Genomic DNA, 57,671 nt, shown 5'->3' on the forward strand with positions numbered 1-57,671 from the left:
GCTGCCAATGAGGAGCATAAAGCGAAGCAGCTTCCAGCAATAAGGTACCCGATCCACAAAATGGATCTAATAAGCAAATCTGCCGTGTTTTAGGCAACGGACTATCAAAAATTAACTCGCGAATCGCAAAAGCAGCCAAGGTTTCTCGCATCGGTGCTTCGCCCTTCAACAATCCCCAGCCTCTTTTATAAAGCATTTCACCGGTCGTATCGATAGACAAAGTACAATCATCATTATCCATTCTTAAATAAATAGCCTGAGGTGCTTCTTTTTCAACCTTGCATCCATTCTTAAGCAGGACTTCTTCTAAGACCGAGGACAAACGCTTTTCATTATTTAACCGAGACTTCTGAGCTGAAACATGCAACTCGACCGAAAGCTCTTTATTTAATAACTGATTCCAAGGGACTTTAGAAATCTCTTGAAAAACTTTAGGAAAATCCCGAGTTCTGAAACGCTTGATTCGCTGAAGTAAACGTGTCGGTGTTTTTAAAAAGAAATTCAATTGATAAGCCAGAATCTCGTCGCAGCTAAATTCAATGCCTCCGCGATCCATCTCGTACTTTGGAAAAGCCGAGTTATGAGCTTGGCCATCTTTACCAATTAGATAAGGCCAAACTTCTTTCATTTCAGATAGAGTCTGCACTTCCAATCCCGGAGCAATGACTAAATAAAAATCCATCTTAAAATCTCCAGAACGCATCAAAGAAGAAGAAATAGCCGTTTTGAGCAGAAGGGCGGAACTCTGAAATATTTGTCGAGTTCAGAGCCAGTAGTAGGTGAAAACGATCCCAAATCTTCATGTACCCAAAATATCCACCGACCGCTTTATTTTCAAACGAGTACGTTGGCCCCACCAATATACGATTCCAATCATCTTGAATGAATTCATAACCCGTCTGAATCGAGGACGAACCAAAGGCCTTGATAGCCGTTTTATCCTCGGCTTTTTCCAAAGACAAAAGAGCCAAAGAAAGATAAGTATGACTTATGACGCTTTCAGAAGAAATTGAATCCCAATAAAAAGTGGCGTTGACCGTGGTTCTGGGTTCGGTTGGAATTTTTGCGACGTTTAAAGCCACCGAAAAAATATTTGATTCCGAATTAAAAAATCTCCATTTACCCTGAACGTTCGGTGCCCCCGCTAAATTCCCAAGCAAGAGAGTTCCCACCATAAGATTCGGTGTCACCCCGTAGTACATCTGCGAATACCAAGTCGCTAAGACTTCGTCCTTCTGTAAAGTCTGGGCGGTTTCACCAATCGTCAAACCTTGAGTCACCAAATAGTGATATTTTGAAGAAATCAACTGATCCGTTTTTTTTACCAACAGCTCGGTGCTCCCCTTGTAACGTTCGCTAAATTTAGTCAGATCGACCCGGAAAACGGAATCCCCCACCTGAACAAAATTTTTCCGCGTGCTTCGCAAAAGCTGACAAATCAAAATACGACCGCGTCCCTCACGCTTGATTTCGGTGACCTCCAAAAATGCAATAACACCCACATCCTTAAACTGGGATTCTACAGCTAGAATATCCCCCAAAGACCACTCTTTTTGATCGGACTGCACCGCCACAGACTTATGATCAATAAAGTGTGTGACTTTCCCCGTTAGCTCGATCAGAAAATCCCGTTCGGGAGTCTCGAGCGAAGAAGGCTGTCGGTAGACAAGTTCGGGATCCTCGTAAAGATCCAAAGAAGACGTTGAAGCCAAACTCTTCGCCGAAAAGAAAAAAGCAATAGCACTAAAAATAAACAGAAAAACGAACTTCACGTTTAAGACTCCATCTGAACTTTAGCTTTTGCACTAGATTCATTCGTAATCGGCGAATACTTGCTTCTTTGAATATCGAAGAACCACAGTAAGATTGCAGAAACCACAATTGCAGCCGGCCCAAACAACATAGCTTGGTGAATTCCAAATAAGTCCGTCAATCGTCCGACCGAAACGTGCATGAGAACGATCAAAAAGGACTGAGTCGCCATGGCTGTTGAAATCGTGGATTCTAAACTTCCAGGAAACTTTTCCGCCATATAAGCTATCGCCAAAGGATAAACCGGGGCCATCGTAAAACCACTAAGCACGAATCCAATTGGATGTAAATATAGGCCCAGCAAAAGACAGACAATCGAAGCGCCGAAGCAAAGCAACAATTGATTTTTTAATGCTGATCGAAAATGGACGAATGTGCAAAGCAATCGTCCCGCCAGCAAACAAACAAAAAAACCACTGACGTAAAAACTGGCTCGTTGCAAATTCTCGTTTTGAACCCGGGTCATATAAAGGGCTAAACGAGAAGAAACCATAATTTCAGTCACGACATAGGAGCCCAACATCAATGCCACCCAAAATCTCCACTTAAAAGATTCTGCACCTTGATTGCTTGTCGTCGGCGCCGAGGATGGTTCAAATTTAGGCGCAATAAAAATAGAATAGACGGCAATAACCGCTGGGACAATAGCAGCAAAACCAAAAACCCAGCGCCAGTTATTTGCATAGGTCCAAATCAAACTGACAAATAAGGGAGCCAGTAAACTGGAAAGACCGTACATTGCATGCAAGCCAGCCAGAATTTGATTGCGGCGCTCGGGAGTAGATCCCAAGGCCGCTAAAGTATTTTGACTGACTCCCATTATTCCCATACTTAAACCAAAAAAAACCGAGGCAAAAAGCATCATTCCAAAACTGGGCGCAAGGGCGAGACCCAGCAATCCGGCCGCACAAACAATCAAGCCGATATCGAGCACTCGGATCTTATTCATGCGCTTCAATAATCGAGCCCCCGACAAACTACCAAAAAAACTGGCCGTAGCTGATACCGCAAAAAGCCAGGCTCCTTGAGTGTCACTCAACTGAAATGATTTTAAAATTTCGGGAAAGACGGGCCCACGAATATTATCGCTGAGTCCCAGAGCAAAAAGGCTTAAATATGAAAGAATAATATAGGGCCATAGCATAGCCTTTATTTCTATTGCAGTTCTAGATTTAGATCAATCTTTACTTCAGACCATCCTTCAGAACTCTGAAAACTTTTAAAATCTGACCTCGATGTGCCTGTCCCGTGTCAAAAAGACTGTCTTTGAGACGAAACCCGATCACATCTGCCGCAGACGGCTTTTCACCCTTTAAAACAAGGTAGGCAAACGCGGCTGCTAAATTCTCATCCCCAGTCCCAGGGCTCATATTACGCAAAAAACCCATAAAACGAACCGAAGCTGTGCGAATCTCGCTAGAGTTTAAGGCCTGAGACCGATCAGCATCGTAAATGGTCATCAAAGATTCAGTATAATGCAATATCATCACAGCGGTTCTAATATCCGCCACTTCAACCATCCCCTCTTTGGGGTTTGAAACTCGGGCCACAGCCAACAAGTTTCCATAAAACTCGTCCCAATCATTTTGATTCAACATTCGCACCCAGCCAGCCATATTCGGCAAATTGCTAAAGTACTTATGGAACTCTCGACGCAATACCCTCTTTGCACATTCTTCGTTGTATTTCGCAAAATCAAAAACGTCTCGCTGCTCGGGCAATTGACAACCTGATTGATCTAACGATTGTTGAATCAATGATGAAGTCCCAAGGCCGCCACTTAACAAAATGGACACAAATTCAAAACTTTCAACAACATTTAATCGCTCGTCACCGTCCCCCGCTGGCGTGAATAACGAAGCTTCAAGGAAAGAACGACTTCCAGAGTTTTTTGATCGAGGATCGAAAGCCTTAAGCTCCACTCCAAGACTGTCAAAATCAGCATACCACTGTGCCAGGCCATTAATCTTTCGACTATCATCTTTTAAAAGACTCATGGTTTCGAAAGGGCCTCCCGAATCGGCATAACCCATCACTAATAAACGTGAAAGACTGACCATCACGTTAAAGCGGGTCAAACTTGCCCAGTTGTATTCTACAAGATTCTGGGAATATCTAATTGTCACACGGCCACTGCTATCAAAGTGCATAGGACGTGGCTGAGCTAGAAGTCGAACAAAATGTTCCCATCCCGCCTTTAACATTTTTTGTTCCATGACGTCGTCGCTAGAAATCTTTTGAGCTTTGCCCTCAGCTTTATATAAACCAGCTAGTCCCACTAAAGATTTATAGGGAATCACAGGCATCTTAGCAGTGACTTGGTTCACGAAATCTTGTATCAGCGCGAAACTATTCAATTCAGACTTAAGCGCCTTTAAGTGTTTTAGTTGCAATCCAAATAGAGCGCGACTATCTCCCCGTCGCTCAGAGTCCAACATCCGAGCCAATATCACCCGGTAGGTCTCTTGCAATGATTTATTGGAAACCTTGATCGGCAACCAGCCTCGAGAGTTCACATCGGCAACCAAGGTGTCGATATCTTTTAAAAGGATATATCCTTCCCGCTGCATCCGAGGGCTATTTTCAAGTAACTGAATTAAGGTCTGAGCCAAATCCGTATAGTGCTTCGTTGTTCGTGCGTCTGCAACCTGAACACCTCGTAAGGTATACCCAGATTTTAATAACAAATGATAAAGATCCACAAAGACGTCAACCGCCCGACTCCAGTCGTTTGCAGTTAAAAGCTGAGCATCTGCGCCCAACAATATAACTTTAATATTTTCTACTAAAGGCAAAAGATCTGACGCCTGAACATACAATGCAAAAGGCTGATCCCCTGTTACGAAGTCGGCAATCCCTGAAAATAAACTTTTCGCTTCGTTGAATGAATATCCCGAGCGAACTAACTCGGTTTTTAAGAACAACCTGTGTAAACTAGTTCTAAAGACCTTGATGGCCTCATTAAACTGAGCTTCATCAAATTGAGACTGACGTAAAGTCAAATTCTTAACATGAGGGCTCACCAAGATTAATTCGCTTTTAAACTCAGAAAGTAAATCCACCAAACGCTCGATTTCGCCTTTAGAAATATATCTATCAGAACCACCAAGCAGAGCTTGCTTCAGGCGCATCAGATCATTTGCAAGTTCAGGAGAAACGTTATTTTGCTTTAAAAAATACTTACCAAAAAAACTTCTCATGTCCTGAGACGTATATCCATCTTTGACCGATCCAACTGTTCGTTCCTTAAAATAAGTAAGGGCTTCCTGCATACAGCCAATACCAGAACCTAAGTCAGAGTCCTTCGCGATTCCCTCTGAGAAATCTTTAATTTGTTGCGGCAACTTTTCCAAACACTGCAATTTAGAATTATTTAATTCAATAATTTCAGGTTTACTTTTCTCGCCCTTTAAATAGTCCGTGCAAGACACCCCAGAGGTTAACATCACAACCGTTAGGGTAAAAGCAAGACCGCGGGACAATGAATTCCGATTGACGAGCCTCTTAGAAAACATAAGAAACTCCTAACATAAATCGGTCGTTATTTGCATATTGGGCGATCTCGTTTTGATTCTGAGCCGACACCTGCGCGGCATCAACCAGCTGCACCTCACCAAAGACATGCCATAATTGACTTACACTTAGTTTCCCATACATTTTTACCAACGAAAAATCACCGCGATCACTTCCCATTAAAGAGCCCCGAACTTCAAACCGCCGACTTTTACCTAAAGAGCGTCGCACCACCCCTGACACTTCGTTGGCTTGTCGAAACGAATATCTTGTCATCAAAGGTCTACGGTCCGCGCTAGCAAGTTTACCTTCCTCAGAAATCTCTCCACCAAAGATTTCCATGCGCTGAATAGAAATCAAAAAAGGACCTGAATCATATTCTAAAAATGCCGTTGCCAAAAAGGCCTTCGTAAACACAGGCACGGTCAATTCAGGTGCAAAAACCTTTTCATTATTTGGTTTATCCAGGGTTCCGCTGGCACCATATCTGAAGCGACCAGAATTTGCGACTACATCAGCGCCTAATAAGGTATGATAGAAGACATCCGGAACAATCGTAATGACACCACGATCTTTAGGGATGTTTAAGGCCCCATCATAAGCAAGTGCTAACTGATTCATTGGCTTATATAAATAACTTAAAGAAAGGCGCACTTTTTCTTGCTCACCTAACAAAAGCCGCCCGCCATAACTGGTTCTAAAGACAATGTCTGATTCGTTGGGCCGCGTGAAATCATATTCAATTGCGGTTGTCTCATTAAAAATTTGAACACTTTCTGGAGGACGACGGAACCAAGGATTTCCTCGCACAAACTTTCCATTTTCTAAATCAAAAGAGGGCCCCTGATCAGGTAAAAATAATGCCGAGGCAAATAAAGTGACTTCGATGCCATTTTTTTCAGATTGCCAAAATAAACCTGAAAGACCCTGTCGCTCGGCCGATAAAGGATTCCACTTAAATACAGGTTCCCAAACGCCTAAATCCCATCGAGCGTCCAACTCGGACCAAAGAAATTTCGCCCGGCCTAGTTTTAATTTTTGCTGAGCTCCCAAATCCTTATAGAAATACAATTCTGAAGCATTCAGGTAATTCAACAAAGGAGCCCCAAAGGCAACCGCACCGGCCACATCCATTCGGAAATCCGACTCGACGGCAGGATCGGTTCTTAAGCTGGCAGCAAAAAATTGGTAATCTGACTTAGAAGTTGCGCCAAATGAAGAAGACACGAAAGAGTCTGAAAAAAGCTCTAACTCCGAGACCACTTGGCCCCAAGCCGCTGTACTTGATAGAAAAATCAAGACAGAACTAATAATAAAAGTGCTGAGTCGCTTTTTGAGCATGAAACTCCTTCGTCTCAAAACAGTTCAAGCATTGTGCCTGTCTCTAAAGCCGACTCTTTCGCATCGCCTCGTAAAATTTTATACAAGTGACCTTTTTGGGCACCTTTGGTAGAAATTTCCCATGAGCCAAGAAAAAATCCTCATAATACGCTTTTCTAGCATCGGTGACGTCGTCCAATGTTTGTCAATTCCAGCCAAACTTAAAGAGCGATTTCCAGAGGCGCAAATCCATTGGCTCACAAGAGAAGACATGAGAGGCCTTCTGGCATTTCATCCACAACTTCATAAAATATGGTCTTTTGATCGCAAACAGAAATGGCCGCAGCTGATCCGATTAGCGTGGCGTCTAAGACAAGAGGGATTCACTCACGTTTATGATGCGCACAACAATACCCGCTCTCGGCTCGTAAGCTTTATTGTGACAAAGTGCTTTGGTGGTCCTCTATTCTTGCGTCGCTCGGTGAAACGCTGGAAACGTTTTTTATTATTTCGTTTCCGCATAAATCAGTTCGAACAGCCCTTTTCTGGACAGCGGGATATGATTGAACCTTTGACCGCATGGGGTATTTCAAAGAATCTTCCCCCAGCCCCACAGTTCTTCCTTAATCCCGATAGCCTCAAAAAAGCCGACGAGTTGATTTCTGATTGGGCGCCCTTTATCGCACTCGCTCCATCAGCTGCCTATTTTCTAAAACGCTGGCCGAAGGAGTATTTTAAAGAACTTATACTTTCAATGCCTGGCCAGAAATTTGTCTGCCTTGGGGGCCCCGAGGATGCTTTCATTCAAGACATCGCCGATGTTGCCCCCGAGCGAGTTTTAAATCTTGCAGGAAAATGCAGCCTTGGCGCCAGTGCCGCCGTTATTGCGCGAAGCTCGCTCTTAATTGCAAATGACACGGGCCTTATGCATATGGGAGAGCAATTAGGAAAACCTGTCATAGCACTCATGGGGCCTGCCCCCTTTGGCTTCCCTTCACGAACTCCTCAAACAACCATTTTAGAGTTAGACCTTCCTTGCCGTCCATGCAGTAAACACGGCCAGGGCCCCTGTAAAAACTCAGTTCACCATCGATGCATGATGGAGATAAAACCCAGCCTAGTTAAATCGACCGTCTACAAAAAAATTCAACCCGAAAGCCAAGGATAAATCAATAATGACAACATTGATGATCTATCAACTGGTCACTCCCATTTTAATTCTGTTTTTGCGCTTAATTCGTCCCTTTTTGTCGGGTAAAATTCGTGAAATGCTTGAAGACAAAATAGCAAATGGCCACATGGGAGCATGGAATTTTAAAAACATCAACGAGCCCGAACTCAAACAAAGCTTGGTCCTATGGATTCATGCGGCCAGTGGCGAAATTGAATATGCTCGACCAGTGATCCGCGAGATAAAAAGAATCCACCCTGATTACAAAATTTTAGTTACCTATTCGTCGCCTTCGGCAAAAAAAATATTACGTTCGATCGCGGATATTGACGTCTGGGGCCCTCTTCCTTGGGACACTTCGTCTGCGATGACTCGTTTTATAAAACGATTTAATCCGCAGGCCTTGATGGTAGCAAGGACTGATTTGTGGCCTTTACAAGCCTTGACTTGCAAAAAGCTACATGTGCCTGTTTATCTTTTTTCAGCAACCTTTGCCCAGAACAGTTCACGTCTTCATGGATTAGCAAAAAATCTAACGAAAATAAGCTTGGAAGCCACGACTCAAGTTTTTGTAGTTAGCCAATCGGATTTAAACTCTTTAAAAGAGTTAAATCTTTCTGCAGAAATATCCGTTCTAGGAGACACAAGGTACGATCAAGTGATTCACCGCTTGAAAAATCCTCAGGTCATAAAAGAAAGTTTACGTCCTAAAAACGCTACATTTATTTTAGGATCTACATGGCCAGAAGATGAAGACCAATTGTTGCCCCTGCTTCCAAGCTTAAAGGCCCAAGGCTGGACGTTCATAATCGCTCCCCATGAAACTCAATCGGCTCATCTAGAGCAAATAGAGTCCCATCTTGTAGAACTGAATATGAGTTTTCAGCGCTATACCCAAACTGACAAATTGGTGTCAGATGTATTGATCATCGACACGGTAGGAATCTTAGCAGAGATTTACCAATGGGGTCATGCAGCCTTTGTCGGAGGATCTTTTAAAAAACAAGTTCACAGCGTTATGGAACCCCTCGCTGCAGGATTGCCAGTTTTTGTGGGCCCACATCATTTGAACAACCGTGAGGCACTTTTGATGCAACAAAAAACCATCGAAGGCTTTCCAATGGTTCAGAGCAACTCCCAAGCTTTAGATTGGCGTCAAAGCTTCGAAGAGCTTTCGAAGCCTGAATTCCGACATCGCCTCAATCAAGGCATTAAAAACGAAATTGAAAAGCTGTCAGGTTCAACACCCAAATTGGTTCAAAAAATTTTCAGTGACCTCGATGCAAAAAATCTTTAGAAGCCTTTGTTGACCTCGTGCACAGTTTGCTCTAACAAGGCAGGCAACCACTGAGAAGGCGGCTTGGCTACAAAGTCCAACCTACGTAACCGATTGGTATCAACATACCAATCGGTTTTTAGACTGAACAAACTGATCGAGTCAGAATCCCCCTTATCGGTATAGCGAACGGCTCGATACGAAAGTTCTTCGACCATTTTTAAAATCTGCCCCATCGACACAGGCACTTCTGAAGCTATATTCACAGCACCATCCTGAAAAAAGACCCCCAACTTTGCCATCGCCTTTGCCGCATCCTCGACTGTGATAACACTGAATCTTGCATTTTTATTGGGGATATAGATGTCTTCTTTCAAAAAGACTTTGCGAACCAACTTCTTCAACTTTCCCGTTGAATCTTCGGCCCCCAATACAAACGGCAATCGCGCAATAGTCACTTTAAAACCGGATTTTTGAACATAGACAGCTTCGGCTAGACGACGAAGCTCCGAGCCCCCCAAGCCCGCAAATTGCCCGGGGATTGTATAATGACCAGGATCAAATTGCTCTTCATGGATATGTTGGCCATACGGATAAACAAAGCTGGAAGAGGCTAAAATCACGCGAGTCGTGACCCCCCGTAAAGCCTCAATTGTTGCAGCTGCAGTTTGGGGGTCTGCGCAAATCATGTCATAGACAACATCAAAACTTTTCCCACTTAACGCTGCCGCCATGGCAACCCCTTGCGTTCTATCAACATTAATTTGAGAAACAGGTCCATCATATTGGGGTCGCAGGTTTCCTCGGTTTAAAGTTGTGACTTCAAATCCGTGTTTGAGCAGCTCATTAACCAGCTGCTTTCCAAGAAACCTGTTACCACCTATCACTAACGCTCTCATTGATAACCGCCCAATTCCTTGATTTATGTAGAACTTTTCGGCGGCATTTCAAGAATTCTTCAATAAAATAAACTTAACAAAGCCAATAGTGTTCCTCTGATTTCCATATGTATCTATCTGAGATTGAAAGACAAACTTGGGATGCCTGTTAATTCTTTTGACAACACTAACAGCGTAATTTGTTTTAGAGGCTCATTTGATTGCGCACATATTTTGAATATTTTCGGGGCAGGAAGGTCCTCATGTTGAAAAGCTTATTCACATTCTCACTTCTGATTTCTCTGCCTTACCTGGCGAACGCTGGTGGTGTCTCACAATTATCCGCGCAAGAAAATATCAGTAAAAGAAACATCGCAAAGCGCTGGGATGCAGAGTGGAAAGCCTCTTTGAATGGATCTTCAAGTACTGGAGAACGTGGCGAATCAAAACTGTTTGGATTTAATTTTGACCTGCAAACCAGTTACAAACTCAATCGCCAATTATCATTTCAAATCAATCCAATATTTCGCTATTCTAATGGCGCAACACAATCATTTGATACCTCTGACAAGACAGAAAATAGAATCACATTAAATAATGCTGCCATTGAATTTCAACCTATTCGAAATATCGAACTAAATGCTGGCGCCTTAAATCAAGAGAAAATTCACTCAAGCCTTCTTGTCGATAGCATTCCCTTTCCTGCAGCCCGCTTTACACTTAAAACAGAAGCTACAGATCAACTTGTCGTAGGACTTGTCGCTCAAAATGCCATTCCTACAACCAGTTCTTTAGCTTCAAATACCGGAGAAAAAGAAAAGACCCCGTCGTTAACTACGGCCTCGTTAAAAGGGAACTACAAATCAGACAGCTTCGGCCTTAGATTGCATGCGGGATTCTTCCAATGGGAAAACATCCCCACGTCCGTCGCTCAAAAATCCTACGGGCTTGGCAACTCGGTAGAGGTGATTTCGGACTCCGAAGGCCGCTGGCAATATAAATACAGTGGACTTGATACAAAGATCGAGTCAAACATTGAGTTTGGCGCCACCTCGGTTCGCTTTGGAGTCGATTATCTAAAAAACAACAAAGCCCCTGCAAGACTGAATACCGCTTATCAACTTTGGGGAATTTTAAATTATCAATTTGACCCAAATTTAAATGCCCAACTATTAGTTAGCCGGTTCCGGGTAGAATCCGATGCCACCCTCGCCTACTTTGCCCCTGGAAGATTCTTTAACACAAATCGTAACGGCCAAAGTTTTGAAGGAAAAATCGCATTCCCTAAGGATGGCTACAATCTTGCATTAAGGTTCACCGAGGCGGATGTGATTAGCGAACATCCCATTCAATTGAAAGAACGCAATCTCATTTTGAAACTGGAGACTACTTATGCAGAATTCTAATTCAGTTTTTAATTTGAACTCGGTGTTTGCCGCCCTTATTAGCACGGTAGCATTGACTGCGTGCAGTCTGCCTGCTCCAGAACAAAAAGATCTTCTTAAAGAAGAAAACTCAGCTGCCAACTTTTCAGTTCGTAGCTATAAAGCAGACGTTGTCCCGGATACTGTTCAACGAGAATTTTCAATTTCTGATTCCAAAAGGATCTCATTTGAAGTTTGCCTAAAAGAAATTAGCCGTGGAAAAAGCATTCAAAATCTTCAATTTTCTATTGCGGAGTCCGCTATCAAAAAATCAACCGATCTTGAAGGCTGTATCTCTTGGCAGGAAGATGTAAAATACAACCCAGCCGCAGAAGCAAAATATCTTCTTTTAGAACGCACTATTCAAGGACAAGGCGTCTACCGAGGCCAACGAAAAGTTTCCTTCGCGTTCAACCCATGGGCAACGAACGACAGCGCCGTTATCTTAGATGCGAAGAAAGCGCCAGAGGGAACAATTACTGAAGACTCTGAAATCAAACAGCAGCTGGTTGGACAAAACCAACAGCAATCATTGAAACTTTGGGTTGAAGACGCTCGTCTTTTAGCTTTAGAAAAATCCATGGATGCCAAAAACATCGTTCTGAATTACGAACTGCGCTTTGGCCCAACGATTCAAATTAAAAATGCAAATGGAGACCTTATCACACGCCCACTGACTTCGGGCGCCTTCGAAGGACAAATAAACCTTTTACATCGTATTCAAGAAGGCGGAACAGATAAGTGGAAGTTGTTAGGACAAAGTGATCTTATCAGCGCCGAGATAAAAAATGGTTCTCTGGCTCTTGCCTCAGATATAAAGCTTTCTTTAATTCCCACTCGCGGCCAAGTCTACGTGGGACTTCGTCTGATTGGAAAAGGAAACTCTCAGAAGCTGAAGCCATTCGAGGGCCTCTACCAGGTTGGCGAATACGATACACTAAAAACCGGCGGCTTCTTAAAGCTCTCTTCGCTCGTTTCAGGGGATCCTGAATTTTCATTGGCAAAACTTCAAGCCGTAGCTCCGAAAGTGGATGAAGAATCTTATCAAAAACCACAAATTGAAGTAGCCCCCCTTGAGTTTAAGTTTTTACGTGTAAGTAATGAAACGACAACAACTAGAGACGTCTCGTTTCAAGTGCTAGCATGCTTAAAGAATGGCGTAGATCAAAAAATCATCCGCGCTCAAACGTTTAAGGTAGTAAAATTTAAAAGAGAAGGTGAAAGTCAGGGCGAGACTACGGAAATCAAAGCTGACAATTCTGCATGTATTCAATGGGACATCACGTTCAACACCAAAGTTTACGAATGCCAGCGCTATATCAAAGGTGAAGTTCAAATAACTAACAACAACCTTGGTATCGACGCCCACATCCCGATCATTATCAATCCTTGGGAACAATGGGGTTCTGCAGGAAGGGATATGCGTCGAGTCAGCCCTTCTGAAAAACTTCAAACTTCGTGTTCGTCAAAAGAAATTCTGCCATCGACAATTCAAATTGAAAACTACAGCTATTCAACACTATCTTATGACTACTCAATAGATAAAAATCTTTCTTTAGGCCACAAAAAGAAAGTGCTTTTTAAAATTGAGCCAAAAGTTTTAACCTACTCGAACATGAATAATGGCCGCGAGAGCATTGATCGCATTCGTGACGGAATCTATCTTTTAAAAATCGCCGTTGTGCGAAATCCTGATTATGATTTTAAAAATCCACTGGTTTCTTCCGAGGCCAAACTAGTCACGGCTCTGAACGGTCAGATCACGACGGAAATTACTTGGACTACCAATGACTTAAAAGCTTGGGGCAATCGGAACTCCATTGCCATTGAACTCTATCCGGTGGATGAAACCAAAGCCAAGGGCCAAGAAAAAGCAAAAGACTTAGTAACGCTGAACTCCCTCATTGATTGGAACTCTGGTCTTGTTTCACCAACATTCAAAGGTCCAATTATCTTAAATCTAGACGAGATTTCTAGAGTAGTTACTCGCACAGACTTAGAAGCTATGACTCGTTTTTTTGTACAAAAAGATGCGGTAAAACAAAACCTAGGTATTATTGATAATATTATCTCTCAAGGAGAACTCGCTAACGCGGCTCTGCAAAAAAGCATCGCCGAAAAAGCGGGAAAATCTACCTATGCCGCCAAAGAAAACCTAAGTCTATTGAATTTAACCGACAAGAAGGCTCAAACCTTACTTGGTGGCATCGCTGGTCTTGAGGTGCGATACCTTCCTAATTCAGCAATGTACGGAATTCCAAACCGAGATCTAAAGTTAGCGAAAAGTGCCGGTAAGATGGATCTTGATGCAGTCCAAAACCTTTTGCGCTCTGGGACACCTTCAGCCCAAATGAGTCGAGGACTATGTGCTTGGTGGGCCTACGAATTCCTTCCATCAATGTACAAAAACAAAGGCGGAGCTATTTCAGAGGCTGTCGCTGGCTTCGTAAATCAAACTTGTGGCCAGAGTTTACGCAACACCGATCTACCGTTCTTTGTCTTCGAAAAAGTAACGAATGTCTACGAAACCGGCGGCATTAAGCTAATTGCTGGCTCGAACCATGGAATCAGTGTCGGCACCTCATTTTCAATGACAAACTCGCACACGAATTCTGTCAGCCGGACCGCAAGCATTTCAACTAAAGCGGGGCTTGGATTTAAATTTTTTGACGTATTTTCTGTAGGATTGGACACCTCATATCAAATATCCAACTCGACCAGCGATGCTCAATCTGCCAGCAATGGAATTTCTGTCGGGGCAACGACTTCGATGGCTGTCCAAAAAAACCAGATGGAGATTTTAATTAACAAACACGAATCTTGTGTCTCGGTGAAAATTAATCCTGTTTTATTCACTAAGGACGAAGACGGGCCTTGGTATAATAAGCGACGTAATCTGCTAGGTATTTTCAATCGCTCTTTGTCCGATACCGAAAAAATTGATGCCATGACTCGGGGTCTATTGATCTGCGAAGGCCAAATCAATAATAAGCCAATTGTAAAAACTGAAAATTTTTACTTCATCAATCAAGAAACTTCGGTAACCCAAGGGCAAGATGCGGGCGATGAACGAAACCGTCCGTTCTTCATCGCTCTTCGTGGGGATTCTGATTATGCCAAACTGATGATGGCGATGAAAGCCCAACATAAGATGCCTCTACATGCTCAGGTGCAAGATGAACTGCACAGCTCTCAAGTTACAACAATGTCGGAAGTTTTCAAAAAAGGCTCCGGCGCTCACCCGGCGATCCTGAAATAGACCTATAAAAAAAACCGAGCTCGCGGCTCGGTTTTTTTATATCAAAGAATTAGCTTTTAAAAACTCTAAACTGCGAATACCGAACCAAGAATAGGACTCCCCATCAACTACGGCTCCTGAAAATCCCAATTCGCGAAGTTCATGAATTTTTTTATGAAACGGAAATGGCTCGGACGAATATAAGACGAAACTATTCTGAAACTCTTCCACCTCAACCAAAGGATATTTCTCATCGTGCTCAAACGTAAGTACTCGCGCGCCTAGATATTCCAACATAGAGCCAATGAATGTCGCACGACTGACACACATCCAAGGCTTTTTCCAAATCATATAAACGACCGATGTAACATCATTGTCGGTCGACTTTACCATCTCGATAAGCCCGGGGATCTTCTGAAAGCTCCATGCCCGACGAGGCAACTGCAAGAGCTCTCCAGTTTCAAAAGCCCACTGCAAAAGATTTTGATTATCAAAGTGGCGGCCTAAACGCTCTAGTTCGCGTTGCATGTCTGATAACGAAGAAACGTGGGTTGCAAGATAAGGTAAGGGGCACTCTTCGGCCATTTGCAGTGGGTTTTCTTCCTTATCCATGATTATTAAATCGGGATTCAGTTCGATAATAAGATCCCAGTCCACTTCTTTGGTTCCACCAACGATTGGAATATTTGTGATCTTTTGAGCCGGATGAATACAGAAACGCGTTCGACCAACTACTTGAATACCCGCTTTAATAAATGTCTCTGTCCACGATGGAACTAAACTCACAATACGCATTGCTATATAGCATCAATTGTTAATCACCGAGTCAAGCCGATTACTTGACCCACTGTTGTTGAAAAGCCATAGTCATGGGCATCATTTCAGAACATTTTCCCTAAGGAGGCTTATGCAAAATTATTTTCCTCTCAGACAAAAACCCTCGTTAGCACCCTATAAAAAAGGGGATGTCTTGGTCCTTTTCGGAGAACTATTTTCTCGAGGCTACGCAACGGGGCTCGTTGAAGAAGCTGAAAGAATTGGCATGACAGTTATCCGTGCAACTGTGGGGCGTCGGGACAAAGATGGCCAACTGCGATCTTTAACAGACGAAGAGATGGCTCAAATTCCTCAGCCATTTATTAATATCCCTCTAGAGGCGGGATTTGATCTTGAAAAGGATGACAACGGAGTCTGCCCTGTTGATCAACTTAAAGAAGCTAAACTAAGTAATTGGGAAAACTGCAAACTCAACTTTCAATCAATCGAGAACTCTCGTCAAAAGGGCCTCGAGCGATTTAAAAAACAGGTTGCTCAATACTTGGTCGAACTAGAAAAACATATTCCAGCTGGCGCAAATGTTCTTTTCGCCCATCTTATGGCAGGTGGCGTACCAAGAGCTAAAATCGTAATGCCGGTCATGAACTGGGTCTTTAAAGGCACAGGTGATCGTTATTTAGCCTCAGAAAAATTTTGGCAAAGTGATATTGGTCGCCTTTGTGAGACGAGTTTTAACGAAGTGACTGCCGATACCTATCGCCATCTTATTGAACTCTCTGGCCCACTTCGTGAAAAGCTTCAAATGTCTGGTTCTCATGTTAGCTATGTAGCCTATGGGTATCACGGGACTGAGATTGAAATTAACGGAAAAATTCAATGGCAAACTTACTCACCATACATTCAAGGTTGGGCCAAGAAACGCCTAGAAAATATCTCGTCCGAATTTTTTGCAAAAGGAATTTCCTCGTGCGTTTACAACTGCCCCGAGATTTTAACTAACTCGAGCTCTATTTTTCAAGGAGTGGAAATCCCTCTCTATCCCCTCATTTCTTTGCTTTCAAAAGAAACTCAAAATCCGAAGGCACAAAAAGTATTAAAGGATTGCCTCGCTCTTCTTAAGGACGGAACGGGCGTTGATGATATTATCCAAATCACGGATGGTTATTTTAATACTCCAGTGACTAAAGAGTACTGCTCATTTGATAAATGGCCACAGCATTCCAGCAAAGAACAAATGGAAGAGATGCTCATGCGTTCAGAGCAACTTTATGCACTTCACAAAGACGAAAAGCAGTTGATCACCTCTGTACTCTCTGAAGTTGTCTTTTCGGCATGCGGATATGTTATGATACACAGCTCTTGGAAGCCAGAACAGCCCTATGCTTGGATCAACCACGATTTAGTGACAAAGGCCTTTTAAGTGTTTCAAGTCGGAGCCCCTTGGAGTTTCAATTCTTTGAAAGTAGAGGGGCTTTCCCTTTCAGGAATTCGCACGGCCTTCGCAATTCCTGAATGGAGCCTAGGTTTTGATGTAGCCCAAGGTTTTCCTTTTTCCTTTAATCTGCGCCATATTTTTATTTCGCACGCACATATGGACCATGCTGCGGGTATTCCCTATATTATTTCTCAAAAAGCAATGAATAGGCAAAACCCAGCTCAATTCTACCTCCCAGCAAGCCAATGCGAGGGATTGGATAGAATAATGAAGATCTGGCAGGAACTTGAAGGACATCAATATGCTTATCACTTTCATCCCGTAACTTCGAAATTCCAGGTCGAAATAAACAAACAACTCTTTGTAAAATCCTTCAAAACAGTTCATCGCATCGAGTCGTACGGTTATACTGTATTTGAGCGGAATCACAAACTTCGTCCCGAGTTCGCACATCTAAACTCTCACCAGCTGGTAGAACTAAAAAATAAGGGTGTCGTTCTGCAGGACGAAATAGAAACACCGGTATTTTCATTTACGGGGGACACACAAATCGAGTTCCTCGATCAAGAAGATTGGATCAGAAATTCAAAAGTTCTTTTTCTTGAAGCTACTTATTTAGATGATAAAAAGAGCGTACAACATGCCCGAGACTGGGGCCACACTCATCTTGATGAAATTCTTCCTCGACTGCCCGAGATTAAATCTGAAAAAATTGTTCTCATCCATAGCTCCAGCCGCTATTCTTGGAATGAAGCGCAATCCATCCTAAAAGCAAAAATACCATTAAATGAACAAGAAAGGGTTGTGCTTTATCCTGGAAGGTAAGCATGAACGCCAGCTGGACTAAAATCAATTTTTATCACTCTGGTGACGAGTATTTTCGTTCAATCGTCGACGGCGTTCGACGAGCAAAAAAATCAATCCTTATCGAAAGCTATATTTTTTCAGTGGATCCCATAACCAATATTCTACTGGAAGAACTTCGCGCCGCCGTCGCGCGCGGAGTTCAAGTTCAACTCATCATAGATGGTTTTGGTAGTTACTACTGGATAGACTCCTTAAAAAATATCTGCCGAAAAAACAATATCCCTTTACGAGTGTATCATCCCCTCCCCCGCAACTTTCGCTGGTTCCAGCTTTTCTCTATCAAACATCTTTTGCGATTTTCAAGCCTGGTTCGTCGACTCAATCGACGCAATCACCGCAAAATTGTATGTATCGATGACGAACTCTTATGGGTTGGAAGCCTAAATTTAACTCAGGAACACTCTGAATCCGTGATGGGAATTAAAGCTTGGAGAGACTCTGCTGTCCAACTAGAGGGCTCCTCCGTGGAATTAGCTATCCGGGCCCACAATCTAACTTGGAACGATGCTGGTAAAGAGCGCCTCTTTCAAAGGCTACTGGGGCTGGCAAAACAGCGAAAACCTCTTTTGCCAATGGATGCATTAAGGATCAACTACAGCCAAAAAATGCGTTATCGGTTATACAAAGACTTAATAAAAAGAATCAACTCTGCTCAATCCAAAATTTCGATTACCTCTGCCTATTTTCTGCCAAAAAGATCCTTTCTTAGGGCACTAAAAAAAGCAAAACAAAGAGGATGCGAGATTCAAATCATTATACCTGGTCCTTCGGACGTGCCCTTAGTCAAAATGGCTTCCTATAACATTCTCAAGTGGTTAACCAAAAACAATATTGAGGTCTTTGAGTTTCAAAATCGAGTCCTCCACGCGAAATATATGCTGATCGACCAATGGTCTAGTATCGGATCGAGCAATCTAAATCACCGCTCTTTCCTTCACGATCTCGAAATTGAGGCTGTTCTCACTGATTCTGACAGCATCGAACATCTCAACAATCAATTTCAACTAGACTTAAGAAGTTCTCTACAGATCAAACTCAGCGACCTAAAAAAAATGCCCTGGGGCTATCGCTTCTTCGCACGTATCGCCTTTAGCATTCGTTATCTTTTGTAAATTTAAAGCCATTTGACCTCGATGCTTAAACAACGCAAAATATTGTTATGAAATCGATCAAAATTGCCATTACCGGTGGGCCTTCGGGCGGAAAAACAACCCTTATCGAAGCCTTAAAAAAAGAGCTAGGCCCTCGCTGCGCTATAGTCGCTGAGGCTGCCAGTATATTATATCGCGGTGGATTCCCACGATCCAAAGACACCGAGGGGTTAGTTCACGTACAACGAGCTATCTATTACACCCAAAAAGAACTTGAAGCCTTAATTGCCCATCAGTCTCAGGCCCCCCTTTTGGTTTGTGATCGCGGATCTTTGGATGCGATTGCCTACTGGCCTCTTCCTAAAGAAGATTTTTTTACATCAATGGGCACTGATGAGGCCTACGAACTGAGTCGTTATGATTGGGTTTTGCACTTAGACACAGCTGCCGCCGATTTTTACGACACCTCAAATCCAATTCGCACCGAAAGCTTTCAAGAAGCGCAGGCGCTTAACGAAAGAATCAAAACCGCTTGGAGCCAACATCCTCGCCGAATTGTCATCAGCCAAAATCGAGACTTCTTGTCAAAAATGACGACCTCTTTAGCTGTCATTCGAGCTATAATGAATGCACAAGACCCCCACAAGGCGTCGCAGGAAATCGCAACATTAATGCATCCAGGAGATTCACAATGAGTCTGCTACGGCTAACTTCTTTAGCATTAGCATTGAGTTCAACAAGCATCATCGCTGGAACTGCTTTCGGACAATCTGAAACTGCCCCTAAGGAAGTGGCATCTCCTGAATCACAAGCAGTCAAACCTTCTTCTTCAGCAAAGACTTCATCGACCAAACCACTATTATTTCAAGCCAGCAAAAATGGCTTACAGGTACTACCCCAACGATTCGAATACACACTGATCGACTCATCGACACTCCGAATCGGTGACATCATGATCAACTCAAAAGAAATGTCCTTCGATATCGTCACAAATAAAAACAATCAAAAACAGCTTGTCTTTAAATGGCCCGCGGCCCTTTTATCTGAAGGAAGCATCGTACTTAAGAATAACAATGGTAAAGCTATTTACTCTTCAGATTTCAACGAACAAAAGATAAAAAAAGTAAAAAGCTCCACGGAACTTTCAGAAGAAGATAAAAACGAAAATTATCGAACTGACATCGCACAGTTTGTTTCAGAGCCGATTGAAAAGTCATTATTCGATGACATGAAATACTTCCCCTTCATGAGTATCTGTGTTTTTCGAGATAGTGAGGAGACTCGAACATCTCTGTGTTCAAATGAGCTTTACCTAAGCTCTGACAAAGGACAGCTGGTTATTAAATCCCGAGCCACTACTTCAAAGATGTCCTTCGTCGAAGTGAATGGCAAAGTCGTTGGCAATCAAGGTATCATATTCTTGAACGACCGCTCGGAAAATATTGAATTTCGCACCCAGATGGAGTCCGGGGCAAGCCTCGAGATTTCCACTCGCTTAAAAGAAGTGGACTTCAAAGATATCGTCTTAGACGATGATGGAAAGCGCATTATTCTGACTGCCAAAGGAGCCGATCCCGTCCATGAAGACAAGGTTCGCCGGCTGCCCAATGGTGACTGGCAAACTCGTCTTTCACAAAGTAGACCCCAAGTATGGCTCAAAGGCGACGGAGACATACCAATGCGCCAAGAGTTTTACATTCGCAGCATCATTCCAAGCGAAGGTGATCGAGCCTATGTTTCCGCGAAAACTCAAGACCGCATCTTTGGATCTAGAACCAAGGTTCAGGGCATCAGCAGACCGGATGTTCAAGTTAGCTCTTTTGACGAAACTTCATCCATCGAACCTTCTGGAAAGTCGAATCAATTTATTTGGACGGTCAGCGATCTTCCATCAGGAGTTGAAACTCGACGCTACTTAAATATAAAAAAGGGCGAAAAATCATTCATCGGCGGAATGGATTTCCTGCGCGGCACCCCTTACCTCCTCCGCATCGGTACTTCATTCAACTCTCCAAACGGACAAGTCCTTGGACAAATCGGACTGACTTGGTGGCTTGAAGATTTTATGACAAGCAACTCCAGCTGGGCTAAGTTCCACTGGGGGACTGCTCTTGAACATGAGCTTCAGGCTTCTAAAAAAGCCGACGACACCAAAGTTTCTTCCTCAACCATTCATTTACTGTATCGCCTAAAAGCGGGTTTTCCTTACGTTGAAGATACCTGGGGGCTTGGGCTGAACTATAAAGCACTTAGCATAGGAAGCGCTAACCTAGGGCTCTTTGGATTTCGCTTCTTTGGAATCCAGCAAATGCCGTCGTCGTTTAAAAAATGGGCTCAATTATATGAACCCCGCTTCGATTATTATTTAGGGGGCAACTCTCAAGGAGTTAAAATTGAAAGCGCGATGGATGCACAGATAAAGTTGATCAAACCCCTCAAAGATTGGTGGCACGTCAATTATGGAGTTGGCTACAGCAGTATAAAGACAAAGCCCAATGACTCTAAAAACAGCAACATCAAAATTTTAGTAGAAACTGAGTTTAAGTTCTAAAACTAAAAAGGTCGGACTCTCTCCGACCTTTTTTTTATTTCTTTTTGAAGAATCCTGAGACCACATCCTTCAGATCCATTTTTAAAATATCTTGCTTCTTATTCATATTCTCTAAAAGAGATAACTCCCTTCGAGCCAAAATGAATGAACCGTCTAGTGCTGTACTCTTCTCGAACGATTTTTTAGCACTATTCATATCGCCTTTGGTTTTATAGAACAAACCCATCACAAACGGATATAGACTGTCATATTTTTCTTCCGCTGGTATCTGCGCCAATTCTAGTTCTATTTCCTTCAATTGAGTGGCTTTTTTGGCCGGATCCACCGTCGCTATTTTACTCCAGGCACTATAAATACGCACTTGGAACGCCCCGGGATTCAACTCCATTATATGTCGGATCGCTTCGACCGCCTGAGCATACTTTGAGGTCATTAGATATTGTTTGGCATCTTCCAATAAAGTATTCGCGCGCAGCTTATTTTCGGCCTCACGCTTCGCTTTCTCTTGCAGCATAGCGTTCTTACTCTGCGAATCGAACCCTGTCGAAACCGCTTCCTGTACAATCTGTGAAATCGCCTTCCACGTCGAAGACAGATCTTTATCCTCGGGCTCAACACCTAAAGTCGCCATAAACTCTTGATACATGCTATCGGCACTCTCTAGTGCCATGGTGTTTTGCTCGACATAACTATAAACTTCACGCGAAGACTTATCTTTGATTTGAGCATAAACTTGCTCAAACTGCTTTTTTCTCTCTTCTAATGTCTGGGCAGACATCTTTTGCGCAAAGACAATGTACCCTTTAGTCAATAAAAAGTGCAGAGCTTTAAATAAGGGCTCTTCATTAAATTTTTTACTTTCAATTATCTTTTTAAGGGTCATCTCTTGCTTTTGCAGAAGCTCGGCTAAACCATCCAAAGACTTCACCAAATGCATTTGAAAAGCTGGTGACTCTAAGTTGAATGAGGGCGCGACCTCTATGATATTATCCATCCAGATTCCATACAAAGACTTCAACCACTTAACACTAGTTTTGGAAGCAATCCAATCATGGAGGTAAGATAATAAAGTGTCTGATTCTATATTAGGATAAATCATTTCAGTTTCAGCACTGGCAAAATTAATACGCACTTTTTCTTCGACGATAGTTCGCGACAAGCGAATATTCATCTGTTCTGCTAAAATTAAATCAAAGGCATGGGGGCTCAATTGGTTCTGCATAATTAACTGCTGACCAATTCGACGAGTGCTTTTCTCTCGAAGTGCCGCCTGAACATCTTTGGGTGTAGCATAACCACTCTGGATAAGCATTTCGCCAAGATAAGTTGTTTTATCTTCTGTATCCACTCCGATAATATGCCCATTGCAAAAAGTCACACTCGAAACATTAGAGCTATCATGATAGATGAATAATGTTCCCGAACTATTTGTTTCAACAAGCAATGAGTAAATAAAGGGAAGGTCGTATCCACTGACCTCTTCAATTTCTTCAATAATTTTTCGTTTCTTCCGAGGCGTCACCTTCGGATCCGAAAACATGCCATACAACTTTTTTCGTGCACTGATGTTCACTGACTGCTGTGCTGATTGAGCCCTGACACTTTGTCCTTCAACTTGAACAAGATTTAAAACCTCATTTAAATTAAAAGGCTTTTGAATAAATGCCGCCGCTCGAGTTTTTTTGATCGCCTCGGCAACATAGGCTTTGTCGGTATAAATACCGCTCATCAGATAAATTTTAGCTTTTAAACTAGGAAATTGTGGACGAATAATATTTTCAACGAACTCGGCTCCATTCGCCCCTGGCAGCATACAATCAACAAAAAGACAGTCGAACGAAGTCTTTCCCATTTCCGTGATTGCATCATTGGGCTTAGTCACATGAACGGCAGAAGCTCCCGATCTCTCGAAAGCTTCTTTCATCGCAGCACCTAAACTGCTGTCATCTTCTAAGATAAGAATTTTTATGCCGTTTTTTTCCACTCTTATATTATCGGCACTTTACCCTTAATCTTTTAATCGATTACAAACAAACTAGACCTAAGGATTAAACCCTTAGTTTAGCGCTTTAAAAACTTAAAGTATTTAGCTTCGATAACGTCCATTTCCATTTCGTTGCCGGAGTCATCTTTGACTCCTTCTGGAGGCGTTAATGAACCATCATCAAAATGAGTTCCACGCACAAAAAGAATGTTCTTTTCTGCACCAGAGTCGTCATTATAGTAAGGGACATAAAATGACTGGACCTTGGCCGAGCCGGGAAGAAAACCATCAACCATATTGATCTGATCGACAATCACCTTGGGGCAGTTAATAAATTGAATCGAGGCAGAACCTGCCGTGCCCATCCACTTTATCCACTCTCGAATTCCACAAGAGTTTATGGACTTAATTTGATTCATATCAATATCTACCTGCTGTCCACCGGCTAAACTATACATCGAAAAATCGATATCTTCATCGATAGTTCCACCGATGCTCACATTTAATTTATCACCAGCTTTATTCACTTTTATATCGCATTTTCCCATACGATTCCTCCACCAAGTTATTTAAACTTCAAATTAACTATTCTTAATAACAAAAAAGGTCACGTCATCTATCAATTCAGTACCTTGCCGATGCTCGTTCATCGCGATGACAAATCTTTGAACCCCTTCTTCTGGATTTGGAAAATCTTTGAAGGACTTAATTAGGGTTTTTATAAATTCCCGTTCGCCCCAAGATTCTTTATTTGGGTTTTGAACATCTGGAATACCGTCCGTATAAAAGAAAATTGTGTCGCCGGGCAAAAGATCTACTTCAACCTGTTTGTATTGAGTGTCTCGGGCTTGGCCTAAACGTGGATTATTAACTTCATTTAAAGCCATCAGGTCCTTTTTCTTCAACTCTTGTCCAGAGTTTCTTAAAAGATAGGGCCCTTCATGGGACGCATTTGAATAAGAGAGTTTGCCAGTCGCCGGATCATAACATGCCAAAAAGAACGTCATCATGATGCGCCCTTTTGAAACGTCATAGATCGATCGATTTAATAGTTCCAAACCTTTATCTGGGCCGACATTAAGTGTTTCAATAATCGTTGCAGCGGACTTCGCCGCCGACGTGATAAGAGCCGCTGGAACTCCGTGTCCCGTGGCATCGCCAATCCAAAAAAAGTATTTATCTCCGATTTGACAGTAGTGCCACCAATCCCCACCGCACTCGCTGGCTGGTTCATAGTGACCTGCTATAGACAGACTACCTAGTTGAGCTGTAGTCATTGGGAACAAGGTTTCTTGCACCGTACGAGCTGTCTGGAGCTCATTTTCCATACGCGCTTTTTCGGCCGTTTGCTCTAGCAATCGAGACACTTCGGCTGCCATTAAACTAAAATTATCTGCCAACTCGCCGACCTCATCATTAGAACTGACCTTAACCTGAATATTAAAGTCTCCTTCGGCAACCCGCTTTGTCGCGGCGAACAGAGCTGTCAGCGCAGAGGTCAAAGTATTTGATGCAAACAAACTAATAATTGTTGTAATGGAAACCAAAACTCCAAAAAAGATCAAAGACTTACGAATTAATACAGCGACAGCACCTAAAGCGGTTTCTTTCGCAACCGTTGAAACAACAAATAGATCCGCAAAGCCTGTTTTAGAAAATGAAACTAAAAGCTCTTCCCCTTGAACACTTAACTTTGTCTCGGCCCCCTGAGCCACCCCTCCCGGTTTGCTATTGGCAATAAAGGATGGAGTCACCACGCTTTGGATATCTTGTCCAACGATTTCCTGAGGCCCCAAAAGCACTTTTCCGCTTTGATTAACCAAATACATCTTCTGAGCCGCCTCGGATTTAAACATCTCGGCCAGCTCGTTGAGCTTAATCACAACGAAAAATAAATTCTCGCGCAGAGTTTTTTCATCACGAACCCGCTCAACCAAAAGACCTCGATCGTCTTTAAAAGGGACGCGGAAAAGGCGCTGTCCTTTAGCGGATTCTAAAATTAAAAATTCTTTCTCACTCCCCAGAGCTTTCACCGAAGCGTCAGCTTGTCCTGGCTCTTTCTCTAACACTGCTGCTGACTCAAAGACTCCCGCTTCATTTTTCTTAAATACTGAGATACTTTCGATTGAAAATTCATTTTGAAAAATAGTCTCGCCAACTTGGGTGAATTTCTCTTGATTTAAGTAGTCTTGAAAAATTGGACGGCATGTAGTCAGTGTTGCATTAAGCTGAGTCTTTATCTGCGTCGCCACAGTTCCTGACATGCTTGAGGAAGTGTCAAAAACATAGGCGATTTTATCTTTTTCAAAGATCCCCAGTGCCAAGATCAAATAGGCACTTAAGGTCACTAAAGGAAGTGCCGTTAATAGAATTAGGACTTTGTATCTGATTGATAATCCACGTTTTTTCACGTCTTCATTATGCCTTTTCCGGCCACCGCTGTGTAGTTTCCACTCAACTAATGGTCTTAGGTCCATAAACTCTAAACAGATAAATGCCGAAGAGCCTTAAGGAAAATTATGAAAAACTTTGGAAAAGCAGAAAAAATTATTTTTACAGTCGCTCTTTGCGCACTTAGTGTTTTTTCGTACTTCTTGTACGATGACAGTTTGCTATTTCCAAAATCCAACACCTCAGGTTTAGAACAAATTGGCAGCTTCGTAGTTTCAAAGAACGATGTGCGTCGCAAAAATTCGGACACGTTTAGCTGGATTCCCGCCTCTAACTCGACCTTAGTATTTCAAAAAGATTCGATTTTCACGGGTAGCTCGTCAACGGCCAGCATTCAGCTCAGCGATGGCACAGTCATCAATGTCGAGCCGAACTCGTTGATCACTTTAAATTTAAAGAACGGACAGATGACCTTAGATCTTAAATATGGAGATCTTCAAGCGGAAATCGCGGCCAATTCCAACCTCACCGTTAAGACTGGCGCCGAGGAAACAAAACTTGAAAGCACTTCTCAAAACGAAAAATCTAAAGTCCGCATGAAAAAGGCCTTCAGCGGTCTTAATGTCAATTTAGAATCAGGTAATGCTGCGATCACCGCAAAAGGAACTCGTAAAAACTTAGACCCCAATGCAAAACTTAAAGTCGCCAACAATGGCGATATTAAACCTATCGAAAAGCCTCAGACCGCTATTTTGACTGAAAACATGAAGCGTTGGTTAAAACCGAATCCCGAACAACCCATTCCTGTTCAGTGGCAAACTCAAGGTGCGGTTTCAGGCTACGAAGTTGAACTCTCATTGGATCCTGAGTTCAAGGATTTGCTTGTCACAGAAAAAACCAAAGAGCCTCAGTTCGCATTTTCTAAAACAGACCAAGAGGCCAACTATTACTGGCGAGTTAAAACTTATGATACCACTGGCAACCTAAGTAGCACATCGACGACTCAGCAATTTGCAGTCGAGCTGTTTAAAGCGCCTCAGATAACCAGTCCTTTGCATAACAGTCTAACCAACCTAGAAGTGAAGCCAAATCCAGACAAGTCTGTGACAGCACCCGTACAGCTTACTTGGTCTGCGATGCCTCAGCTGGAAAAATTTGAATATCAGATCAGTCAATCTTCAGATTTTTCTGAACTGATACAAAGCAAAGAAGTCGTTGGTATGAAAGAAGCTATTATCAACGGAATAGCTTCTGGAAAATATTTTGCTCGCGTCAAAGGCTTCTCAGACCAGTTCAAAGTCGCAACTGAATGGTCCGAAGCAGTTCAGTTTGAATTGCAACTCTCCGCCAAAAAGGAACCTCGACCGGCAGCACCAATCTTGGCTCAGAAAAAAATCGAGTTTATCCCACTCCCAGAAAGTGAAAGAACTCCAGCATCTCCAGCAGCTCCTGTGTTGGCTTGGAAACCTATCTCGACAACCAAGGCCTTTAAACTTCAGATCGCCAAAGATAAATCCTTTAAGGACGCCGCCTTTATCGATACAACGTCAACTCAGTTTTCATGGGACGAATTTAGCAAAGGCACCACCTACTACCGAGTCTTCGCAATAGCCCCCAATGGGTTGATCAGTCCGCCAAGCGATACTGGAGAAATCATCGTTGGATTTAAAGAACCTATTTTAGCTCAGCTTAAACGCTTTGAATTGCGCGGACAGAATCCTTCGGACCCAGCTCCACCACAGACTCTTCCCGTTCGATGGAGTTCGGTGCCGACAGCGAAAAACTACCGTCTAGAAATGGCAACGTCCGCGGATTTCGCCAATCCGATCGTTACCGAAGTCGCCGCAACAGAATCGACATATGTCTTAGAAACGCCGGGAAAATACTATTTCCGCGTGAAGGCTCTTGATCAAAAAAATCAAGAACTCACAGGCTATTCGAACCCTCAAGAAACCCTGTTCTCGTGGAAGTCCCCACTGGGTATTCCAAGCCTACGCGAGCCATTTGATAAAGCCTCTATCTTTCTACAAAAAGAGATGGAAGCATTCATATGGCTGGAATGGAAAAAAGTGGAAGGAGCGAAAGCCTACACTCTTGAAATTTCGACGTCTTCAGATTTTTCAAAGCCCTTTATTCGAGCTTCCATCAGCTCAAACCGTTATTTAATTAAAGATCGAATCCCATTAGGAAAACTTTACTGGAGAGTTCGCGCCAACGCCGAAAATAACTCTGAGGATTCCGAATGGACAAAAGGACGAGAGTTTACTGTCCATTCGCAAAAAAATGAGACTTTTGTTAAATGATGACGTACCAGCTGTTTGACACTTTATTAGAACCGGTTTTTATCCTCAATAGCGAGGCAAAAGTCGTCTATTGTAATGAAACCGCTAGCGTGGTTGCCGGCATCTCGGCGCGAAAGATGATTCGTTCAGGGCAGAAGCTTCATGAAATTCTCGTCTTCTCGGAACCCATCGAACAACTTGAAAAACTTCAAGAAGTTAAAGATCCAACCCCTTACCGCGAAATCAACTTTCACAATCAAGAAGGCATAGCGGGAAAGGTACAAATTACGATTCAGCCCATCGCCAATGAATCGACAGAGGATAAATCCCCTCGTTGGATTGTCTTTGTTCGCGATGTGACTTTAGAAGAAAGACTTCAAAAAAAATACCGTGCAGAGCTCGAACAAAAAGAAGAGTTCATCAAACACCTTGAAGATGCCCAGAAGCAACTCAAAGAGTACAGTGAAAAACTTGAAGTTATGGTCGCGGAAAGAACTGCCGAACTTTCAAAGTTAAATCAACTAATGTCCGCGTTACTTGATAGCTTAAATCAAGGCTTCTTTGTTTTCGATCAAAATGGCAAGGTCTTAGAGATTGCCTCCAAAGCCTGCTTCAGCGTCATCGAGTCGATGCCTCAGGGAAAATATATCTGGGATGTTCTAAAACTTCCAGAATCAAAAGTGGAAGGCTTCAAAAAATGGATGACAACTCTTTTCATGGAAATGCTTCCATTCGAAGATCTAGCGCCATTGGGACCGCCAACATTTAATCACAGCCAATCAAAGAATATTCAACTTGAATACTTTCCAATGCGCACTGATGGTAGCATTCAAGGAGTTGTCGTCGTCGCCTCAGATATCACCTCCCTGGTTGAGGCTCAGCACCAAGCCGAGTACGAGAAATCACATGCTCAGCTGATTATTAAACTAATTCGTAGTAAACGGGAAATTTCGCGATTTATTCGCGATGCAGACGAATTGCTAAAAGCCCTGGGTCTAGAATTAGAAAAGCCCGAGGGCCCCGACAAAGAAACTTCATTCCGCTATCTTCATACTTTAAAGGGAGGCGCCGCCACCTTTTCCATTTCAGATATGGCGGAAAGAGCCCATCAAGCAGAGAGTGTTTTGATGGAAGATCCTCGGTCAAAAATTTTGGTTGAAAAAGTGAAAGAGATCGAACTTGCCTATTCAGATTTCGTTGAAGAAGCAAAAGAAATCATCGGCTCCCAAGTTCATTCGTCCGAACGTTGGGTCGAAATTCCTGCATCTGAAATTCGCAACTGGGCCGACTATCTGGCGCAAATACCAGGTGGAAAATCCTTTGCTGCGGAGTTGCGAAATCAATATCTTTCAGAGCCAATTCAAAATTTTTTTTCGCCTTACATCGAACTTTGCCAGCGCATCGCAGAGCAAGAGGGAAAAACACCCCCTGCTGTTTTAATTCACGATAACCATCTTCGTGTGAACCCTGATGTCTATGGTCACTTATTTGCAACCTTTGTCCATGCGTTTAGAAACTCGATGGACCACGGTATCGAAACGCCGGAAGAGAGAGAATCCTTAGGCAAACCGTCAAAAGGGAAAATACAACTGCATTTCAATCTCGAACTCAATGGTCTGTTGCGAATTGAATTTTCCGATGATGGCCGAGGCATCGACCCGTCTAAAATCCGCAACAAGCTTGCCAGCAAAGGCTACGCTCATCAGATGGAAACAGATCTTCAGGTGATTCAGCATATCTTTGATAGCCAGTTCTCAACCAAAGAAGTTCTGACTGAAACATCCGGACGCGGAGTTGGTATGGATGCAATCGCAAATGCAGCTTCGGAAATCGGCGGCAAAGCCTGGGTTGAATCTAGTTTGGGATTCGGCACGACATTGATTGTTGAAGTGCCTTACTTCTTTGAAAAAAAATCGGCGACTGTCAAACCAGCCGCCGCTTAAAGACTATTTGTTATGTTTGGCCCAAGCGGCCTTTAGTTTATCCTCGAAAGTTTTACCCGAAAATGGTTTTACGATGTACTGAGACACTCCAGCCAAAACGGCTTCAGTCACCTGCTCGCGTTCAGATTCCGATGTCAATAACACAAAAGGTAAATTCACAAGATCCGGCACCGCACGCACTTGCTTTAAAAAATCAAGCCCCTTCATCTTAGGCATATTCCAATCGGAAATCACAAGTCCAACGGGGTTTGCCGTCGTCAGACTTTTATTAAGCATATTCCAGCCATCTTCGCCGTTCTCTGCCTCGATCACATTCTTATATCCCATAGTTTTAAGTTGCGTTTTCACCATCTCTCGAATGGATGGCATATCATCAACGACTAAAATAAGAATCTCTGTTGCAAACATCGAATAGGCCCCTAAAAAAAGTAAAAAAAACTCACTCTTATTTTATAAGAGTGAGCGCTAAAGTCACACAGAGGCTTCATTAAGATTCTGAAGTCCAGACTAAGGTTGAGCCTCTTCGACCCAAACATAATCAGCTCGGGGGCCCTCTTCTGCAGAGACAGCCATTTCGTCCTGAATTTCTTCCTCTTCTAATCCCATCGAATTCAATTGCGACCAAGTCCAAACCTTGCCAGGAATCCCGCGGATACGAATACGATCTGGAAGACCGCCTCCATACTGAACGTGAAAATCACCAACTACAATCACCAAAACTTGATCTGGAAAGTTACGAATAAAACGAACAGCGTTATAGGCCATTGTATCATCCCAGATCGACTGCGCTGCGAAGTAACGTTCCCCTGCTTCAACGCTTGGAATATGCGGCATCAAGTCCAAAAAGCGCTTTTTATATGAATCTCGCCCTAACTCGAAGTTCGGCGGCAACATCGAAAGATCATCCCCATCCAAAGACTCTAAGCCCGCCTTTGCCACCTTGGAGGTCAGACTTCGTGGCGCATTCAAAGCAAGTGTTGAAGACCCCTCAGATGAAGCAGGAAATTGCGCCTGGTCACGATAATAAGAAAAAGATGGGCTCCCCCACTTAATTTGCGCCAAAAAATCCGCTTCAGACAGAGTTCCTGCGATCCACTGGTTGACCAGGGGCTGATCAGGGAAATAGAAAAACTCGAGCCCCACCGACACTTTAAGGCCCCTTTTGCGAATTTCGTTCATAATTTCAAGCTGTTGAGCCTGATGAGTTTTGAGGCCATGATTCTCGCCAATAATAACGATATCCCCGGCCTTGAGATCCGGCATGGTATTGCTTAGATTTAGAGCATAACCGCTATTACCTTCAAATATTCCTTGCGCTAAGGCTAAGGGTCCGGCTAAAACTGCAGCGAAGACAAAAACCAGAGATTTCACTGGGGCCTCCTTCAAAGATTTCGAAAAAAACGTCGATTTGTTAGTTGATGTTTTAATACATCTTTGATAGTTTGTCCCCCTTTGAATGGGTATTGTATTAATTTTTATATAATGCAATGCCGTAATAAGGAGCATCCAAATGGCAAAGAAAAGCGGTCGTATCATCATTACTCTTGAGTGCACTGAAGCTCGCGCTGAAGGTAAACCAGTATCTCGTTACACAACGACTAAAAACAAAACAAAGACTCCAAGCCGTCTTGAGAAGAAGAAATACAATCCAAATCTTAAGCGTCACACGATCCACAGAGAAACTAAGTAATGATCCTTACCGATAAGGAAATTCTTGAGTGCATGGAGAAGGGCACCATCAAAGTGGAGCCCTTCAACCGCGAATGCCTCGGGACTAATTCTTACGATGTTCATCTTGGAAAAACCCTCGCTCTTTATAAGGACGGGGTTTTAGACGCGCGCAAGCACAACCTGATAGAGACCTTCGATATTCCGGAGGAGGGTTTTGTTTTAATGCCCGACAAGTTCTACTTGGGCGTGACAATGGAATATACCGAAACTCTAGCTCACGTTCCCTTTCTTGAGGGAAAATCGAGCGTGGGCCGTTTGGGTATCGATATACACGCAACGGCAGGCAAAGGCGACGTTGGGTTCTGTAACTTCTGGACATTAGAAATTTCAGTCAAAGTGCCTGTCAGAGTCTACGCCGGAATGCCTATTGGACAGCTTATCTATTTTGACGTTAAAGGGGATATCCTTACCCCGTACAACTCAAAGAAGTCTGCTAAATATAACGACAAGACACCAATTCCAGTCGAATCCATGATGTGGAAAAATAAATTCTAAAAAATAAAAAAAACCGCCTCTTTGGGCGGTTTTTTTTATTTCAGATAAAGGCTTTCAAATATCAATCTACTGAGCTGAAGCCAAAGGGGACGGCTGCTGAGAACTCTTCGGGGAAGCAGAGACCTGGTCTGCGATATAGCCCAATATAGACGCCAGCTGCACTCTATCGGCCCAGACATCCCAATTGTCAGGCTTATTCTTCCAACGTAAAACAAAGTTCAACTTTTCACCGATCGAAGTCGGCGGATGCCCATAGCGCAAAATAAATGTAAAGACATCGTCCAAATCCGCCCTCGAAATCGTACCATCCTCGATGTCCTTTTTCGCCAAGTCCATCATTAAGCCTTTAAATGCTGGAAAGGCCCGCATTGCATCGGGAGTCGAAATAATTCCATCTTTGTTTTTATCAAAGCGATTGTAAATCATTTCTACGTACTGAATCACATGAGGAATTTGTTCAACCTCACCGTATCTCATCAACTCTTTCTCGTTAGGAACATAGCCAGCAGCCTTGACGATATTACGGAAATAAATATTCCATTCTTCACGCGAGGTCTTCTTCATAAAGTTCTGATACTCTGGCAACTGCACAAGTACTGAACTCATCTGCGCATAAAAAGTTTTTCGTACACAAGGTACCGACAACTTGGTGTCAGGAGTTAATTTTTTAACCCCCGCAGGCATACAGCTCTGCACCAAAGAAGCCTTCAGCGCTTTCGCATTTTGAACACCCGAGAAAAGCATTCCAATCAAATCGACGGACTCTTCAAAAGAGGCCAAATTATTACCGTCCGATCGCGGAACAAAGATATTGGCTTCGCGGAAACGAGAATCGGCAAAGCTCAACGAACCTTTGTCCAACATATCCAGCTCGACAAAGAACATTCTTAACTTTGCAAAGGCCTCTTGCGCCTCTGGAAGAGTAAATCCTTGATACTGCTGAATACGGCCTAAATCCCCAGCTAAAGACTGCATAAGGATCCTTGCAATGGCTCTGTGTAGATTAGAGTCGGCAAAACTCTGACGATCCACCGGCTTAGAAACCTTATTAGATATCAAAAGACGTGTCTCGGCATCAAAAACAAAAGGCACCGGAGTCGTGTAGATTCTTACCAACTCCTCACCTGCCAGCTTTTCTTCTGCAATCGGACTTTGAGTCACTACTTTAAGCGCTGCTAACAATGAATCCACCGACTGAGACGGAGTCGTCATAAAAAGTGTGTTCGCAAACCGCTCGCCTTCACTCCAAATCAAATACTCGTTCCGAACGTATTCGACAGAGTCCAAGGTCAACGAATTCAATCTAACACCAGCAATGCGTTTTGCTGGGGGATTTAAGATATTATTAAGCGTGTAGTCCCAAAACATTTCCACACTGGCTGTTGTCAACTCTTCGGGAACAATATCTGCGTTCTTTAGATCCATCACCAATGCGGTCAACTCGGATTTGTGTATCATGGCCCCGGTTTTATTAGCCAAGATATCACGCAGAATATTCAGAGACTGCTGGACTAAAATATTCAAAGAAGAAAGCCCTTCAGCGGACTCTTTATGAGTGTTTTTAACAAAGTAATTCCAGTAAAGATAATCCGTGTAGACACGAGCTCCGATCCTCATAAAAGAGCTCCAGTTTTCTTTGCGTAAAACTGTGTCATTTTCAGAAAAAGCTATGTTCTTAAATCGAGCCACAACTGGAATGTAGTCATTCAATTTTAAACTAACATCAGCAATCCCGTCTTCCCCCGGATAGAGCTTTTCAATTTCAAAAACTAAGTTTTGAAGATCTTCAAGTCGGTAGTTACCTTCGAACAAAGCACCAAGCTCTTGAGCCGACGCTTCCAAATTGTACTGTGCATCCATGAAGAACTTTTGACCATCTTCATATTCATAAATCCGAGGATCCCAGTCCATTCCGTAAACTGTGAAGTAAGGTAAAAAGCGTTCAAAAATAGCTTTCAGACGATAAACCTTCAACTTAGCGGATTCAAAGTCTGTCGTCGACCAAGACTCGGCACTTCCACCAAACATGGCTTGCTTCAGCTTCATGACCTCGCTAATGGCACCTGAAGAAACTTTAAAATCCGGCCACTCCCGAGAAAAAGTAAAAAGCAAATCTTCGATTTCTTCTTTTGCAACAACACCGCCTGGCTTTTCTTGAACCAGGTCCTGGAAAACAGAAAAAATATCTTCAAAACTGCGAGCGATATAAGCCAGCCGTAAACCAGCTCCAGTTTCAGGCATGCTCTGGATAAAGTAAGTGTAACGCAAATACTGGATATAACCGCGAACTCCTAAAAGAACAAAGCTCTTCCACTCGGTCGAGGAAATAGTCCCTTCATCTCCTCCGGCAATGGCTTTTTTAATTTTTTTAACAACTGGTAAAAACTTATGAATCTGCCGAACACTTTCCCAGCTCTCACCGTAGAATTTAGAAAGCTCTGCCATTAAATTCTCGAAGTCCGAAATCACATAAGCTTGGTGGTTTTTAGATATCAAAGAAGCAAGTTCACGAGCCGCAACCTGAGATGTTTCGTTAGCTTCCTCGAAGAATTTCATATCCCGTTGAAGATCGCCACCTTTTGAGGTCTCCCAGTCCTGAATATAAACTTTCATGTAGGGATTTAACTTCAAGCAAATAGATTTAAAAGCAGCAAAGACTTCGCGGCTACGAGCAAGCTCTGCTTTTGTGACGAAATCACGAGAACCACCGACGAAAATCTGTTTGATCTTCATGAACTCCAGCTGAAGCTGCGCGGATATTTTGGGGTTTTCTTTTGGATCTAGAAAGTTTTTTTCAATAAACGTCGCTAGCTCTTGTGATGTATAACGATCAGAGGTTCCATTACCAACATATTTAGAAAATTTATCAATGACACTAGCAACACAGTCCCAAGCCGCAGCCACTTCTTCGTTACGAGCTTCGCCTTCCATGAAGCGAGTCACAACAGGAAGGGCTTCTGTCATACACTGCGTTCCATTAAGCTCTTGGGCCTTCTGTGGAGGTGGCGCTTCCCCAACCTTCGCAATACATCCAGATAGCAAAAATGGAACAATCAATAAGCTTAAGATCGCATTTTTAGAAAACATAAGTTACACCGCCATAAAAACGGTCATTGGCCCGAAATTGATTCAGGAAACCATCTGGATCCTTGGTTTCGTCCTGAACGCCAATAACATCGGCTCCTAAAACAAGAGCCCAGTCTTTCTTGGGATAATACAGAGCCTCGGTATTTAAAATCGACCCCTGTTGTTGAAAATCATAAAGCCATTTCAGACGAGCTACGATGGGCTTCCGAAGCCATGAAGTGATTTGTCCTTCGGATCGCAGCATCAACGCATCATTAAACTTTAAACGTTTTTTATAAAGCGTCATGTCGTCGGGAGCCCCATCAGAACCAATATCTTGAATACTTGCGCCATCGACTCGCAAATAAGAAGCTTGCAGAGCCAAGGATCTAGAGAAAATGTTATTCATTGAAAACGACATATTGGCAGACCAAGCCTTGATGCCATCCAAACGCTGGATCACCCATCCCGGTTCAGGGCGAACCTCTTTAGGAGCATCTTCTAGATAGGACAATCCGAACTTAAGATTCGTAAAACTATAACCCACATCGGCAGAATAAACCGAGTGATGGGTCACCACCGGTTCCACCGTGACGTTAACGATATCTTCCGTTGTCGATTTGATCGCACGACGTTTTAAAAGCAAATCATTGGCTGGCTTATAGCCGGCAGATGCCGACGCCCACGGGCCATACTCTCGCGAACCTAGCCGTCCCATCAAAGCCGCCCCCTGATTGTTCGCCAGCTTCATCGCTTCAGGAATATCTAATTTGTATGAAATAATATTCTTACGTCCATTGAAATCGAAGTCACTGCTTGGTGCTCGATACCAACGACTGTCCGCCTTTAAACTGCCATCTTCTTCGCGAATGTCGGGGCCCAGAGTCGGCACATAGATCGGCGAAGCAAGCCCAACGATTTCGAAATTCTTCCCTTGATAATTATAAAATGCTCCGACCAGGGCTTGTTCCTCTGGGCGAAGGGCATCTAAATTAACATGAGGCTGCCAAGTACCTAGCTGCCAAGTTGAGTCGAGCTCGCTCCAGACAAACTTTTTACGTCCCACGTACAACTTAGAACCAAAGCCCTTACCTGTCAGATAAAGCTCATGAACGCCTAGCTTGGTCTGATTGCGAATAAAAAATGTACCGGCCGAAATATCAGAAGCAAAATCAAACTTCGGCCCTTCATTAAAGTAACTGAGGCGGGCCGACAAAAACTGACTCGTGGTCAAACTTGGAGCCTCTTTGATCGAGGTAAAATATTGCATTCCCTCCATGCGAATTTGACCATAAAAATAAGTCGAACTAAGGCTATTTGAATTCTTTAAAGTCTGAACACCCGAAGCTTTAATATTATTTTCGATTTTGGTTTTTGCTTCCACAGAAGACGCCGAACCGTCATCTTTTGGTTTCACGGCTTTGACTTTTAACGTGCTAGAACCTGTCAATGAACGCGCCTTGGCAGATAGACCAATAGATACCAATACGGCGGCGATCAGACCGCTTTTTCGCATCCATTTGAAATAGGTTATCCTAGAGCCCCTCACGAAAGTCCCTTCAAATAATAGAAACCCTAGAAAATAGGAAAATGAGGTCTAGGTCAATGCCACGGCGCCTCAAAGTGCCCTATTTTGTCTCTGAAAAGGCACCATGAAAAAATACCGAAGCCACTTTGAAAGCTTTTCAAAAAACAGCGGACTCCACAATTTGCTAGGCCATCTTAGGCCTTGTGTTTTGCCAAAATATCTAACAGCCATTGAGGATCATCAACCGGAATATCATGCCCCGCCCAAGGATGCATCTCGCAGGGGGCAGACCAAGCTTGCGCTAAGTTTAAAGTACACCGTGGCGAAACCAAACGGTCTCCATGAGATCCCACAAGCAAGGTAGGAACCGGGGCCTGCTTTGGAAATCGATAGCGACTTGCTGCCCAGATTTGAAAAAAGAAGTTTTGAATACTAGCAGGATAACGCGTGCTGTACTCAACCAATTCTTCCATTAGCTCTTGTCGGCGCTGTTCATTGTTGGCAATCACTCCCAGAAGTATTTCTTCGAACTTTCGGGGATCCTTGTTCAGCGCTAACGGAGCAAAGGCCGGATAGTTCGAAAGCCGAAATCGCTCAATCGGAGAACTGTGAGCCGCAGAACTTGTACAGACCAAAACATTCTGCAACACCTCATCGGGATATTGACGTCCCCACTCGGTGGCAATCATACCCCCTAAAGATAAAGCAAGGATTCGCACGGGTCCGGATGATAAAAGACGCGACTTCGAGCGAAGATCAGACACATAGTCCTCGATGTTAGAAGGACTTTTCTCGCGATTTCTTTCCCCGTTTCCAGGCAAATCCAAAAATTCAAACTGAGCTTGTGGAAACTGCTGAGCAAACCGAGCTCCAAAATCCGCCCAGTGCCCCCGACCTCGGGATAAACCCCTTAAAAATATCCATCGTTGTCCATCTTGATTTTGTTTATTGTTGCTCATACCAAAGCTCCCGAGCTTGATCTTCATGTTTATTTTTCTGTTCCGGACTTAAACAGGCCCAACTTTGCGGATTGCGCGCAGCCCGCAACATTAACTCAAAAAAACTATTGTGCCGTCTTAAGGTTCTTGAATGCCGATGCCCGATCAGGGGATTAAATGGCCCCTCTGAAGAGAACAATTGCCAAGGATTTTTTTTAATCCACATCCACGACCCCATCTCCAAACAAAGAGGCAGATAGGAATTTTCATTCTCGCTTTTGAATTGATCATAAAGATAGTCCCACAGATCACCATGAGTTGTGTAGTTACGCGCCTGAGGTTCGTAAAGATAGAAATGATGTGGCAATGAACGATCCAAAAGATTCTTAAATGAGTGAGCCAGTGATAAGTCCGGCCAAGGCGCTGTGGACTTAGCATAAGGAAACCAGAGCTGATCCTGAAAGCCAAAACCAGAATGAAAATCACAGGTCAACAAACACTTCGACCGAAACCCCTCTTGCTTCACGGCATCGACTAAGGCCTGTGCCTCGATCTGCATACCGGCCCCCTCTGGGCCACGAAACCACGGAAGTCGATCCGAGTACCGATGTCCTCCCAATAGAAATGGAATCTCGCCCTCTCCTTCGACGGGAGCATTCCGCATCAGATCGACCCCCTGGGGATTGCTCCGAGTTTTGTTTGCGATTCCCCAAGGGTTCACAACTGGAATAAAAAATACTCGAATCTCTTCAAGGAGTTCTTGAACTCCACGATCCCAAAGCACCAACTCTGAAAAATGATTCAAAAGAGCGACCACAACCTGTGAACCTATGCGTTCAAGTCCGTGCACTCCACCTACAAGGCCTAGGGTGGGTGCTTCAGGATCTTGACTTCCGAAACTCAATTTATAAATTGGCAAACTTTGACCTTTGCAAAGGCTTTGAGCGATAGTCTCAAAACGTACTTTCTCGCGGAGTTCATCACGCCGTCTTTCGACTTGTTCTAATTCAGGCAGGAATACTTTTTTCATCGCATCATTTTAGAAGCTACAATCAATCTTCCAACTCTTAACGCTCACAGTTATTACTAACTTATGCAAGATTGTCAGAGTCCTGACAAAGGACTAAACTAGGGGCTCTACTATAAAAGGAGCCTCTATGGTTCAACATGAACTCACTACTTTATTGAAGAACATGTGGAATGATTATATCAAAATCAATCCGGAAGCTAAACGCATTCACGATGGCCTCGTCGCCGAAGGGGAAATCGTCTTAAATGATCATATTGCGCTTCGCACATTCGATCATCCACGACTTGGTATTGAGTCTTTGGCTCGTCACTTTAAAGCCCTCGGATATATTGAAAAAAATGACTATACGTTCGTAGAAAAAAAACTGTACGCGAAGCATTACGAGCATCCCGACAGCACTCAGCCTAAAATTTTTATTTCAGAGCTTCAACTTGCAAAAGTTTCGCCATTTATTCGCGAAGAAGTTGAAAAAATGGTCGCGGAGATTCCAGATTCGGTGATCGCTCGCCAAGATTTTGCGATGTGTGGGCGACCTTGGAAAATATCTTATAAAACATATGAAGCATTGGCCAAAGAAAGCGAATACGCTTCATGGGTTGCCGCCTACGGATTCCGGCCTAATCACTTCACAGTGCTGATCAATGCCCTAAATAAGTTTTCTGATATCCTGACGCTAAATCAATGGTTGAAAGCAAAGGGATTTATCTTGAATGCGTCTGGTGGCGAAGTCAAAGGAACCACTGCGGACTTCCTAGAACAATCCTCGACTATGGCAGCTGCCATCGATGTCGAATTCACCGATGGAACATACAAAATTCCGGGTTGCTACTATGAGTTTGCTAAAAGATACGCGCTTCCAGACGGAAAACTATATCAAGGTTTTGTGGCTAAATCAGCCGATAAAATTTTTGAATCCACCAATAAAATGTAAAAAAAAGCCCACAAAATTGTGGGCTTTTTTTTGTTATAACTTCTTAAATTAACCAACCTTACGGATCAGCAGATTCTCTGTTTCTTTGTCCGTCGTCCCCAATCCCCAGGTCTTGTGGGCCGCGATGAACTCTTTCACGATATGCATATCAAACTGAGTTCCCGAACAACGAATCAGTTCTTTGTAGCAGACCTCGTCCGCAAGACCATCGCGATACGAACGCGTATTTGTCATCGCATCGTAGGTATCCACGACTAAGATGATTCGAGCAAAAAGAGGGATTTTATCGCCTCCGAGTTTATCAGGATAACCGTTCCCATCCATCCGCTCGTGATGGCCTCGCACCGATGGGAGCATATTTTGGAAAAAAGAATGATGAGCAAAGGGTTTAATTATAGTCTCGCTAAGTTCTGAATGCTTTTTCATGATTTCATATTCTGCTTGATCCAACTTACCTGGCTTATGGATGATTGCCTGATCAATACCGATCTTTCCGATGTCATGAAAAAGGCCCGAAAACTCTGCAACCTTTTGTTCGTATTCGTTAAGTCCCAGGTCTTTAGCTAAGCGCCGACTCAATTCGCCGACACGGCAGCAGTGAGCATACGTCTGAGGATCAACGACCTTCAACGCCTGCATAAGGCTTGAAGAAGAATCATAAATCCAATTTGGAATATCTCCCCACAATGACATAGGCTCCCCTTTGCTATTTTATCGGAATTTAATGCCGAAGGGTGAGCTTTCATTCCAACAATTTCTGGTCAATCCTGAAACAAATAAAAGGAAACAGGATCTGGTCTCGTATTGAGACAACCAAAACAGAAAAGGACGCCACGGGCGTCCTTTTGAACCTCAAGATGTGCTACAGAGTTACTACTGGCAAGTAACTAACTGACCGCTTTGATTGTACAGGCGATAACCACTGCAATCTAGAACTACGACACTTCCTTGATAAGAAATGCCGGTCGCACCCTCAGTACACATTGCCCACTTCACACCGTCAGTATAATACCCACTACACATTTGGGCATACCCAGTTGAAGTCGTCGAGTTTGCACAAAGATTGGTGCTGACTTGCTGGAACATTCCGTTACCTATTTGGTAGCAATAAGCCCCTTGATAGGCGTAATAAGTTCCAGCCGCCGAAACACAAGAGTTCAAGCTGGCCTGAGCAACTCCATTGTAATAACAAGTCGAATTACTCACATAATATCCTGACGAGTTATTTGTATTAGAAGACTTTCCACCTTTAGAGCAGTTAACCATTCCTACTGATACAACTGCCAACATCATTACTTTTACTAAGTTTGCGAATTTCATAATTCCTCCACGACTTAGAACAGGAGCAAAACACCGGCCACTTTGGCACGGCAATTTTTAATTAAACAATTCCGATAGTTTGCTCATAGTGAGACAACTATTTGTTGCAATTCACATCGTGTAACTTTCGTGGACATGACATTTTTTGCGTTTCGAAGTTTGGCCTCTCGGGTTTCTTCTGTGGGTAGGTTTCATGCCAGACTGCTATATTTGAATAGACGCCGGGTATCCATGTGTCTCGAATTGAGAAATCCACACCTCTGAAGGATCTTTAGCATAAACGATTCCTCATTCTGATAGCTGTAGGCCATGGCCTTTAGAACTCTGATTTTATTGTTAAGTCCTTCACTGATTGCAGTCGTTAAATTTGATCGTATATAGGCTTCGATATTGATCCGGTACTTGCGAACTTGCAGTGCAAACTTCCGAAGTGGCAGCAACTTCGAATCTCGAACCAACCCATACCATTTTGCCAAGCGTGATCTAAACCCGTGGACACCTTTTTCTTCTAAAACCTTATGGAAATACTCAACGATAATCATTGCGTTTGAAATATTCGTATTTAACACTTTTAACTTTCCTAGCATATTATTCTCCTCGATAGATAAAACAGCATCTCGCTCTAAAAACATGAACCTTCTCGATGGTGACAACATGATTTCTTCGAACTCTTTTTTGTTCTTTTTTGCCTTTTGAAACTCTTCTTTTCTGACTTTTTCAAAGTATTCGTTCATGCTCTGAACCAAGTGGAATCGATCAATCGCAATCTCTGCATTGGGACAGAGTTTACTCACGGCTTGGAAGTAGCCAGGGTTCATGTCTATTGAAAAAAACTCCACTGATAATCGCTGGGGTCTTGATAGAGTTTTTAAACACGTTGCTAAGGCCATAGCATCCCTACCAGCAGCGTTAGCAATCACCTTTGCAGCCTTCGTACACACTAAGTTTGTTACGAACTTTACGGTCCATCGTGGTGCAAAAGGGTGCTCTCTTTTGGTTTCAGTTTCAGTCTTAAAGTGCACCTCGTCAGCACTCATACGAGAAACATCAAGATCTTTTGTAAACCTGTTTACATCTAAATTCTTTTGCATTTCTCGCATACGCCACTGATCCATTTGCCATAAAGTCTTTGGATCTGAACTCAAGGTCCGGGCCGCAGCAGCACAGGTGGTTTCTTCCATGAGTCGACCCGCGGTTTCGACAAAGCTGCAGCTATGGCCTTTGAATTTTGAATGGATCCCTGAAACCTTAGAGCGTTGGATTTTATTGCATACGGGACAAAGTCCTCGTGGATATCGTAAATGAATAACGACGTCCTTAAAGAGCCCCAGAGGGGGTACTTTAAGGTCTCGATAGCTCCATTGATGGAATTCCAATAAGGGATGCTCGCAGTCCGCGCAGCAGGCGCGGGACCACGGTAACTCTGCCGAAAGCCGACAAGACACAAAGTCCTCTGAAAGCTCCGCGTTGGTAATATTTAAATCTTGCAGACCTAATAAGCTGTTGATCAAATGATGAAGGTCCATTCTTGGCCTTTGTAATTTTTTTTTCGTAGTAAAAAAATCAAATCACAAGGTTCGCCAAGATGGGCCTTTTTATTTCAAGAGACACAACGCAAAAAGCCGGTCACGATGACCGGCTTTACCCCAGGGTATGGGAGCGGGAAGCTCCCATGACAGGATGTCTTTTTTCTTAAGTACCCACAGCTCAATCCCGAGACCCCGAAGTTTGGAACAAACATGGAATGTGTTTCAAATAGAAACAAAAAAGCCCCGAGCAACTGCCCGAGGCTTTTCAGTCGGTCTACAACAAACTGATTACCAGTTGAAAGAATCAGCGTCGTAACCCCACTCAGCAAGAGCCTGCTTGTACATGCCCTTCATAAATTTTTGAGCTTGGTGTGGTTTCAAACCTAAAGCCGCAGCAGAACGGTTTGTAAGTTCTTGCATCCCCGCAGAGTCACCAAGTTGAAGATCTTTAACCGCCGCCAGAGTTTCAGAGAACTGCACACCGAAAACAGATTTGAAGGTCTTATCCATATCTTTCGGAGTTGTGAAACCACGCTCAGCAGATGCGACGGCCCAGCTATTCAAGGCTGAAGCTACTGCTGTCGCTTTATCTTGAGCAAAACCATAATCTTTAACTAGCTTTTGAGTCGCAAGTTTAACCAATTGTTTGTTGGTGTCAGACTTCAAAGCTGCGAAGTTTGAATCCGAAGCAGCCGAGGCCGTCTTATCATTGATCGCTTGGCCGTATTTAGACTCGCCGACGTTAGCAGAGTAAAGAACGCCATTTTTACCTAACCAATATGTTCCATTAGCTACGTTTTCCCAGTAAAGGCCTGTCGTGCCCACACCGATAGTTGTACCGCCGATGAATCCCGCAAATTCACTTGTGTTTGCATAGTACTGAAAATGTCCCAAATCATCATAAACGGCTGCTTGCCCAGAAGAATCAAATTTTACAAACCACATATCGTCGGAACCATATCCACCTTTATTATAGTCTGGATCTGCTGAAACAGTGATTCGTTGGCCTGTTTGACGAGAGAAAGTGCAACCTGGAGTTGGTTGAGTGTTTTTACAGATATCGCCATACACAGTTTCGTATGGATAGTAGATTGTGTTCGATGAACCGCCGCCGCCGCCACCACCGCCGCCGCCACCGCAAGCTGCGAAAGTTGTTGCCACTGCTGCCAATGCTATAGATCTTAAGACTGCTTTCATTTTTCCCCCTTAATGGTTTTTAAAGCTTTAGGTGAATTCGAAGTATCTTGTTGCCACAGTAGTAATCAAACGCTGAGCCTGTTCGTCCTCCGGTAAAGACCGGTGTATCCATAGGTCGACAACCTGCTTTTGACACAAATCTGAGGCGAGCTGGTGACACCAATTCAACCACGCTACCATCCCTTGCAAAAATCGGTGCCAACACTTTGACACCACGACTGAGTTGCGAACTTTCTGTGGTAAATAAGGCTGGAATGCGCGAATTTTCAGCATTTTGATCGCCAATCACCATCGGAAAGTACAAATTTGTCATTAACATGTCGGGATAAAAGGTATAACGCTCCATGGAACGACTCACAACCTTACCTGAATTGATGTCATGGTACTGGATTTCGCTATTTGTCAAAACGAAGGCCCCAGCTCTGCGAGTCCCCATAAATGCAGCTCGCACCCACAAAGCGGAGTCAAATTGATACCGCAAAGCTCTGAGATCTGCATCCTGCCATTCCAATCGTGACGCATCAAAGGTCGAAAGTCTTTGTTCCCGTTCATACCCTTCAGAAAACCAAAAATTACCCGCATACTGGCGATCATCTAAATCCAAACTCATCAGACGATCGACTCGAGTGTCTAAAATATTTCGATACAGCTGCTTATCACCCACTTGCCCCAAAGGCATGAAGTTCTGAATTTGACCTTGGTATACTTCCGCCATCGCGAAATCATATAAATAAGAAGGCTTAGCGATAGTTCCTAAATTTTTTGCCAAAAGAACCGGCACTCGTCCTTCCGCTTTTTGCTTAGCACTTCCTTCTAATAGATCCACGATTTTGTAGTCGCCTTTTTTATCAAGGCTTTTCAATTCCCCGGCTTCAGTCAGCCAGTAAAAACGCAGTTCACGTTTTTCAATATCATCTGGATTTTCCCAAAGATCTTTTAGTCCACGCTTTTTATTTGGATCCCTTCCCGGCCCCACCCACGCAGGCATCAACTTCGATCCAGTTCTGTGCCAGGCTATCTCGAAGGGCATTTCAGCTTGCTTACCCTCGTAAGTAAATTGCCCCAACGCTTTCATTTTGTTATCAAAAACATAGAAGCTCACTGGAGAATACTCGGCATTTTCGTCCTGTGACAGATCTTCGATAAGACCAACCAAATAGTCGCTTTGACCATCCTGGTTCCAATCCATGCGCAGCAAAAATTGCTCACGGATATTTTCAATATCCTCACCTTTTAATTGAATACGGAGCTTGCCCGTTCCCTGAGCTGAATACCCTGCCTGCGAAGGAGTCAAAAGAGTTAAATCCCATTGATTGTTCTTTTCAATGCGAACTAAGTAATCTCGACGGGTCGGATTTAAATCTAAGTTTTCATCTATCGGAAGAAAGCTACTTCGCCCCACCGGGACACCCGTTAATGCTAGAGTCTCAATGTCATCGCCCACCAATGATTCGGTCAGGGGCACAACAACGTCTGCCTCTAAAACATGGGTCCAAACCCTTGCTGAGGTCTTCGCTGAAATGACCATTTGTAGCTCTGAAGCGATCTGAGAATTCTCGGGTTTGTCACCATCAAGGATTTCTAATTCTGCAACATACTGACGAAGTTCACCTCTCACCCAAGTTCGAGCGTAAGGAGCACCTTCGCTGACATTCTTAACACGAATGTTGCGATTCTTTAGCAGCCCACTGATTTGAATATCTGAATCATCGGCCCAGCGATTGATCAGTTGAAAACTCCACTGCAATGTTCTTGTTTGGCGATCCCACGAAATCTCGGATTTCTCTTTGCTAACGGGAACGATCACGGCTTCGGGCTCAGCTTCTAAAGATTTTTGAACATCCAAATTACCTGATAAAACAAAACGAGGAATTGCGTCGACAAAAACTCCAAGGTCTTTGAGTCCAGTCGTAGTCGTCCCTTCTAACAATCCCAATCGGGACTGCGCAGGACGCGCTCCGACCACCAAACGAGGGTAAATATCTTCAGCTGGAATACCACGCGAAAGAAGCTCGGCAACGGCACCAGCAACATAAGGCGAGGCTTGCGACGTTCCACTAAGGTACTCGTAGCCAACATTAGAGCGATAACGCACAGGACGTTTTGCTTCGGGGTAAGTACTTAAAATATTCACACCCGGCGCTGCTAGATCAACGCCGCCTCCGAAGTTGGAAAAATGGGCCAAAGAGCCATCAGGACTATGGGCCCCAACGCAAATCACACCAGGATAAGCACAAGGACGTAGCAAGGCCCCCGTCGCATCATTTCCGGCGGCCGCAACAATCACAATGCCCCTCATTTGCGCCTCAAGAATGACCTTCCTCATGTACTCGCTATCCCGAGACTGTGGCCATCCCATCGAGAAGTTAATAACCTGGGCTCCCGAACGCATAGCATAGATGACTCCGCGAGCGACCAAATCCCCTAAAGAGCGATTGATAGATTCGCGTCCTGTTTCGATCGCCTCGTCATAAATAGATAATGGCTTCACAGGCTCGCTGGGCTGTTTACCTAACACTTGAACTGGTAAAATAAGAGCCGCTTTTGAGGCTCCACGAATTCCGACTCCGTTGTCTGCTTCAGCACCAATGATTCCAGCAACATGAGTTCCGTGGCCTTGATCATCACTAAAATCTGGACGACCCATAATATTTGCCGCATTCACACCACCCAACAAACTCCATCCCTGACAATCCAGCGGATAACCATTTTTATCTTGATCAACCTCAGGGTTGTTCAGGTCCATCCAAATGGCTTCGCAAGTCTTACGATCTTTTTCGGCAACACATTCTTGAAATTTTTTAAGCGCCTGACACTCAGAGTTTTTAGTTAAAATTCGATTTTTCAGATCCGGGTGGTCCTTTTGGATCCCCGTATCTAATACGGCAACGATGACCGGTTTTCCAGCCGTCGCCATATTAAGTTGATACATATTAGCGTCTTCACGCTTCCGCGCCGGTATCCGATAGTTCTTAACCGGATCTAAATCAATCGGTTGAGGCAAGCCATGATTGTAGATAGCCCACTGATAACTCATTAAAGGGTCCATCACTGGAGCTGTTTGTGCGAGCCCGAGCGAATCGACAAGCATTATTAAAGGCAATAATAAAAGCCAACTAGAATTTGATTTCATAATGCCTCCTTACCTAAATCCTGCTTGAGTTCTATCTAGCTCGATCGGCGAAATGCGTGTTTTGCCTGCATACATATTAATCAAACCATTGGCGTATTCGAAGTTTTCGGTCGGATCACCCAAGGTGTTCGAGAAATACTCCAAGTCACCGTCTTCCTCACCGCTTCGGAATCCATTGACTCGGATAAGGAAGATGTAGTTTTTAGGACCCAAGTACTTTAACAACTGAGGCATCGGAATATGTTCATCTAAGATGAACACAACTTCCGAAGTCCAACGAGCTTGTCCCTTTTTGTCATATTTTGGATAGTTGCGTGACAACTCTAAAAGGCGCTGCATCCAAGGCGTCATACACTCATAGTAGGTTCCATTCAAATTAGTCCCACTATATGTATCATGATTTTCTTTATTATGATTTCTAGCCTGGCACTCTTCCTTCAGTTTATCCTCACCAGCCCTTTGATTGCCGTTACCTAAGATTTGAAGAACCTCGTTGTACATCTCTTTATCGTGCACTCGAGCTGATTTACTACCTAAAGCCATCGCGATCTTTCTAAAGAAACGACCAACCGCACCTTGTGGTGGTAACTTTTTTCCATCAGCATCTGGCTGCGTGATCAGATCTCGAATACGATCCACTCCTGATGGAAGAATCGATAAACTGGCAGTAATTCTGTAAAAATCAATAGCCGTTGTGTTGTGAAAAAATTGAGGATCCACTAAACGATATGCCGCAAGCCCGGTACCTCGAAATTGCTCATCGATCTCGGCAAGCAAGCGCCGGAAGTCTTTACCACTCAGATGCCAGCCTCCCCAGACATGCTGTAAAATCGAAATATTCGGATACTGGGTCGTATTCGGGGAAAGGTCTACCTCGGTATTGATAGTACGCCAGTAAGCTTTACCGTAAGGCAAATTGGCCGGATTGGGATCCTCGATACCCGCTAGATCTACTTTGGTTTTTCCTTTGCCGACAAACTTATCAAACAAGGATTCCAACCAACCTGTCGCAAAGCCCATCAGATCGCGACCCTTCAGCTCTCCACGTTTAGCCGAAAATAAAATAACGGCTTCGTTTTCAGGATCCAAATCAGGATTTGCTTGAGAGCGCGGATACAAGATTTTAACAGTGTGATCTTCATTATAGTCCGAAAGTCTCCACGCCAGAAAGCGCGTTCGCACCTCTTTAGTTTTTAAGTTATGATCCACGTCGAATTTTTTGTACTTAAAACGAGCATAAAGTAGCTCGGTCTCGTTACTTTGAAACAAAGACCATAACGCCGGCTTTAAGTTCTTACGAGTTTCAATAAAGTCTTTTACAACGGGCTCTTCACTATTGGTATCGATGTAGGCAGCTAGTTCTGGATTGTAATCGATAACAAAAACATCAGTACTAAGCTCAGAAACCTGTGTGGATGCCCGGACTCGCAACAGATTCACGAAGTAATTGACATCCAAAGTTAAACCAAATGCTGACGTTTTTTGAGAGCGAACGTAAACTTGAATACCATCTTTTGTGCGCATGAAAGATGTCTGGCGCAAAATTACGCGCGCGCCATCGGCCCCCGCAGAAATCGAATTGATGTAACCTAACGGAGCAATCCCCATCAAAACATCAAAACTAGATGAGGCCTGAATATAAGCCGACAAAGTCACGGAATCTGTCACCGTGAAAACTTCGCCATCGCGAAGCTCCATCAAGAACTCATCCACTGGATGACGAGCCGGTTTTTCGGGATCATTCGAAGTTACCAAGTCGGTGCGCGCAAGAACTTTCGAAATGCTTTTCATAAACCAAGGAATAGCTAAGTCCTTCCATTCGACTTTGCTGCCTTCGGTGATGGACATCAATGGACGAACGTGGGTGTAGTCTCTTAGTACCTGAACGTTGGCTCCAAAATTCGGAGTGACCTTAGGTACGCCATCGACCATCATCATCCAACCCAAATTGGCCGACACTGATATATTGTCGACCATCTGAATAGGAGCCGAACTTCCGTAATAAGTCCCCGTAGAAACGTGACGAGTGGCCGCTAAATTAAATCCTCCAACAGGACCGCCCCATGCCTCGACATCTTGATACAATGGTTCTAGAGGCTTTTGCTGGATATGCTTACGAATACGATCAATGATCGTCTGACGTCGACTTTCAAAAAGCTTTTCAACGGTTAATACCTCAAGCTTTTTATTGATCTCGTTCATCGCAGTACTAATAGCTGCCGTGCGGGCACGAATACCTAAATATCTCTCGAAGTCCCCGTCTTTGAATGGCGATTCACGATCACCGTGAGCAAACCGCTGAGGGTAACCTGGCACCATTTCGCGTACTACTTTACCATTGCGAACCAACCCTCCCGGACTGGTGATATCTAATGAAGGCAGACGCTCTGAAATCGAAGAGTCTTGGATGTCAAATTGCTCAAAGGCATTTTCAGCCCGATACATTAATTTTGTTGTCAAAAGATCATTTAGCTCGGGCGGAAACTGCCCAGCAAGAACCACCTGACGGTAGTCTTCTTTCACCCAGCGTTTCATTCGTAGCAGCAACCAGCGAACATCCTCGAAGGTAGCAGCCGAAAAAGACTCTGCTGATGGATGATTGATAACCACGTGTCCAGAAAGAATCGAAGAATAGCGGTTTGCAAAACGATTGATAGACTCGGGAACATCAACAAAGGCGAATGGGACAATAAGAGCCCGGTACGCGCGATATTTAGAGAATCTTTGAACTATTGGCAATTGAGCAGGATTGTTCGGATCTGGAGCATAACCCCATTGAATATCAAAAAACTCGTTTTCCGAGGGCTCTAAAAGGGCATCCGAAAACGTCAATGTATGATTGATTTTATCATTTTGAGTGATCCAACCTCGGCTATCGAAATCGGAAATCATGGTCTCTTGCGCCGTCTTTAAAAACTGCTCTTTTTGCTCTTCAGACTCAAAGCGAATCTTCAAATTTTTGTAGTACTTCGGTGATGGAACAAAATACCCCAGCTTACGAAGAAGAGCCGCCCGCAAAAGAACAGAGTGCGAGTACCGGGACAAACTGAAACGATAGTACTGATTAGGGTCCTCAGAGCTCTGGACTCGGGCCATATAAGTAAAAGGCAGCTGAGCTTCATCAGAAAGGAAAACGACGCCGTTTTCGCCTCGTGGATACGAACGCTCAGCACTGTCATCAATAGAATAAACCCGATTTTGCCAAAACTTATTATCCGCAGGATTTAAAAGACTTAGGTCCTCTTTGCGCGCAGCTCTTTGGGCAGCTTCCATGGCATCGATCGGCTGACCGGAACTACTGACTAGATCATTTGCTGGTTTCTTCACCGAATTGATAGGTAGAGACACGCTTTCTGCGCTGGCGATCGAAAGCGCCATCAACATGATTGCACAGACAAAAACTATTTTTAACGACATACAAATGCTCCAACTTTTAGGGCCCGAAGCCGGAATTGCAAAGTCTAGGCCACTAAAAGTGGGCAAAATGCCCCTAAAATCCATCCTGGAACTATTGGAACACTCAGAAGCACCGTCTTAGCTAGAACTTTGAAAGATTTACCGGGCCTGCCAACTCTGTACACACAACCTCATAAACAGCCTCGAGGGCTAAATTTAGATAAAGTCCGTTTACTTTATGGCGATCTTTTAAGACTCAAATAAACGAAAGACCCTTAACATCTATTTATGAATAAAAAAATACTTCCGGCTATATGATCGAAACAGCAAAAGCTATTTTTAAAAAACACGGCTACGAGGTTCAATACAAGTTAACTGCTTGGCCTCGCGCGATCGAAGATGCACGCATAAACAAGACCCAAGCCATCGTTGGTGCAAGTCATGCCGATGCTCCAGATTTTGTTTTCCCTGCGATTCCCTTTTTGAACGCATGATGAAATCCTTAGATTCAGGACGCCTTGACGGGTTTGTAGAAAATGAAGCTGTTTTAATGCATTTAGCGGCTCAAAAAAAAGAACGCTTTAGATGGAAAAAATCGAGTCCCGATGTCTCTTCAGACCCTCGACTTTATATTGCTTTTTCACCCGCAAATAAGCATGCCGACGAATGGGCGGATCTTTTTTCTAAAGAACTCCTAAAACTTCGCAAAACCGGAGAACTCCAGAAAATCTTAGATAAATATCAAGTCAAAGACTGGGAAAAAGCCTCGAGTCTTCTTTGATCATGCCTTGGATTAACACTTAGGAAGCTTTCTGATTCCCCTTAATCACAGAATTCAAATCAAGAGTCATTTGCTTAGTTAATGCTGCCAAGGTATTAATTTCGTTAGTTGTTGCAGAAATTTCCTCTGCAGAAGCAGCATTTCCCTGCGCCGCCTGATCCAACTGATTCATCGCCTTAGATATCTGCTGAATCCCCGTGGTCTGCTCGGCGCTCGCCACAGCGATCTCTGAATTCAAATCTGCCACTTGTGCAACAGACTTTACGATCGCACCAAAGACCGATCCCGTCCTATTGGCAATCTCTGCACCGTGTGAAATTTTATCTACCGATTCCTTAATCAATCCCGAGATATCTTTGGCTGCCGTCGCAGATCTTTGAGCCAAAGTTCGTACTGCATCGGCAACGACGGCAAACCCCTTGCCTTGATCGCCGGCCCGAGCCGCCTCTACCGACGCATTCAAGGCCAATAAATTGGTCTGAAATGCGATATCATCGATGACACCAATAATTTCCTCAATCTTTTTAGACGCAGCTTCGATCTCTTTCATTGACGACATCAATTCTTTAACCTCGACCTCGCCTTCAAGGGCCGTCTTCCGAGATTTTTGAGAAAGCTCTGCTGCGGCCTTTGAACTTTCGGTATTTACTCGGACCATTGAAGTGAGTTCTTCTAGCGACGCCACTGTTTCTTCCAGGGAAGCCGCTGTCTCTGTCGAAGAATTCGAAAGAGTTTCTCCAGCAGATCGTAAGTGATCCACAGCCTCGGCAACTTTTACCCCTGAAACGGACAACTCGCTAGAAACATTCATCAAATTTTTCGAAATATTCAAAGTTGTATAAACCGCAAAAAGACCCGCAAATAAAGCGACCAACCCAATTCCGAACCACAGACTGATTTTAAAATCCATAATGGCTTTGTTTAAGTCATCGACATAGACCCCAGTCCCTACAATCCATCCCCAGTCTGGATCACCTTGCACATAAGAATATTTAGGCTGAGGTTTTTCCTCTCCAGGCTTGGGCCAATCATATGCGACGTAACCAGCTTTCCGATCTTTAACGATTTTTACCATCTCGTTAAACAAGAAAACTCCATTTGGATCTTTCATTTCCCCTAAGAACTTTCCATTTAGTTCGGGTTTTACGGCGTGAAGTACCATCGATGGCTTCATATCATTAATCCAGAAATATTCTTTCTCCTCGTAACGGAGATTAGACACAATGTCTTTGACACGAGATTGAGCTTCATCCAAGGTCATCTCCCCCGCTGCTACCCTTTTTTTATGACTTACGATCAAAGACATCACAATTTCGACAGTGGCCTTAATCTTAGCCTTTCGGTCCTCCAGCATACGACTCTGTACTCGTGGCATCGCATATATCTGAATGATTAACATTAAAGGAATAAGCAATATCAAAACAATCGCAAGGATCTTGGCTTTCAGTGACATTTTTTTTAACATTGTCTGACTCCTTCACAGTACTTACAAATCCTGACAAGTCTTATTCGGTAGCTTGATAGTATTTATTCATTACCAAGGGATTAAGAATAGAGTTTTAAACATTAAGAATAAGTAATTTAATCCACGCGTATAAAAATATATCTAATAAAAAAAATTCATTTTTCTCGTTTTGAGACAACTGAAACTTATTCGATATGGTTAAAAATTATCGGCACCTTTCTTGAAGATGTTCTTAGTATGAACAAGCTTCTGATGATCGCCTTTTTTTTCGCACCACTGCTTGCAAATGCCAATGCGCAGATCCAACTGTATTCTTGGAATACCGGAGAGGGTATTGCGCCATTAGTAATTGCAGTGAAGGCCTCGGAATCCCCAGTAGAGGCCGCTCAACGCTATATGAAGAATCTGAATAAAAATCCCGATCTGATGGAGCTTTTTCAAGGTCAAGAATTGAATCTAAAATTGACAGGATTTCAGAAACTCGACGACTCGAACCGCGAAAAACGCGCATTACTTATCGCCAACCTTCCTAAGGATTACACCAAAAACTCGTTAAGAGTTCAAAACTTCCAATCCATTTTTAAAGCAGCAAAACACGAAAGCTATATTTTGCCTATCAGTCCCGAACTAGGACTAAATCTTGAAGAAACGCGAGCCTTTCGCGATGAAATTTCAAAAAAATTCCCGTTCCTTGTGGCTCTTGGAGGTGATGACGTGTCGACCGAGCTCTATAAGGATCCTAACTTTCACTCAAAGAACACCAACCAAACCCGCGATCGCTCTGAGATTGCGTTGATACAGGACTATGTTGCAAAAGAGCGTGGTTTTATGTTGGGCGTATGCCGAGGATCTCAACTAACGGCGGTGGCGTTAGGCTATAAACTGATTCAAGATATTCCATTTCAAGTGCTTGATTCCAAGGCCCATGCAAATGACTGGCATCCCATTGTTCTAAAAAATACTTCAAATAAAATATTAAAGACTATTCTTTCAGGAGAAGAAAGAATAGTCGTAAATTCCTTACACCACCAAGCCGTGAAATATACCGAAAACGGATTTCTGGAACTTGCCGCCATCGGAGAGGACCGAATAACCGAAGCCACAGAGTTTAAAAATGGTAAGGGCTTACTATTACAATTTCACCCCGAGCTCATGGACAATAAACTTGGACAAAAAATTATTTGGAATGCGCTTAAATACAAGAACTCAGTCATTCCAAAAACTTGTTCGAAAGTCTTCTAGGTGAGGTTTAGCAAACTGAACCCGAGCCGCAGGCTCGGGGGGCAGTTTTTAGAAGTTCAGACCTAGTCCCACAGTCCCGTAGAACGTATTCAATTCGGCCTGCTGATTTTTACTTGAATCCTGGAATGCGTATCGTTTCATACCGAAACCCGCTTCGCCAAATATGGTTTTGGTCCACAAAACCTTACCGTGGAAGTTCAACGCAAAGTTAGAATCTAACTTCACCGATGAACTCATCGACATAGGATAGTAGATAAACTCCATATCCACAAATTTTGGATATCTCATCAATGGCACTATATTGAAAATATCATCGAAGACTCTTGGCATTGAACGTGCCCAAAATCCACCGACCCCAATCATTGGAGCCTTAATCTTATCATAAGTCACAGATTGATAAGAAAGCATGCCCCCCACCGTTTCCTCACGCCCCCAAAGCCCTGGAGTCACTCGGTATTTGGCATCGACGTTCAAAACGCTTAACGCTGCTGTATTTCCAACATCATCAACTTTCAATTTATTAAAGGCTTGGAAGTACTTTGCAGACACACCCCAACGCAACCGAGACAACCAAAAGTTATCCCAACCGAAAAGGTCCTCGAACCACTGGTTGTAAGCCACTTCGCCCAACATTAAGAAAGTTCCAGAAGCCGCAATACCCGTAAAGCGCCCCGAAAGTTCACGAGGATAACCACGGAACATTTCGAAATAAGAGCGATAGTTTTGACCATTATATTTTACATCCAAATACGACTTGTTTAAGGCGCCCTTTTCGGCAGCTTTGAAAGTCCAAGTGAATTTTGTCGGATCCGTCACACTCACCGAATGCTGGTCAGTACTGATTTCAGCATCTGGAAGTTTTTGTCCATAAAGTCTTGCACCATCAAGATAGGTTCCTGCTGGAGTTTGAGTTGCAAGATAAGGCCGCGAAGTATTTCGCGGAATTTGACTAAGTTCAAATTTTTGTTTGAAAACCCCACCACCATCGCCAGGAAAATAAAGAACTGGATTATCTGTTTTTAATGCCGCCATCCAAAACTTACGGAAGTCACCAATTGTGTCCTCAAAGCCTATCAACTTCGTAAGACTGGTATATTGGTCAGGATTCAGGATCACGGATGGGTTGGTAGGACGGATATCATAACCAACAACTCGCAAAGTCCCCGCCTTTACAGTGTCAGCAACATCCATCAATTGCATCTTCACGGGCTGCGAAATAAATTCGTAGGAAATATTTGATTTTAGGTCTGCATAAAAACTCGTCGGTAAATCAGCAGATACTATTTTAGAATCCTTTAAAGGCGCTGTTTCACTCGAGATCAAAACTCGCGGTACAGCAGGCTCAGTGCGAATTTTCCCCATCAGAGTCCCAGCCGCTGACGTTCGGGCTCCATACCAAACAGAGCAAAGCTTACTGGATGACTTATTAACCGCCTTAGACAAACAGAATCTGAAAGAATCGCGAAGACCTTTGAATGGAGCTTTTTTGGCTTCCAAATTACTCAATACCATTTGAGTCCCGAATATCCCCGAAATGCCAATTTCCTTAGCGTCCACTCCATCTTTAACTAATTGCGTCTTCCATTGAGTCAGCTTTTTCTTCCACTCGTCTCGTTGTTTATCGTCAATTTCGTACTGCCAAAGGACTTTACCGGTTTTAGAAATCATCTCTAATGTACCAGAGCTCATCAGTTTTTCAGGCCACTTCATGACCAATACTTGCTCGGAAGCTTCCTCAGCCTTCAACACCGAAGAAATCTTGCCGTGAGTCTTACCTAAAGGCATCAAAGAGAAGAAAAATGTCTTCTCATTTACAGTTACGTTACCAATCTTCAAAGACTGCCCGCCATCCGCAGAGAGATCGTACTCAAGCTCGATCGGTGAAAGCACAACTCCGTTATCTAACTGATCAAAATAGAGCCCTTTGTTAAACTTAGCGGAACGGGCACTCTTCATAATCGACTTTTTAACCTGAGGAATCTCCTCGGTGGTTGAACCCGCATCTTGCCCGAATGCATTGCATGATAAGGTCGTAACAAGTGGCAGCAGAATCAGATGTTTTTTCAAGTGGAGTCTCCTTTGATTCATTACTCATATTCTAAGCAATGACCGGCCAAGCCTCAAGGCAATTTACAGGTAAAGTATTGGACGATTTGGACTTTTGGGGCTATAACCCCTCTATGTCTAATGCACGAAGAATATTACAAATGAATATCGAAAAGATCGTAGACCACACTCCCACGGTTCGCGAACTTGTCCTAAAAACCCAAAATAATGAAGAGTTCAACTTCAAGGCCGGCCAGTTTGCTATGCTTCATGTGCCTCAAGGGGCTGAAAAACCGGCTTTAAGAGCTTACTCTATCGCTAGCGACGACAGACAAAAGGATGGGTTTCGCCTTCTTTTTAAATATGTCGACAACGGAAAAGCCTCTGAGTACGTCTGGTCGTTAAAGGGCACAGAAACACTTTCGTTCACCGGCCCTTTTGGCAAGGTCTTCTTTCAAGAACCTCCGACCGAACAAATTGTCTTTCTTAATACGGGGACTGGACTTTCGCAGCATCTTTGCTATTTGGTTTCTAAAAAAGAGCAATATCCAAACCTTAAGTACAGAATGCTTTTCGGGGTTCGCAGCGAAAAAGACATGTATCTAAAAAATGAATTGGACGCCCTGGCTGATCAAATGCCTGACTTTAAGTACGAATTTGTATTAAGCCGCCCTTCGGAAACTTGGACTGGTAAAAAAGGCTATATCCAACACTTCATCAAAGAGTTTGATTATCTTAATATTCCAACCACGTTCTACCTTTGTGGAAACGGCGGAATGATTAAGGAAGTAAAACACCAACTATTTGAGCTTGATGGTTTCGATAAAACCAAGGTTTGGGCAGAAGCCTTTGACTAAGACTCGCGCCATTTATGAATTGATTTTCGCTGGAGCCTTGTGGGGCATGGGCTTTGTGGCCGCCCGCTGGGCTTTAGAGGATTTTACGGCTTCTGAAACCATGTTCTTTCGATTTTTATTAGCGGCCGGGGTCGGAGAAATTATTCGATTCCTGGTGCAAAAAAAATCTTACTCTTTACCAAAAAAAAATGAACTTGGCGTTGCTCTGATTGGTGGATTTATCTTAGGTGGGATGTTGCTTCTACAAACCATCGGCCTTAACTATACAACGGCCACCAAAAGCGGATTCATCACGACTCTTTATGTGATTTTGGTCCCGCTGGTTCAACATTTGGTTTTTAAAATCGAGACCAGTCTTCGCTTTTATTTCTATGTATTTTTAGCTTTGTTAGGAACTTGGTGGCTGGTTGGCGGCAAAATGGAAAGTTTAAATCAGGGGGACCTATGGACTCTTGGTTGCAGTCTTTTAGCCGCAGCTCATATTCTTTACATCGGCTATGCGTCCCCTAAAATTAAGGACTCTTTTCGCTTTAACAATTTTCAATCGCTGGGTTGCTTGCTGTTAATTACGCCCTTTTGCCTTTACCAAAAAGAATTTACCATTCATGCTTCGACGCTCCCCTGGATGGGAGTTTTATTTTTAGGCCTAGGTTCGAGCATTGTTGCCTTTATGATTCAAATTAGGACCCAAAAAGTACTGGCTCCAACCACGGCATCGATGCTTTTCCTACTAGAAAGCCCATTTGCCTTTTTGTTTGGTTGGTTGTTTTTAGCCGAGAGTCTTAGCTTCCTCCCGGCTATTGGCGCCATTCTTATTCTTGTGTCTTCGTTTCTAACGATTCGCTTGGAGCAAATTTCACAGACCAAATAAACGAAGCTACGATAATTACAGCCCCTAATAATCCAGTCACCCATTCTGGGATATGTAAAAACGGATCTGTGAGCATGATGGCAGCCAATACTCCGATCGCATAAAAGGCACCGTGTTCAAGGTAAGCAAACTGACGTAACGCCTCTTTTTCAACAAACATGA

44 protein-coding genes (2 of these 44 cut by a window edge) are annotated in these 57,671 nt (G+C 43.5%); 19 read left to right on the forward strand and 25 right to left on the reverse strand.

The features are described 5' to 3' along the window. The 5 genes in view from AC04MN_RS14415 to AC04MN_RS14435 are tightly spaced (at most 40 nt apart) and all read right to left on the reverse strand, a layout consistent with a single transcriptional unit that may run on beyond the window. Positions 1-682, reverse strand: the 5' portion of a protein-coding gene (locus AC04MN_RS14415; protein ID WP_475383915.1) for an RNA methyltransferase. Its footprint begins 521 nt before the window's first position; 682 of the gene's 1,203 nt are visible here — the first part of the coding sequence; its start codon is at positions 680-682; its stop codon lies off the left edge, out of view. A 1-nt stretch (position 683) separates the two neighbouring features. Then, entirely contained in the window at positions 684-1,772 is a 1,089-nt protein-coding gene (locus tag AC04MN_RS14420; protein ID WP_475383916.1) for a hypothetical protein, read from the reverse strand. Between the two features lie 2 nt (positions 1,773-1,774). Then, on the reverse strand, positions 1,775-2,956 hold the full coding sequence (locus AC04MN_RS14425; RefSeq protein WP_475383917.1) for an MFS transporter: 1,182 nt from the start codon (positions 2,954-2,956) through the stop codon (positions 1,775-1,777). 40 nt (positions 2,957-2,996) lie between these two features. Beyond that, positions 2,997-5,327, reverse strand: coding sequence for a hypothetical protein (locus AC04MN_RS14430; RefSeq protein WP_475383918.1), 2,331 nt, complete (start codon positions 5,325-5,327; stop codon positions 2,997-2,999). Further along, positions 5,317-6,666, reverse strand: coding sequence for a hypothetical protein (locus AC04MN_RS14435; protein ID WP_475383919.1), 1,350 nt, complete (start codon positions 6,664-6,666; stop codon positions 5,317-5,319). The genes AC04MN_RS14430 and AC04MN_RS14435 overlap by 11 nt, the downstream gene beginning before the upstream one ends. Before the next feature lie 121 nt (positions 6,667-6,787). On the opposite strand from AC04MN_RS14435, the gene AC04MN_RS14440 reads away from it, so the two are divergent. Further along, the gene (locus tag AC04MN_RS14440; RefSeq protein ID WP_475383920.1) at positions 6,788-7,813 is read left to right on the forward strand and encodes a glycosyltransferase family 9 protein; all 1,026 of its coding nucleotides are present in this window, start codon (positions 6,788-6,790) and stop codon (positions 7,811-7,813) included. A gap of 7 nt (positions 7,814-7,820) precedes the next feature. Continuing rightward, positions 7,821-9,113, forward strand: a complete 1,293-nt coding sequence (locus tag AC04MN_RS14445; RefSeq protein ID WP_475383921.1) for a 3-deoxy-D-manno-octulosonic acid transferase — start codon at positions 7,821-7,823, stop codon at positions 9,111-9,113. On the opposite strand, the gene AC04MN_RS14450 is transcribed toward AC04MN_RS14445, so the two are convergent. Further along, positions 9,110-9,991: an NAD-dependent epimerase/dehydratase family protein gene (locus tag AC04MN_RS14450; RefSeq protein WP_475383922.1), complete on the reverse strand. Its 882-nt coding sequence runs from the start codon at positions 9,989-9,991 to the stop codon at positions 9,110-9,112. The two genes, AC04MN_RS14445 and AC04MN_RS14450, sit on opposite strands and share 4 nt — an antisense overlap. 242 nt (positions 9,992-10,233) lie before the next feature. Between AC04MN_RS14450 and AC04MN_RS14455 the strand changes: the two genes are divergently transcribed. Then, positions 10,234-11,376 carry a hypothetical protein gene (locus AC04MN_RS14455; RefSeq protein ID WP_475383923.1) on the forward strand — a complete coding sequence of 381 codons (1,143 nt, stop codon included), beginning with the start codon at positions 10,234-10,236 and terminating at the stop codon, positions 11,374-11,376. Next, positions 11,363-14,653, forward strand: a complete 3,291-nt coding sequence (locus tag AC04MN_RS14460; RefSeq protein ID WP_475383924.1) for a hypothetical protein — start codon at positions 11,363-11,365, stop codon at positions 14,651-14,653. Before AC04MN_RS14455 ends, AC04MN_RS14460 begins: the two co-directional genes overlap by 14 nt. Positions 14,654-14,689: 36 nt before the next feature. Here the strand turns inward: AC04MN_RS14460 and AC04MN_RS14465 are convergent, their stop codons facing one another. Beyond that, a complete protein-coding gene (locus tag AC04MN_RS14465; RefSeq protein ID WP_475383925.1) occupies positions 14,690-15,427 on the reverse strand; it encodes a helical backbone metal receptor in 738 nt (245 codons plus the stop codon). 112 nt (positions 15,428-15,539) lie between these two features. Between AC04MN_RS14465 and AC04MN_RS14470 the strand changes: the two genes are divergently transcribed. From AC04MN_RS14470 to AC04MN_RS14490, 5 genes are read left to right on the forward strand one after another with little or no spacing between them, the layout of a single operon-like run. Then, on the forward strand, positions 15,540-16,829 hold the full coding sequence (locus tag AC04MN_RS14470; RefSeq protein ID WP_475383926.1) for an enoyl ACP reductase FabMG family protein: 1,290 nt from the start codon (positions 15,540-15,542) through the stop codon (positions 16,827-16,829). Further along, positions 16,830-17,669: an MBL fold metallo-hydrolase gene (locus AC04MN_RS14475; RefSeq protein WP_475383927.1), complete on the forward strand. Its 840-nt coding sequence runs from the start codon at positions 16,830-16,832 to the stop codon at positions 17,667-17,669. A gap of 2 nt (positions 17,670-17,671) precedes the next feature. After that, positions 17,672-18,823: a phospholipase D-like domain-containing protein gene (locus AC04MN_RS14480; protein ID WP_475383928.1), complete on the forward strand. Its 1,152-nt coding sequence runs from the start codon at positions 17,672-17,674 to the stop codon at positions 18,821-18,823. Positions 18,824-18,870: 47 nt separating this feature from the next. Further along, positions 18,871-19,497, forward strand: coding sequence for an ATP/GTP-binding protein (locus tag AC04MN_RS14485; protein ID WP_475383929.1), 627 nt, complete (start codon positions 18,871-18,873; stop codon positions 19,495-19,497). After that, positions 19,494-21,353, forward strand: coding sequence for a hypothetical protein (locus AC04MN_RS14490; protein ID WP_475383930.1), 1,860 nt, complete (start codon positions 19,494-19,496; stop codon positions 21,351-21,353). The genes AC04MN_RS14485 and AC04MN_RS14490 overlap by 4 nt, the downstream gene beginning before the upstream one ends. Before the next feature lie 34 nt (positions 21,354-21,387). On the opposite strand, the gene AC04MN_RS14495 is transcribed toward AC04MN_RS14490, so the two are convergent. The 3 genes from AC04MN_RS14495 to AC04MN_RS14505 all read right to left on the reverse strand — a co-directional run bounded on the left by AC04MN_RS14495 (position 21,388) and on the right by AC04MN_RS14505 (position 25,748). Continuing rightward, positions 21,388-23,337 carry a response regulator gene (locus AC04MN_RS14495; RefSeq protein ID WP_475383931.1) on the reverse strand — a complete coding sequence of 650 codons (1,950 nt, stop codon included), beginning with the start codon at positions 23,335-23,337 and terminating at the stop codon, positions 21,388-21,390. Between the two features lie 77 nt (positions 23,338-23,414). Beyond that, positions 23,415-23,885, reverse strand: coding sequence for a hypothetical protein (locus AC04MN_RS14500; RefSeq protein WP_475383932.1), 471 nt, complete (start codon positions 23,883-23,885; stop codon positions 23,415-23,417). 33 nt (positions 23,886-23,918) lie between these two features. Continuing rightward, complete coding sequence (locus AC04MN_RS14505) at positions 23,919-25,748, reverse strand: SpoIIE family protein phosphatase (RefSeq protein WP_475383933.1); 1,830 nt, start codon at positions 25,746-25,748, stop codon at positions 23,919-23,921. 108 nt (positions 25,749-25,856) lie between these two features. On the opposite strand from AC04MN_RS14505, the gene AC04MN_RS14510 reads away from it, so the two are divergent. Further along, positions 25,857-28,031, forward strand: coding sequence for a FecR domain-containing protein (locus tag AC04MN_RS14510; protein WP_475383934.1), 2,175 nt, complete (start codon positions 25,857-25,859; stop codon positions 28,029-28,031). Further along, positions 28,028-29,953 carry an ATP-binding protein gene (locus AC04MN_RS14515; protein ID WP_475383935.1) on the forward strand — a complete coding sequence of 642 codons (1,926 nt, stop codon included), beginning with the start codon at positions 28,028-28,030 and terminating at the stop codon, positions 29,951-29,953. The genes AC04MN_RS14510 and AC04MN_RS14515 overlap by 4 nt, the downstream gene beginning before the upstream one ends. Before the next feature lie 3 nt (positions 29,954-29,956). Here the strand turns inward: AC04MN_RS14515 and AC04MN_RS14520 are convergent, their stop codons facing one another. Further along, positions 29,957-30,361, reverse strand: a complete 405-nt coding sequence (locus AC04MN_RS14520) for a response regulator (RefSeq protein WP_475383936.1) — start codon at positions 30,359-30,361, stop codon at positions 29,957-29,959. A 99-nt stretch (positions 30,362-30,460) separates the two neighbouring features. Then, positions 30,461-31,324, reverse strand: a complete 864-nt coding sequence (locus AC04MN_RS14525) for a ChaN family lipoprotein (RefSeq protein ID WP_475383937.1) — start codon at positions 31,322-31,324, stop codon at positions 30,461-30,463. Between the two features lie 139 nt (positions 31,325-31,463). Between AC04MN_RS14525 and rpmG the strand changes: the two genes are divergently transcribed. Together rpmG and dcd are read left to right on the forward strand one after the other, a co-directional pair. Next, positions 31,464-31,643, forward strand: a complete 180-nt coding sequence (gene rpmG, locus AC04MN_RS14530; protein WP_142696808.1) for a 50S ribosomal protein L33 — start codon at positions 31,464-31,466, stop codon at positions 31,641-31,643. After that, positions 31,643-32,179 (forward strand): dCTP deaminase, encoded by a 537-nt coding sequence (gene dcd / locus AC04MN_RS14535; RefSeq protein WP_475383938.1) that lies wholly within the window; start codon positions 31,643-31,645, stop codon positions 32,177-32,179. The genes rpmG and dcd overlap by 1 nt, the downstream gene beginning before the upstream one ends. Positions 32,180-32,245: 66 nt before the next feature. Here dcd and AC04MN_RS14540 read toward each other — a convergent pair whose 3' ends face one another. From AC04MN_RS14540 to AC04MN_RS14555, 4 genes are all read right to left on the reverse strand, one after another. After that, the gene (locus AC04MN_RS14540) at positions 32,246-35,266 is read right to left on the reverse strand and encodes a hypothetical protein (RefSeq protein ID WP_475383939.1); all 3,021 of its coding nucleotides are present in this window, start codon (positions 35,264-35,266) and stop codon (positions 32,246-32,248) included. After that, entirely contained in the window at positions 35,256-36,761 is a 1,506-nt protein-coding gene (locus tag AC04MN_RS14545; RefSeq protein ID WP_475383940.1) for a transposase, read from the reverse strand. Before AC04MN_RS14545 ends, AC04MN_RS14540 begins: the two co-directional genes overlap by 11 nt. A gap of 206 nt (positions 36,762-36,967) precedes the next feature. Then, positions 36,968-37,732, reverse strand: coding sequence for an alpha/beta fold hydrolase (locus AC04MN_RS14550; protein ID WP_475383941.1), 765 nt, complete (start codon positions 37,730-37,732; stop codon positions 36,968-36,970). Beyond that, positions 37,719-38,741 carry a DUF2817 domain-containing protein gene (locus tag AC04MN_RS14555; RefSeq protein ID WP_475383942.1) on the reverse strand — a complete coding sequence of 341 codons (1,023 nt, stop codon included), beginning with the start codon at positions 38,739-38,741 and terminating at the stop codon, positions 37,719-37,721. Before AC04MN_RS14555 ends, AC04MN_RS14550 begins: the two co-directional genes overlap by 14 nt. A 127-nt stretch (positions 38,742-38,868) precedes the next feature. Between AC04MN_RS14555 and AC04MN_RS14560 the strand changes: the two genes are divergently transcribed. Further along, on the forward strand, positions 38,869-39,672 hold the full coding sequence (locus AC04MN_RS14560) for a 2-oxoadipate dioxygenase/decarboxylase family protein (RefSeq protein ID WP_475383943.1): 804 nt from the start codon (positions 38,869-38,871) through the stop codon (positions 39,670-39,672). A 48-nt stretch (positions 39,673-39,720) separates the two neighbouring features. Here the strand turns inward: AC04MN_RS14560 and AC04MN_RS14565 are convergent, their stop codons facing one another. The 6 genes from AC04MN_RS14565 to AC04MN_RS14590 form a co-directional block, all read right to left on the reverse strand. After that, positions 39,721-40,365: an HD-GYP domain-containing protein gene (locus AC04MN_RS14565; RefSeq protein WP_475383944.1), complete on the reverse strand. Its 645-nt coding sequence runs from the start codon at positions 40,363-40,365 to the stop codon at positions 39,721-39,723. Positions 40,366-40,545: 180 nt separating this feature from the next. Beyond that, the gene (locus tag AC04MN_RS14570; protein WP_475383945.1) at positions 40,546-40,992 is read right to left on the reverse strand and encodes a hypothetical protein; all 447 of its coding nucleotides are present in this window, start codon (positions 40,990-40,992) and stop codon (positions 40,546-40,548) included. A gap of 191 nt (positions 40,993-41,183) precedes the next feature. Next, positions 41,184-42,518, reverse strand: coding sequence for an ISL3 family transposase (locus AC04MN_RS14575; RefSeq protein ID WP_475381169.1), 1,335 nt, complete (start codon positions 42,516-42,518; stop codon positions 41,184-41,186). Positions 42,519-42,809: 291 nt separating this feature from the next. Then, complete coding sequence (locus AC04MN_RS14580) at positions 42,810-43,718, reverse strand: hypothetical protein (protein ID WP_475383946.1); 909 nt, start codon at positions 43,716-43,718, stop codon at positions 42,810-42,812. Between the two features lie 19 nt (positions 43,719-43,737). Further along, the gene (locus tag AC04MN_RS14585) at positions 43,738-46,851 is read right to left on the reverse strand and encodes a S8 family peptidase (RefSeq protein ID WP_475383947.1); all 3,114 of its coding nucleotides are present in this window, start codon (positions 46,849-46,851) and stop codon (positions 43,738-43,740) included. A 9-nt stretch (positions 46,852-46,860) separates the two neighbouring features. After that, positions 46,861-50,268, reverse strand: a complete 3,408-nt coding sequence (locus AC04MN_RS14590) for a hypothetical protein (RefSeq protein WP_475383948.1) — start codon at positions 50,266-50,268, stop codon at positions 46,861-46,863. 293 nt (positions 50,269-50,561) lie between these two features. Here AC04MN_RS14590 and AC04MN_RS14595 point away from each other — a divergent pair, with 293 nt between their 5' ends. Beyond that, positions 50,562-50,741, forward strand: a complete 180-nt coding sequence (locus AC04MN_RS14595; RefSeq protein ID WP_475383949.1) for a hypothetical protein — start codon at positions 50,562-50,564, stop codon at positions 50,739-50,741. Next, positions 50,738-51,028, forward strand: coding sequence for a substrate-binding periplasmic protein (locus AC04MN_RS14600; RefSeq protein WP_475383950.1), 291 nt, complete (start codon positions 50,738-50,740; stop codon positions 51,026-51,028). Before AC04MN_RS14595 ends, AC04MN_RS14600 begins: the two co-directional genes overlap by 4 nt. Before the next feature lie 19 nt (positions 51,029-51,047). Here the strand turns inward: AC04MN_RS14600 and AC04MN_RS14605 are convergent, their stop codons facing one another. Then, the gene (locus AC04MN_RS14605; RefSeq protein WP_475383951.1) at positions 51,048-52,493 is read right to left on the reverse strand and encodes a methyl-accepting chemotaxis protein; all 1,446 of its coding nucleotides are present in this window, start codon (positions 52,491-52,493) and stop codon (positions 51,048-51,050) included. A gap of 237 nt (positions 52,494-52,730) precedes the next feature. Between AC04MN_RS14605 and AC04MN_RS14610 the strand changes: the two genes are divergently transcribed. Further along, positions 52,731-53,735: a gamma-glutamyl-gamma-aminobutyrate hydrolase family protein gene (locus AC04MN_RS14610; protein WP_475383952.1), complete on the forward strand. Its 1,005-nt coding sequence runs from the start codon at positions 52,731-52,733 to the stop codon at positions 53,733-53,735. Between the two features lie 48 nt (positions 53,736-53,783). Here the strand turns inward: AC04MN_RS14610 and AC04MN_RS14615 are convergent, their stop codons facing one another. Continuing rightward, complete coding sequence (locus tag AC04MN_RS14615) at positions 53,784-55,802, reverse strand: hypothetical protein (protein ID WP_475383953.1); 2,019 nt, start codon at positions 55,800-55,802, stop codon at positions 53,784-53,786. Between the two features lie 140 nt (positions 55,803-55,942). Here AC04MN_RS14615 and AC04MN_RS14620 point away from each other — a divergent pair, with 140 nt between their 5' ends. Together AC04MN_RS14620 and AC04MN_RS14625 are read left to right on the forward strand one after the other, a co-directional pair. Then, complete coding sequence (locus tag AC04MN_RS14620) at positions 55,943-56,638, forward strand: FAD-binding oxidoreductase (RefSeq protein WP_475383954.1); 696 nt, start codon at positions 55,943-55,945, stop codon at positions 56,636-56,638. Next, positions 56,631-57,509, forward strand: a complete 879-nt coding sequence (locus tag AC04MN_RS14625; protein ID WP_475383955.1) for a DMT family transporter — start codon at positions 56,631-56,633, stop codon at positions 57,507-57,509. Before AC04MN_RS14620 ends, AC04MN_RS14625 begins: the two co-directional genes overlap by 8 nt. Here AC04MN_RS14625 and AC04MN_RS14630 read toward each other — a convergent pair. Beyond that, positions 57,451-57,671, reverse strand: partial view of a DUF475 domain-containing protein gene (locus tag AC04MN_RS14630; protein ID WP_475383956.1) — the 3' portion only. It continues 826 nt past the right edge of the window; the window shows 221 of its 1,047 coding nt (coding positions 827-1,047); its start codon lies off the right edge, out of view; the stop codon is at positions 57,451-57,453. The genes AC04MN_RS14625 and AC04MN_RS14630 overlap by 59 nt on opposite strands.

Source organism: Bdellovibrio sp. ZFWA1 (assembly GCF_056175665.1).

Excerpts from the sequence above, each read along its gene's own strand:
- AC04MN_RS14425 (WP_475383917.1), bottom strand. The coding sequence starts at position 2,956 with ATGCTATGGCCCTATATTATTCTTTCATATTTAAGCCTTTTTGCTCTG.
- AC04MN_RS14430 (WP_475383918.1), bottom strand. The coding sequence starts at position 5,327 with ATGTTTTCTAAGAGGCTCGTCAATCGGAATTCATTGTCCCGCGGTCTT.
- AC04MN_RS14435 (WP_475383919.1), bottom strand. The coding sequence starts at position 6,666 with ATGCTCAAAAAGCGACTCAGCACTTTTATTATTAGTTCTGTCTTGATT.
- AC04MN_RS14440 (WP_475383920.1), top strand. The coding sequence starts at position 6,788 with ATGAGCCAAGAAAAAATCCTCATAATACGCTTTTCTAGCATCGGTGAC.
- AC04MN_RS14445 (WP_475383921.1), top strand. The coding sequence starts at position 7,821 with ATGACAACATTGATGATCTATCAACTGGTCACTCCCATTTTAATTCTG.
- AC04MN_RS14450 (WP_475383922.1), bottom strand. The coding sequence starts at position 9,991 with ATGAGAGCGTTAGTGATAGGTGGTAACAGGTTTCTTGGAAAGCAGCTG.
- AC04MN_RS14455 (WP_475383923.1), top strand. The coding sequence starts at position 10,234 with ATGTTGAAAAGCTTATTCACATTCTCACTTCTGATTTCTCTGCCTTAC.
- AC04MN_RS14460 (WP_475383924.1), top strand. The coding sequence starts at position 11,363 with ATGCAGAATTCTAATTCAGTTTTTAATTTGAACTCGGTGTTTGCCGCC.
- AC04MN_RS14465 (WP_475383925.1), bottom strand. The coding sequence starts at position 15,427 with ATGCGTATTGTGAGTTTAGTTCCATCGTGGACAGAGACATTTATTAAA.
- AC04MN_RS14470 (WP_475383926.1), top strand. The coding sequence starts at position 15,540 with ATGCAAAATTATTTTCCTCTCAGACAAAAACCCTCGTTAGCACCCTAT.
- AC04MN_RS14480 (WP_475383928.1), top strand. The coding sequence starts at position 17,672 with ATGAACGCCAGCTGGACTAAAATCAATTTTTATCACTCTGGTGACGAG.
- AC04MN_RS14485 (WP_475383929.1), top strand. The coding sequence starts at position 18,871 with ATGAAATCGATCAAAATTGCCATTACCGGTGGGCCTTCGGGCGGAAAA.
- AC04MN_RS14490 (WP_475383930.1), top strand. The coding sequence starts at position 19,494 with ATGAGTCTGCTACGGCTAACTTCTTTAGCATTAGCATTGAGTTCAACA.
- AC04MN_RS14500 (WP_475383932.1), bottom strand. The coding sequence starts at position 23,885 with ATGGGAAAATGCGATATAAAAGTGAATAAAGCTGGTGATAAATTAAAT.
- AC04MN_RS14510 (WP_475383934.1), top strand. The coding sequence starts at position 25,857 with ATGAAAAACTTTGGAAAAGCAGAAAAAATTATTTTTACAGTCGCTCTT.
- AC04MN_RS14515 (WP_475383935.1), top strand. The coding sequence starts at position 28,028 with ATGATGACGTACCAGCTGTTTGACACTTTATTAGAACCGGTTTTTATC.
- AC04MN_RS14520 (WP_475383936.1), bottom strand. The coding sequence starts at position 30,361 with ATGTTTGCAACAGAGATTCTTATTTTAGTCGTTGATGATATGCCATCC.
- rpmG (WP_142696808.1), top strand. The coding sequence starts at position 31,464 with ATGGCAAAGAAAAGCGGTCGTATCATCATTACTCTTGAGTGCACTGAA.
- dcd (WP_475383938.1), top strand. The coding sequence starts at position 31,643 with ATGATCCTTACCGATAAGGAAATTCTTGAGTGCATGGAGAAGGGCACC.
- AC04MN_RS14540 (WP_475383939.1), bottom strand. The coding sequence starts at position 35,266 with ATGTTTTCTAAAAATGCGATCTTAAGCTTATTGATTGTTCCATTTTTG.
- AC04MN_RS14545 (WP_475383940.1), bottom strand. The coding sequence starts at position 36,761 with ATGCGAAAAAGCGGTCTGATCGCCGCCGTATTGGTATCTATTGGTCTA.
- AC04MN_RS14550 (WP_475383941.1), bottom strand. The coding sequence starts at position 37,732 with ATGAGCAACAATAAACAAAATCAAGATGGACAACGATGGATATTTTTA.
- AC04MN_RS14555 (WP_475383942.1), bottom strand. The coding sequence starts at position 38,741 with ATGAAAAAAGTATTCCTGCCTGAATTAGAACAAGTCGAAAGACGGCGT.
- AC04MN_RS14560 (WP_475383943.1), top strand. The coding sequence starts at position 38,869 with ATGGTTCAACATGAACTCACTACTTTATTGAAGAACATGTGGAATGAT.
- AC04MN_RS14565 (WP_475383944.1), bottom strand. The coding sequence starts at position 40,365 with ATGTCATTGTGGGGAGATATTCCAAATTGGATTTATGATTCTTCTTCA.
- AC04MN_RS14570 (WP_475383945.1), bottom strand. The coding sequence starts at position 40,992 with ATGAAATTCGCAAACTTAGTAAAAGTAATGATGTTGGCAGTTGTATCA.
- AC04MN_RS14575 (WP_475381169.1), bottom strand. The coding sequence starts at position 42,518 with ATGGACCTTCATCATTTGATCAACAGCTTATTAGGTCTGCAAGATTTA.
- AC04MN_RS14580 (WP_475383946.1), bottom strand. The coding sequence starts at position 43,718 with ATGAAAGCAGTCTTAAGATCTATAGCATTGGCAGCAGTGGCAACAACT.
- AC04MN_RS14585 (WP_475383947.1), bottom strand. The coding sequence starts at position 46,851 with ATGAAATCAAATTCTAGTTGGCTTTTATTATTGCCTTTAATAATGCTT.
- AC04MN_RS14590 (WP_475383948.1), bottom strand. The coding sequence starts at position 50,268 with ATGTCGTTAAAAATAGTTTTTGTCTGTGCAATCATGTTGATGGCGCTT.
- AC04MN_RS14595 (WP_475383949.1), top strand. The coding sequence starts at position 50,562 with ATGATCGAAACAGCAAAAGCTATTTTTAAAAAACACGGCTACGAGGTT.
- AC04MN_RS14600 (WP_475383950.1), top strand. The coding sequence starts at position 50,738 with ATGATGAAATCCTTAGATTCAGGACGCCTTGACGGGTTTGTAGAAAAT.
- AC04MN_RS14605 (WP_475383951.1), bottom strand. The coding sequence starts at position 52,493 with ATGTTAAAAAAAATGTCACTGAAAGCCAAGATCCTTGCGATTGTTTTG.
- AC04MN_RS14610 (WP_475383952.1), top strand. The coding sequence starts at position 52,731 with ATGAACAAGCTTCTGATGATCGCCTTTTTTTTCGCACCACTGCTTGCA.
- AC04MN_RS14620 (WP_475383954.1), top strand. The coding sequence starts at position 55,943 with ATGAATATCGAAAAGATCGTAGACCACACTCCCACGGTTCGCGAACTT.